This window comes from Burkholderia sp. GW821-FHT14F03, assembly GCF_058803765.1.
Genome location: NZ_JBXAPG010000003.1, coordinates 109,188 through 166,858, shown reverse-complemented (window position 1 = coordinate 166,858; position 57,671 = coordinate 109,188). Strand labels below are relative to the sequence as shown.

Sequence of the window (57,671 nt, the reverse complement as noted above, 5' to 3'; positions counted from 1 at the left end):
TTTTGCTAAATTGGGTGATAAAGTGAGCGAGTTAATGTCTGGAGGCAGAGAACCCAAGGATCATTTTGCGGTTGCTCAGGTTGCGCTTTATATCTTCGCGGTACTCCAGGCAGTTGCGGCCCTGATGACTGCGTTCGGGGCCATACCTTTAGGACTTTCCCCACAGGCATCGTCGGTGCAACGCGCAGCAGTAACCATCGGGGCAATCATCAACATTCTGTCCTTCCTGATCGGGTATGTCCTGTTGGCTCGCTGCCTGACTCGCTGCAGCACACTGGTTTGGCGAATCGCGTTGGCTGTATTCATGACCAACCTGGGCATGTCAGCCTTGACGTTGGCAGCACAGCCGGATCCGCATCCCGTACTGACAGGAAGCCTTTCCATAGCCGGTGCGATTTCCATGTGGAACGGCCGAAAGGCTATTCACAAGCCGTGTACGGAGGCATCGCGTTACTGATCCGTTGTACGGGGCGCGGATGTAAAGGAACAGACGCCGGTGAAGAAAGAGAATGTACCGCGCGTGTGACCTAAAAGGCGACCGCATATGGCCGGACGAGTCGACCCAGGCAGTGAGGTCTGGATCGCGTGTGCGAGCAAGAGGTATGAAAAGAGCAATGCCGTTAGACAAGTCATCAACGAGATCCACGAATCGCGGTGCAGATACGGTCATCTGCTCGCTTCTGTTGGCGCTTCTTGTCCTCGCTTGGGGTGCATCGGCCGACGGCCCGGCTTTCCGGTTCAACGAGGGCTACTGGCGCTCGGTCGCGCCCGTAGCGATTCCGGCTGCGATTCTCGTCGCATGGGGTTTGCAGAAGGCGTTGGTCGGTACCTGGTACAAACCGCGCTATGCAAGATATGAGCAGCAGATGCAGCCGGGTGAATCCTGGGCAGCCGGGGCGATTGCTGCGGCCATTCTCGTGGGCGTCGCATCGATGGCGTATGCCAATCTGATGAACGAAGCCACGGGAACCGAATACGTTGCCATTTACTCCGTTGCCGAGAAATACGTCACAAGCGGCAAGCGTACTTGCTATGGCCTGAGGTTGTCCAAACAGGACGATCCGAAGGATCAATTTCCGGTCTGCCTGCCACAACGGGACCAGGAGAAGACGCCACTGGGTGAGCGCTTCCAGGTGACTGGTCGGCGCTCGAAGTATGCGAACCAGATGCTCAGTTACGCCAGCATTCGACAAGTCGAGACAGCCTCGAATCCACAAACGACAAGATAGGAGCCACCGGCAGCGGCGATTTATGGCCGACACGGCAGTCAGCGTCGAAACCCCTCCCGGTACGTTCACCGAGAGGCGCGGGGATCAGCGAGGGTGTCAGGATTTCCGTGTTCAGGCAGGTTGAGAGTCACGAAGTCAGCCGAACGAATCGATCTGCGTAGAGGATAGCGAATTGGTTCATGGCTGCCTTCCAATCTTTGGCTGAGCGCCCCCAGTCAGCAGTGATATTGCGCGGAGCCAACCAGATCAGCTTCGTCGCCGCGTCGTCGGTGGGGAAGTGTCCTCGCGTCTTGATGATCTTGCGCAGTTGAGAATTGATATTCTCAATGGCATTCGTTGTGTATATAACCTTGCGGATGTCTGGTGCAAACGCAAAGAATGGAATCACGCGATCCCAGGCATTGCGCCAGGCGGTACTGACAGGCGGGAATTTCTGGCCTCAAGGGCCTTCGGCAAACGCATCAAGTTCAGCTTGAGCGGCCTCGGTACTGGGTGCCGTGTAGATCGGCTTGATTGCGGCAGCCAGTCCCTTGCGGTCCTTCCAACTCGCGTAATCAAGGCTGTTTCGGATCAGGTGGACGATGCAGGTTTGCAGCGTGGTCGCCGGGAACACGGCGGCCGGGGCCTCGGGCATGCCTTTGAGGCCGTCAGTCACCGCGATCAGGACATCGTGGACGCCGCGGGTTTTCAGATCGTTGAACACCTACGGAGCTGATGAAGTCGGGCGAGACCTCGGTGGCGTACTGCCCCAGCGAGAAACCCTGGATCTCGCGCACCGTCATGCCTCGGGCATACATAGCGATGATCTTGTCATCGAAGCCAGTGAAGCGCCGTTCGTGTTTGGGAATCAGCAGCGGTTCGAAACTGCCGTCGCGGTCTCGCGGCACCTCGATGCGAATCGGGCCGTCTTCGGTCAGAACCGTCTTGGCGCCTTTGCCATTGCGCTGGTTCGTGGCGTTGGCTGGTTTAGCCGCACCGGACGGATAGCCGAGATGGTGGTTCATCTCACCGCCTAGTGCTCGCTCGATCAGTGCATTCTGAAGCGCCAACGTTGCAGCATTGATGGCTTCAGCCGTCATCGGGCCGTTACCAAACTGCTCCAGCAACTCGGCAGGAATTGCCGGCAGGTCCGCCGGCTGGGCTTTCGGTTTGCGTGCCATAAACGCTCCTGAGTTGCGTCATGTTATGCCCGAAACACGAAATCTCTGACAGTCCCGTTGAATGGTAATGTCGGCAGCTACTTCGCGCCGGTTGGGACGCAGGCGACGAATCTTGGCATCAATCCGGCGAACCGAATCCCAGGTCTTTTTACTCCGTCTGGCGCGACCTCTGTATTGCAAAGCACCGCGGCTAGCATTACGGATACATGGACTGTCCCGGGACGGCCGTTTGTAGCGAACGGCGGCGGTACGCAACAGTTCGTTCCCAACAAATCAACGATGGTTCCTGTTCCCGGAAAATGAAACAAGACCGATTACTCACGTTCGAGCAGGGGCTGGAAAAATATCGCCATCTGCTCATGCAGCACCCCGATAGTCGGGCGCTGCTGTCTATCAGCAAGCAGATTGAGTTTCTCATCGATCTAGAAAAGGGAGTAGTGCTGGACGTGAGCAGGTTGCGGGAAATTACGATCGGCGTGTTGACAGCGAGGGAAGTGGAGCCGCTGGATAAAGGTGCTGCTGAGATCCTTTAGAAGGTCGCGAGCGAGGCCAGCCGTATGTAGCGCTGTGCAGAATGCGTTGCCACAAACAACCCAGTTGTGACGAAACCGGATACGGCATTCTTCAGGTCGCCGCGACGGGCATGATCACGCTCAAGCACGGCGCGTTCGCGAATCTCGGCATGGCGCCGATGACGATGGCCTACAAGGCGAAGGACGCGGCGATGGTCCGGCAGGCGCATGCGGGCGACAAGGTGAAGGTGCGCGTCGAGGCGGTCGGCGGCACGCTGACCATCGTCGAGATGGTGAAAGACGCGTCGTGACGCACTGACGCGGGCGACCGAAAGGCGCCGGCCGCCGAAGGCCGGCGCCGCGCGGTTCCGGGCCGGGGCCGGAACCGCGCAGCCGCTTACGCGCTCATCGGCTCGAACAAGCCGTCGCGCGCCGGCGAGAAGATCTCCAGGTCGCTCTGATAGCGCGAGTGTCCGTCGACCGCAAGCTCCACCAGCGCGCGGCCGAACAGCGGCGCGTACTTGAAGGCGCGCCCCGATTCCATGATGCACATCGACGCGCGGGCGTGATAGCCGTCGCCGCCCGGCGACGTCGGAATCCGCCCGATCACCAGCTTGCCGTCCGGGCTCATCGAATACAGGCAGCGGCCCGCCTGCTGATACGCGCCGGCGTCGATCAGGCCGGGATCGATGAGGCGGCCGAGGTGTGCGGCGAGTTCGCGCATCAGCGTCTCGTTGACGGGCGGCCGCTCCGCGTAAGGATCGTCGAACACATCGTAGGTGTAGTCCGCGCTCATCTTCATCATGTTGCGCATCGCGGGCGCGAAGTCGAGCGGCGGAAAGCCGTAGAACGTGCCGTGGTCGCTCGCGTCGACGTTGCCGAACTCGAACCAGATCGGCACCTTGGGATGGTTGGCCTTGAGTTCCCAGTACGCATAGTTCATCTGCCAGATCTTCCAGCGGCGGCTCTGCTTCAGGCCGAGGCCGTGCAGCACCGAATCGGCCCACACGCCCGGGCAGGCGATCAGATGGTGGCCGTGGATCGCGGTCGGCACGCCGTTGCTGGTCGTGTGCAGCGTGTACGCATGGCCGGTGCCGGCATGGCGGTGGTGCTCGACGTTGACCACCGTATGCTCGTTCAGCACGTGCAGGCGGCCGGTCTGGGTCGCGCCGTGCAGGAATGCCTTCGCCGCTGCCTGGACGTTGATCGATGCGCTCGCCGCCTGCACGAGCCCGACGTAGTCGGCGGGCATCGCGTCGAGATTGAAGATCGGGAAGCGGCGGTGGATTGCCGCCGGCGATTCGAGGTATTCGTACGGCATGCCCATGCTGTCCATGGTCTTGCGCACTTGCCGGACGTTGCCCTCGGTCGTCATCGGGGCGTCGCGGTGGCCGAAGAAGACCAGGTCGTCCATCGCGAGCAGCCGCGTGCCGCTCGCGTGCTGGATCTCCATCCACATTCCGAGCGACGCCTCGGCGAGCCGCGTCTCGCATTCGTTGTCCTGCATCAGCCGGAACATGCGTTCGAGGCCCTTCGAGCTGTTGACCTCGTTCCGGATGCCGTACTGATCGACGATCAGCGTGTCGAGCCCTCGGGACGTCGCGTAGTAGGCGCTCGCGAGGCCGAGAATGCCGCCGCCTATGATGACGACGTCGTAGCCCGAACCGGATTTGATGGAATGCATGATGCTCTCCTGAGAAATTGAACAAAGGTGTGTTGGGGTATGCCGCTGTAATAGAGGTGGCCGGTGCGTCGCGCGCGTGCGCGTCACGCGTGCGCCGGCGGCGGTGCCGCCTCCGGGCCGAGCCAGTAGCCCGGCTGGTACGGAACCGGCAGGAAGCGTTCGTGAAGCTCGCGGAACGTCGCGTCGGGATCGAGGTCGGCGAATCGTTGCGGATGCAACCAGGTCGCGAGACGCTGAAGCGCGATGAAGTGATACGGGTTGTCGTAGAACGCATGCCAGATCGCGTAGACGCGCCCGTTCCGGACGGCCCGCAAGGTGCGATAGCCGGGCCGGGCCATCAGCCGGTCGAGGCGGGCCCGGCCTTCCGCCGGGTCGGCGCCCGGGCCGAGATTGATCCAGTCGCCGGCGGGGGCGTACAGCGACCAGTTCGCGCCGGTGACGAGCACGACGTCCGGATCCGAGGCGATCACCTGTTCGGGATGCAGCGTGCCGAAATGACCGTGCAGGAATGCCGTGCCGAGATTGGTCCCGCCCGCCGCGCCGACCAGTTCGCCGAAGCTGCCGTTGCCGTAGCTCAGGCAGCAGTCGCCGTAGAGCCCGGCGGCGCGCTCGACCATCACGAGCGGGCGTGCATCGCGCCGCGCGAGCCGCGTCGTCACGCGGTCGATCTGCGCCTGCCGGAAGCGCAGGAACGCCTCGGCTCGCGCGCGGCAGTCCAGCAGCTCGCCGAGGATCCGCATGCTGCGCGCAGCGTTGGCGAACAGGCGGGTCCGGAAATCGACGTACAGCACGGGAATGCCGGCCTCGGCCAGATGCGCGACCAGCCCCGAGGATTCGGCGGCGGGCCGCGAGCTCAGGTTCAGCAGCACGGCGTCGGGCGCGAGCGAGATCGCCAGCTCGGCGCTGACGGCTTCCAGCGTCGAATCCGGGAAGGTGGGAATGCCGGCGATCGCGGGGAAGCGGCGCTGGTACGCGCGATAGCTGTCGAGATCGGCGGCGCGGAAGTTCGCGCCCCACGCGACGACGTTCGCGAACGGCGCATCGGGCCGCAGCAGCGGCAGCGCGTACGCGAGCGCGCCGTCGCCGAGCAGCAGCCGGCGCACGGGCCGCGCGAAATGGACGCGGCGGCCGGCGATGTCCTCGATGACAGGGGCCGACGCGCGCGCGCCCCAGGCGCGGGGCACGGACATCAGCAGAGCGGTGGCCGGCGCGCAGCGCAGCAGCGCGCGGCGGGGCGGCGAGAATTCGGTCGACATGGCGTCATCACGATGAAGGGGCGCCGGCGCGCCCCCCCGGATGCATGCGACCTGACGGTCTACATCGTGAGGCGGCGCCCGGCAGGGCGGAATCCGGCACAGTGCGCACCCGCCGCGCGGGATCCCGGCGCGAGCGGTGGCCCCATCCTCGACAGCAGGCAGGATCCGTGAGGAGCGGGCGGGTGCGCGACCGGATCGATCAATGGACGCGGGACAGCAGCGTGTTGATGTCGCAGCCCAGCAGTTGCGAACGCTTGAGCAGCTCGCCGGTCTTGGTGCCGATCAGCGCGCCCGTGTATTCGTTCGCCTGGTCCTGCGTCATCGAGCGGAAGATGTCCGGGAACGAGCGCTCGACGCTGTCGCAGATCACCGCGCCGGCATTGCTCACGTAGTCGGGCAGGTAGTTGATGCCCGCCGCGATCAGCTTCGCCTCGGCCTCGGGGCTCGCGAACGGCGAGTTGGCGCTGCTCACGACCCAGCGTGCGCGCACGCGGTCGACCGTGTCGAGGTCGAGCACGTTCGACAGCGAGGCGATGCACAGCACGTCGGACGGATAGGCCCAGAACGCATCCTCGTCCAGCATCGCGACGCCCGCCGGGATGTCCGGGCTCGGCCGCACGTCGAAGCCGACCACGTGGTAGCCGTGCGCGAGGCACTGCCGCGCGACTTCGCGCCCGACCTTGCCCATCCCGTGGATCGCGACGCGCGCGGTGTCGCTGCCGCCCGGCGACAGCGTGAGCACGGCGCGCAGCGCGCTCCAGACGCCGAAGCCCGTCGCGACGGAGGTGTTGACGAGCGGGCTTTCCATCGCATCGAGAATCCATTGCGTGGACTGGCGCAGGCGCACCATGTGGTCGCTGCTCGTGTTGATGTCGCAGCCGGTGTACATCGAGCCGTCGTAGCGGTTGAGCAGGTCGCCGATGGCGTCGAGCACGTGCGGCGCGTCGTCCGGGCTCACCTTGCTGTTGACCACGATCTTGCCGCCGCTGAACCCCGTGCGGTACAGGCCGTGCTTGAGATCCATCGCGTGCGCGAGCATGATCGCCTCGTCTTTCTGCTGTTCGAGCGATTCATACCGGTGCCAGCGGATCCCGCCGTTGCTCGGCATCGCGTGGCGCTGCGGCGAGCAGGCGATGGTGAACGAACTCTTGTCGTCGACCACGATGGTTTCGACTTCGTATTTTCCAAACCGCGGATGATTGATGATGCCCATGATCAAACCTCTTCTGCTGAACGATGTAGACGGACGAGCGCTTCGGCGCCTGCGGCGGTCAGGCATGCGCACAGGCCCGCCGGCGTGGGCGTGCGCATGAAGTCCTGCAGGCTGATTTCCACACCCAGTTCGGCCTGGGTGAGTACGACCAGCTGGACGGCGGCCAGAGAATGGCCGCCGTCCTCGCTGAATGGGTGATGCAGGTTCGACGGTGCGGTCCCGGTGGCTTTTTCCCAGAGCGCGTTGGCGGCGGCCTGCACGCTGTCGTAGCGCGGCGCGGCCGGGCGCGGGTTCGGCGCGGCGGCGGGGCGCGGCTCGGCGGCGGGCTCGGCGGATACGCCGTGGCGCTGCGGATCGAACGGGTAGCGGGGCAGCGGCACGCTGACGCCCGCTTCGTTCCACGACGGGCGCCAGTCGAGATCGACGCCCGCCATCCACAGCTGCGCGAGCGCCGTGTTCCAGGTGTCGCTGTCCGGCGCGTCGTCGCGCGGCCCGCGCAGCGTGCGGATCGCGACGTCCTTCGGCCGTTGCGACAGGGCCAGCGCGGTCAGCGTGGCGCCCGCGCCGACCTCGATGAATACGGTCCGGCCGCGCGCCGGCAGCGAGTCGAGCGCGGCGCGGAAGCGCACCGGCTCCCGCGCGTGGCGCGCCCAGTAGTGCGCGTCGAGCGATGCGCCTTCGGCCAGCGGCGCGCCGAGCAGGGTCGAATGAAACGCGAGATGCGACGGCAGCGGCGCACTGTGCGGCGCGGCGTGCGCGAGTTCGGCGAGTACCGGATCCATCATCATCGAGTGGAACGCGTGGGAGACCTGCAAGGCCCGGCACCGCACGCCGCGCGCCTTCAGTTCGGCCTCCACGCGCCGGAGCGCCGCGGGCGCGCCGGACAGCACGCAGGACTCGGCGGCATTGACCGCGGCCAGCGCGACGTCCGCGCCGAGCCACGGGGCGCAGTCCTCCTCGCCGAGCGACACGGCCAGCATCGCGCCCGCCGGCAGCGCCGCCATCAGCCGGCCGCGCCGGGCCGCGAAGCGCAGGCCTTCCGCGTCGCTGAACAGGCCGGCGATGCAGGCGCCCGCGATCTCGCCCAGGCTGTGACCGATCACGGCGTTCGGCGTCACGCCGTGCCGCATCAGGAAGCGCGCCACGGCGATCTGGACGGCGACGAGCGCCGGCTGCGCGAGCGCGGTGTCGGTGAGATCGACGTGGTCGCTTCGGCCGCCCAGGAGGAACGACGCGTCGAGATCCGCGTGATCGCGCAGCGCCTGCACCTGGTCGCGCAGGAGCGCGGCAAACAGCGCATTCGATTGCGCGAGGCCGGCGGCCATGCCTAGGAACTGGCTGCCCTGGCCCGGAAACTGGAACACGATGCGCGGCGCGCGCCGGCCCATGTCGCGGATCGTCTCGGCGACGGACAAGGCGCCGTTGGCCTCGACCCGCAGCAGGCCGCGCCAGGGCAGCGGCTTGCGGCGCGTCTGCGCGCTCCAGGCCAGCGCATGGACGGGGGTTCCCGCGAGTTCGGCGCGATAGGACTGCATCAACTGATGACAGGCGGCTTCGCTGCGCGCGGAGACCGGTATCGCGCCCGGGAAGTCCCGCGGCGTCGCGTCGCGCGCGTCGCGCGCGGGCGGACGCGCGAGCAGCACGTGCGCATTGGTGCCGCCGATGCCGAACGCGCTGACGCCGATCGCGCGGCGCGGATCGCTCGCCTGCCACGGCTCGGCGGACGTCGGGATGTAGAACGCGCTCGCGTCCAGCGCGATCGACGGGTTGACTTCGCCGAGATTGATTTGCGGCGCGATCCAGCCATGACGGATCTCGAGCACGGCCTTGATCAGGCCGGCCATGCCCGCGGCGGTTTCCAGATGGCCGACGTTGGCCTTGACCGCGCCGAGCGCGCAGTGGCCGGCCGCGACGCCTTGCGCCGCGAACAGCCCGTGCAGCGCATCGAATTCGATCGGATCGCCGGCGATCGTGCCGGTGCCGTGCGCCTCGATCGCGCGCAGGTCGGCCGGGGCGAGGCCGGCGTCGTGCAAGGCCCGCTCGACGAGCCGGCGCTGGCCGGACACGCTGGTGGTCGTGAAGCCGACCTTGCCCGCGCCGTCGTTGTTCACGGCGCAGCCCTTGATCACGGCGAGCACGCGCTGTCCGTCGGCGAGCGCCGCCGCGAGCGGCTTCAGCACCACCACGGCGACGCCGCTGCCGAACACGGTGCCGCTCGCGTCCTGCGAGAACGGCATGCAATGGCCGTGCTTCGCGTAGACCATGCCCTGGTGCGCGCGATAGGGTGCGCGCTGCGGCGTCCGCACCGTGCAGCCGCCGGCCAGGGCGAGCCCGCAGCGCCCGGCGCGCAGGGCCTCGACGGCCTCGGCGACGGCCACCAGCGAGGTCGCGCAGGCGGCCTGCACCGCGAGCACCGGGCCCTCGATGCCGAGGTGCCACGCCGCGCGGCTGACGAGGTAATCCTTGTCGTTGGTGATCTGCAGCTCGAATGCGGACGGCTGGAAGCGCTCCATGAGCGTGGATTTCTGCAGCTCGGGCAGGTACGACGAGCTGCTGCCGCCCGCGAACAGGCCGGCGTCTTCCAGGCGTCCCGGGACGATGCCGCCGTCCTCCAGCGCATGCCACGCGCATTCGAGGAACAGGCGGTGCTGCGGGTCCATCAGGGCCGCCTCGCGCTGCGCGACCCCGAAGAATGCGGCGTCGAACGCGAGCGCGTCGCAACTGAGCGGCGCGGCGAACGGGACGACATCGCCGTCGAGTTGCGCGTCGTCCAGCTCGACCAGCGATTCGACGCCGTTGATCAGGTTGTGCCAGTACTCGTCGGGATCGTTCGCGCCGGGAAACCGGCACGCCATCCCGACGATCGCGATGTCCCGGTCAGGGGCGGAGGTGCGCATCGGGGCGGCCATGGCTCAGTGGGCGGTGTAGCCGCTCAGGATCCGGTCGCGCAGCGCCGCGTGGGCGGCCGCGATCGGAATGAGCAGCACGAAGGCGCGATAGCGTTCGCGCGGCACTTCCTGATACAGCTGCCGCACCCCGAACATGCCGGTCACGTCGCCCGACACGCCGGTCGCGAACAGCGATTGCCAGCCGCGCCGCCAGATCGCCGACGAATTCCAGATGCCCGAGGTCTCGATGCGGCCGTACACCGTCTCGGCCGTCTCGTGGTAGTAGGAGATGATGTCTGTGCCGAGGGTCGCGACCTTCCAGCCCTCGCCGCGAATGGTGCCCACCTGGGTGCCCTGGTCGTCGAGCCAGCGGTCGTCGTGCGAATTCACGTCGCCGACGCTCGGTCGGTCCTCGGCCTTGGCCTTGAACTTGATCTCGGACAGTTCGAGCAGCGGCAGGATCACGACGTTCGGGTTGCCGGTCTGCTCGGCGACGAGCTGCCTGGCCTCGTCGATACTCGCGCCTGCTTCGATTTTCGTGCGGGCCAGGTTGGCCAGGCCGACGAGCGTCGACATCAGATCGTTCTCATGCGATTGCATCATTTGCACTCTCGATTGCGTTGCTTTGGGTGGAGGAAAGCTGGCGGCCGCGTTCGCGGTCGGCATCGCTGCCGGCGTCGGCGAATACGGTCACCACGGTGGAACCCTGGCCGAGCTGCTGGGCGACCCGGCGCGCGACGATCCAGTTCGCGGCGGACGAGCCGCCGATCGGAATGCCGGTCGCCGAGAAGAATTCGTGCATCGCCTTCAGCGATTCCTCGTGCGTGACCGACTCGAACGTCACCGGCGACTGGATCAGGGACACGAACGGCTGGCGGAAGCCGAAGCCGAAGCCGCCCGCGCCCGCGAAGCGGTTCAGGCCGTTGGGCGGGGCCATGGTGCCGAACGGCAGCTCCTGCGGCGTGCAGCCGACCACGCGCAGATCGGGGTTTTGCTGGACGAGCGCCGCGTAGACGCCGGCGAGCGTGCCGCCCGTGCCGACCGCGGCGACCCACGCATCCGGACGCCGGCCGACGAGCTGCTGGACGATCTCGGCGCCCGTGTGATGCTGGTGGGTGGCCGTGTTCACCTGGTTCAGGTGCTGCGACAGCAGGGTCCAGCCCGGTTCCGTGCGGGCGATTTCCTGGCTGCGCGCGATGATGCCGAGCAGGAAGTGGTGGCGGTCGACCAGGGTGACGATCGCGTTGTTCTCGTGCAGCGAGCGCAGCAGCGCTTCCGGCGCGGAATCGGGAATCACCACCTGCACGGTCAGGCCGCACAGGTGCCCGAGGTAGGCGAGCGCCCGGGCCATGTTGCCGCCCGACGAGTCGAGCAGCTTCAGCGGCCCCTGGCTGAAGTCGTGGGTGTTGATCGCATCGCAGAACAGGCCGAACGCGACCCGGTCCTTGATCGAGCCGGACGGGTTCTTGGATTCCAGCTTGGCGTACACGCGCCCACCGTTCGACGACCCGGGCACCTCCACCAGCGGGGTGTTGCCGAGCGCTTCGCTATAGCGCTTCAGTTGCGGAAACATCGCCAACGCCTTGGTGCGATCCGGGGCGGATGGCTGCGCGTTGAACAGAACAAAATCCATGAGGTGCTCCGATGACGGTGTGAAATGAAGTGTTCAGGCGGCGTGCTGCAGGATCGCGTCGAGAACGGGTTGAAGCGGATTCCGGTGATAGAAATGCCCGCCCGGAAAGGTTTCCGCGCGTGCGCTGCGCGGCAGGAAGGCGTGCCATTCGGCGAGGATCCCGGGGCCGATGAGCGGATCGTCGCGACCGCCGAAGATGCGGGTCGCGGGCAGCGCGCCGATCGGCAGGCGCGCCAGCTCGCGCAACAGGCCGAGATCGCGCCGGATGGTCGACGCCACGAGCGCGCGCGCCTCGACGCCGAGGGTGTCCAGCGCGTCGACTTCGCCGAGATCCAGCGCGCGGTCGGCGAGCCGCTCGAGATCCGTCGGGGTGCTCAGCGTGTCCAGCAGCGTGGGCGGCGTCATTTGCGAGGACAGGATCAGCTGCGCGATGTCGAAGCGCGAGCGCGCAAGCGCCGCGGCGACGTGCAGCGCGAGCAGCGCGCCCATGCTGTGGCCGAAGAAGGTGGCGCGCGCGAGTCCGAGCAGGCTGCCGAGCCCGCGCGTGCAGCGCCGGATCGCGGCGGCCGGATCCTGCCAGGCCGGGAACGCCTCCTTCGCGGTCGAGCCCGGGTACTGGATGACGATCAGGTCGACGTCGGCGGGCAGGCTGTCGCGCCACGGGCGATAGAACTCGACGCTGCCGCCCGCGTGCGGGAAGATCACCAGCTGATGGCGCACGGGCGCCGCGCCGGACGCGCTGAAGCGCACCGCGCCTTCGGCCTGGGTTCGCAGCTGTTTCATGCGGGGCTCGCCTGGCGGGCGTCCGCGTGCTGTCGCGCGTCCTCGGCGGCCTGGGCCCGCAGCAGCACGCGATCGATCTTGCCGATGCCCTTGCGCGGGATCTCGTCGAGCAGCACCAGCTTTTCCGGCAGCTTGAACGCGGCGATGCCCGCGCGCTCCAGGTATTGACGGATTTCCGCGAGCGAGACCGGCAGGTCGTCGCGCACGATCGCGAACAGGCACGGCACCTCGCCGTAGCGGCTGTCCGCCATGCCGACGCACGCGGCATCCTTCAGTTTGGCGTGGCGCTTGCACAGGTCCTCGATTTCCTCGGGGCAGAATTTCTCACCGCCTCGATTGATGGAATCGGTGACCCGTCCGTCGATGTAGACATTGCCGGCCGCGTCGACGTGGGCGAGATCGCCCGTGCGATAGTGGCCGTCCGCCGTGAATGCGCGCAGCGACGCGTTCTCGTCGTTGAAATACGCATGGATCGTGTAGGGGCCGCGCGTGATCAGCTCGCCCGATTCGCCGCACGGCACCGGCCTGCCTTGCGCGTCGACGATCAGGACTTCGTCGTATTCCGAGAGCGGGCGGCCCTGGGAGTTGAAGCGCACCGTGTCGGGATCGTCGAAGCGGGTGAAGCAGAGCAGTCCTTCGCTCATCCCGTAGCACTGCTGGATGTGAATGCCGAGCCGCGCCTCCGCGCGCGTCGCGAGATCGGTGGACAGCCGCGAGCCGCCGACCTGCACGTAGCGCAGGGTGTGGGGCGCGGCGCCGGTCGCGTGCGCGTGTTCGAGCCACTGCGCGAGCAGGGCGGGGACGAGCGTGGTGTGGGTCACGCCGTGCGCGGCGATCAGCTCCAGCGAGGTGGGCGCGCTCGTGTCGGCCGCCAGCACGACGGCGCCGCCGCTGGCCAGCGTGCCGAGGATGCCCGGACAGTTGATCACGAAGCCGTGGGACACCGGCAGCACGGCCAGGTAGACGGCCGCCTCGCTCAGTCCGAAAACCTTGCAGCCTGCCTCGATCATGTAGCTGTAGCCGCCGTTGCGCCGTGCGATGGCCTTGGGCAGGCCGGTCGTGCCGCTCGACAGCAGCATCATCGCAGGGTCGTCGGCCTGCATGCCGGCCGGCGTCAGCGCGGCGGGCGAGGGGGCGGACGGCAGTGCGCAGAATGCCTCGAGGTCGTGCCAGTCGGGATGGGCGTCGTCGCGAGGCGGGCCGAGGACCAGCTTGAGCGGCATTTCCAGCTGCTCGTCGGCGAGCAGGCCGGCCACCGCCTGAAGTGGGCTGAAACGGCGATTGCCCGCGGTCACGGCGATCGCGCGCGGCCGCGCCGTTTTCAGGATGTGCCGCAGTTCGCGCTCGCGGTAGGCCGGCAGGATCGGCACCGGCACCGCGCCCGCCATCAGCGCCGCCAGCATCAGGATCACGGCATGCGCGGTATTGGGCAGCTGGAACGCGATCCGATCCCCCTTGCCGATGCCGTGCGCGTCGAGCCGCGCCGACGCGGCGGCGACCCGCGACAGCAACTGCCGGTGCGAGATCGTCTCGGCGCCGCTGATCAGCGCGGGGGCGTCGCCGCCGGCGTGCAGGGCGGCGGCGAGCCGTTGATTCAGGGACATCGACGCTGCGCTCATCGCGCGGCTCCGGTGCTGTCGGCCGTGGCCGACGCGATCAGCCGTTCCAGTTCTTCCAGCGTGTGATCGTGCTTGTCCCACAGCGAGAAGCCCGTGCATCCCGCTTGCTCCAGACGCAATTGCAGATCCAGGGTCTCCGCCGAACTCAGGCCCAGATCCGCCCGGAGTTGCCAGTCGCATTCCGCCGACTCGAGCAGCCCGGAGGGCAGTCCGATCTCTGTCAGCAGGCCGATGATGCGCGTCGAAGCCATCCGATCATCTCCATATCCGATGTAATAGGAATGATTATTATTAAGCGTTGACCGCCGGTCGGTCAATAGAAATCCGTTAGAAAGTTTGCATGTAAGGATTCGATTGACAGAAATCTCTCGGATAACGCAATATTTTCGGCCGTCGCGGGGCTGTGCTCTCGATAGACGAGACGCTTACACGGGGAGCTGGCCGGGCCGTTTCCCGAGCCCGGGACACATGCGGCGCGTCACGGCGTGTCTTGTCTTTGAAATGAAAATGGTTATCATTACATTCGACCGATGGTCGGTCAATGGAAAGATCCGACCGATCGTTCACCTCATCCATCCACCCGACTGACCCGCGCGGCCTGCTCCGCCGGCCCGCGGTTGATGGCGTTTTCATCGGCTGCGGGGCAGGGCGGGGGCGCGTCGAGGCGCGCTCCGTCCGCGCCTCTTCGACGCGGAACAGGACAGACGGACACACATGCACCAAGGTTTTCGGACGCGGCCCCAGCGGCCGCGCGGGGGGCGGTCGCGGCTTGGGCCCACGGTCGCGCGCCGGCGTTTCGCGCTCTCGGTGATGCTGGCGGCGTGCACGCACGCCACCGGCGCGTGGGCGCAGGACGAGAGCGGCGGCGACACGCTGCCCGCGATCGCCGTGACGGACAAGCAGGGCGACGACGGCAACGGTTCGGTGCGCGGCTATGTCGCAGCCGAGGCGAGCGTCGGCAATCGGGGCCGGGCGTCGCTGATGACGACGCCGCAGTCCGTATCCGTGATCACGCGCGAACAGATCGACGAGCAGCAGGCGGCCACCACCAGCCAGGCGCTGCGCTACACCGCGGGCGTCAACAGCGAGCGCTTCGGCGGTTTCGGCTCGCAGCTGGACCTCACCCGGATCCGCGGCATCGACGCGGACTACTATCTCGACGGCCTGCGCGTGATCGGCAATCCGGGCAGCTGGCTGCCGCAGATCGACGCCTATGCGCTCGAACGGATCGAAGTGCTGCGCGGCCCCTCGTCCGCGATGTATGGGCAGGGGACGGGCGGCGGGATCGTCAATCAGGTCAGCCGGCGGCCGCGCGATACCGCGGAGCGCGAGGTGTCGGTGCAATACGGAGACGTCGATCGCGCGCATCTCGGATTCGACGCCACGGGGCCGCTGAACGCGGCGCGGACGGTGCTGTACCGGTTCACGGCGAGCGGGCTGGACAGCCATGAGCAGGTCGAGGGCATGCGCCACCGACGCCTGTATCTCGCGCCCGCCCTGACCTGGCGGATCAGCCCGAATACATCGTGGACCTGGCTGGCCGTGCATTCGCGCGAGCCGTCGATACCCGACTACAACAGCCTGCCGGCGGCGATGCTGGGGCTGAACGGCAGCCCGTATCCGCAACTGAACCGCTCGCGCAACTACACCGATCCGAACTTCCGGCAGTCGACGCGCACGCAGGATGCGCTGACGTCGATCTTCGAGCACGACTTCGGCCAGGGCTGGCGTTTCACCGGCAGCGCCCGCTACATGTATGTGTCGTCCGACCTTCAGCGCGGCGTGGTCTATGGCTACCAGCTGGTGAACGGACAGCCCTGGCTCAAGGGCTACGACGAGCTGACGCCCGCGAAGTCCAGCAGCTTCACGATGGACCATCACGTGACGGGCGAGCTGGGGCTGGGCCCGACGCGGCATGCGTTGCTGGCCGGCCTCGACTACACCACGGGCGTGCTGGACAGCGCGGTCTACAGCGTCGGGCCAGTGCCGTTCGATCCGTACGGCGCGAACTACCAGCCCGTGATCGTGCCGGATTTCAGCGCGAGCCGCGCCGCGCCGTGGAAGTCCCACCAGACCTTCACGCGCGTCGGCCTCTATGCGCAGGATCAGATCGCGTACCGGCGCTGGCTGCTGACGCTGAGCGCGCGGCACGACTGGTCGAGGAGCGACGACGCCACCCAGAGCTATTCGCCGGCGGTGCGCGAGACGCGCCAGCGCGACGGGAAATGGAGCGGGCGCGCGGGGCTCAGCTATCAGTTCGACGCCGGGCTGATGGCCTATGGGAGCTACGCGACCTCGTTCGATCCGCTCGTCGGCAGCGACTACAAGGGCGACGCGTTCGTGCCCGTCGAGGCGCGGCAGGCCGAACTCGGCGTCAAGTTCCATCCCGCCGGCTCGCACGTGCTGCTGACCGCCGCGCTCTTCGATCTCCAGCAGACCAACGTCAAGACCGCGGATGTCGACCACCTCGGCTTCAACAACCAGACCGGCGAGATCCGCACGCGCGGCTTCGATCTGTCGGCGACGATGGAACTGCTGCCGCGCCTGAACCTGATCGCGAGCTACACCTACCTGAGCAGCCGGGTCGCTGCCGATCCGCTCTACGCCGGCAAGCGGCCGGCGCAAACGCCGCGTCACAGCGCGAGCGCGTGGCTCGACTACCGGCTGCGCGGCGTGCTGGCGGGGCTGCGGCTCGGCGGCGGCGTGCGCTACCTCGGCGCGACCTGGGGGGATCCGGGCAATACCTTCCGCGTGCCGTCGGTCACCTTGTTCGATCTTGCCGCGAGCTACGACGTCGGGCAGCTCCTGGGGCCGACGCAGGACGCGACCCTGGCGCTCAACATCAGCAACCTGACCAACCGGACCTATGTCGCGAGCTGCACGTCGGCGATGTACTGCTTCATCGGCCAGGACCGGGTGGCGACGGTGACCTTTACCTATCGGTGGTGACATGAAGCGAATCACGGAAGCGCAGGCGTGGCGGCCGTATGCGGACGACGCAGGGCGCGACGCGGGGCCGGCCGCGGGCGCGTCGGCGGTGACGGAGGCGGCGCGCGCGCTGTACGGCGCATCGGTGCGGCGACGCGGCGCCTGGCTGGTCGCGCTCGCGCTGCTCGCGCTGCTCTGCGGGCTCACGGATCTGTCGGTCGGGTATGCGCCGTACCGGCCGGCCGAGGTGCTCGATGCGCTGTGGAATCCGCATGCGCCCGTCGCGCTGCGCGTGATCGTGCGCGACCTGCGTCTGCCGGTGGCGCTGACCGCGTGGCTGGTGGGCGCCTGCCTGTCGGTGGCCGGCGTGCAGATGCAGACCGTGCTGAACAATCCGCTCGCGAGCCCTTTCACGCTGGGCGTGTCGGCGGCGGCCGGCTTCGGCGCGGCGCTGGGGCTCGTGCTCGGGGTGAGCGTGCTGCCGGCCGCGCTGGTCGCGTACGCGGTGCCCGTCAACGCGTTCCTGGTCGCGATGGGATCGGTGCTGCTGATCGACCGCCTGAGCCGGCGGCGCGGCATGAGCAGCGAACTGATCGTGCTGCTGGGCACGACGCTCGTGTTCACCTTCACCGCGCTGTTGCAGGCGTTGCAGTACGTCGCGCCCGATCAGGCGCTGGCGGCCGTGGTGTTCTGGACCATGGGGAGCCTGGCCCGCGCCGACGGCCCCAGGCTCGCGATCATGGCCGGCGCGCTGCTGCTGGCCTGCATCGTGTTCGTGCGCCGGGCGTGGGCCTTGACCGCGCTGCGGCTCGGCGAGGCGCGCGCGAGCGCATTGGGGATTCCGGTCGCGCGCCTGCGCTTGCAGACCATCGTGCTGAGCGGGCTGCTGGCGTCGGTGTGCGTCGCCTTTGTCGGCACGATCGGCTTCATCGGGCTGGTCGGGCCGCATATCGCGCGCATGCTGGTGGGCGAGGACCAGCGTTTCCTGCTGCCCGCCGCCGCGCTGTGCGGCGCGGTGCTGCTGTCGGCCGCCTCGGTGGCGAGCAAGGTCGCGGTGCCGGGGCAGGCCGTGCCGATCGGCATCGTCACCGCGCTGGTCGGAGTGCCGCTGTTCTTCGTGCTGATTCTGCGGAAGGGGCGCGCGTGACCGGACTTCTGCATCTCGACGAGGTGGGCGCCGCGCTGGGCGGGCGCGACGTGCTGCGCGGCGTGTGCCTCGGGCCGTTGCGGCCCGGCAGCGTGACCGCGCTCCTGGGGGCCAACGCGGCGGGCAAATCGACGCTGCTGCGCCGGATCGCGGGCGAACTGGACGGGCCGGGGCGGGTGCTCGCGGCCGGCCGGCCGGCGCTGAGCTGGCCCGCGCAACACCCGAACCGGCCGGCTTTCGTGCCGCAGGACATCTTCGGCGGCGCGAGCCTGACGGTGCTCGAGGCCGTGCTGCTCGGCGCGAAGCAGCAGGGGGCGTGGCGCGTCGCGCGGCGGGAACTCGACGCGGTCTCGGCCTGGCTGCGCCTGTTGCAGATCGATGCGCTGGCCGGCCGCGAGCTGCGTGCGCTGAGCGGCGGGCAGCGGCAACTGGTGTCGATTGCGCAGGCGCTCGCGCGCGAGCCGCGCATCGTGCTGCTCGACGAGCCGACCAGCGCGCTCGACCTGCATCGGCAATTCGAGCTGCTGGCGCTGCTGCGCCGGCTCGCGCACGAGCACGGCTTATGCCTGCTGATGGCGATCCACGACCTCAACCATGCGCTGCGCTTCGCCGACCATGCGGCGATCCTGCACGAAGGCCGCATCGTCGCGTTCGGTGCGCCGGCGGAGGTCGTGACCCCGGAGATCCTCGCGCGCGTCTATCGCGTGCACGCCCGGGTCGAGCGGTGCAGCCGGGGCCTGACGCACGTGATCGTCGACGCGGGCGTGGCGTCGACACCCGCGGAGGCCGCGGTCCGGCCCGCCGCGTGAGGCGCGCGGCGATGCGGTCAGCGCGAACGGCGGCGCGGCTTGGCGGCCGGGGCTTCCTCGCTGACGCCGACCATGCGCAGGCACACGGCGGTGACATCGCGCGCGAACGCGGCGCTGTCGGTGTCTCGCGCGGCGATCGCGTCGTCGGTGACGCCGTGCACGCCCGTGTAGATCAGGAGCGCGGTGATGCGGGGCTGCGCCAGCTGCCACACGCCGGCCCGCGCGCCGCCGTCGAGAATGCCTTGCAGCTGGTCGAGGATCGCGTTCTTCTCCGGATTGCTGCGGTCGTGGTGATGATGGTTGGTGTAGACGATATCGTGGGTGCGATAGGTCTCGATGTAGGCCTCGATGCTGGTGCGGATCCAGGTGCATAGCCGACCTAACCAGTCGTCCGGGGCGCAGGCGTCGACGGTTTGCTCCAGGCGGCTCAGGTATTGCGCGGTATAGCGCCGGCCCATCGCCTCCAGCAGTTCGTTCTTCGAGGCGAAGTAGTGGTAGAAGGTGCCCTTGGCCACTTCGGCCAGTTCGACGATCTCGTTGATCGTCGTGGCTTCGACGCCTTTCTCCAGGAACAGCTTTTCGGCGGCCGCCATCAATTCGTCCAACCGTACTTCGGCCGGCTTGGTGCGGGGGGGCTTGGGCGTTTCCTGCCCGCGCTGGCTGGTTTTGTGTCTCATCGTGCTGTTAAGAAAGCGGGTGTGCGAAAGTCAGGAGTCTAGGCCATGACGATAGTGCCACCAATGGTTTCATATTTGACCGACCATCGGTCGAATGTGGGATGCGGCGCAAAAAGCGAATTGTTACTGTGCGTTACGGTACGGCCGGGCGGCGCCGGACGGGGTGTTCAGGCCTGCTGCGCGGGGGCCGCCATCCTGAGCAGCAGGCGGCTCGCGACGGCGGCCGCGCCCACGTTGAACAGCATGCTGTAGACAAACGCGCTTTGCAGCTGCGCGAACATGGGCAGATCCGCCAATTTTTCCAGTGTCAATTGCATGATCGTGCTGACCGCGGTGACGCCGAAGGCTGCGCCCACCTGTTGCAGGGTGGAGAGCACGCCGGCCGCCATGCCCGCGAAGCTGTCCCGCACGTTGGCGAGGACGATGTTGAGCATCGGGGTCATGACCATGCCTTGCGTGAGGCCCAGCATGAACAGCACCGGCAGCAGACGCCAGGGCGACTGCTGGATGGGAAGATACCGCACCGCCAGGATCAGGGCCGCGAAGCTCGCGGCATAGGCGGCCGCGCCGACGAACACGCAGCGCGGGCCGTGGCGATGGATCAGCTTCGGCATCAGCAGCGACGAGACCGAGAAGCCGACGCTCGTCGCCACGTAGACCATGCCCGCCTGGAACGGGCTCAGCTTCAACCCCGACTGGAGCAGGATCGAGAATGCCAGCGTGAACGAGCCGGCGGTCGCGTAGATGCACATGACCAGCAGGGAACCCTTGACGAACGACGCGTCCTGCAGGAGCGCCATGTCGATCAGCGGGGTGCGGCCGAGGCGCGCATAGCGGGATTCGTGCAGCGTGAACCCATACAGCGTGCCGAGACCGGCCAGCAGCAGCGCGTAGCTCCTGAAGTCCCAGCCCCACGCCGAAATCATCAGCAGGGGCAGCAGCGCAGCCGAGATGCCCACGCTCGACAGGATCACGCCGCCCCAGTCGATGGACTGGCCGCGCGCGGGCGAGGTGCCGCGCAGGGCGCGGGAGAAGTACAGCGCCACGATGCCGATCGGGAGGTTGATGAAGAAGATGCTGCGCCACTGCAGGTCGAGGAGGTTGAGGGAGATCAGCAGGCCGCCCAGCACTTGCCCCGCGACGGCGGCGAGCCCGAGCGTCATGCCCAGGTAGGCGAAGGCCCGGCCCGCGCCGGCCGCGTCGAAATCCGAGCGGATGCTGGCGTAGATCTGCGGGAACAGCAAGGCCGCGGACAAGCCTTGCAGGAAACGCGCGGCGATCAGGCATTCCGCGTTCGGGGAGAGTCCGCAGAAGATCGACGAGACCGTGAAGCACACCATGCCGATCCGGTAGGTGCGGCGGCGCCCCCACAGATCGCCGAGCCTGCCGCCCGTAATGAGCAGGAGACCGAACGACAGTTCGTAGGCGACGATGATCATCGTCAGCTGGATATAGCTGGCCTGCAGGGAATGCTCGATGTTGACGATCGCGATATTGACGACGAAAAGATCAAATATCGTCACAAAGCCTGCAAGCAGAAGGGCGAACAGCGCATACCGCTGCTGATGGATCATGAGTTCCTCGATTCGGTGATGCGTGCGCCGGAAGCCGGCCGGGCATGGCCGATCCGGGGCAGGTGGGCATTTGCGTTTAATTGACCGACGGTCAGTCGGATGCTAGGATGATAGCGACTCGCGACGATGCTGTCATCGTCGGCGTCCGGATCGCGCGGGATGAAACCGGGGTCCAGGGCGGAATCACGTGTGATGGATCGAGTTCGGTGAACAATCGCCATTATTAATATGGAGTGCAAATAAACAAGGCGGCGTTGATTCGCCAGTGTCGTCCTGGCGGGCAGGTTGAATGGGCCTGAATCAGGGCGTCGTGGCGCGCAAGCCGCGATGCGTCACTTTGCCGGGCGCGACGTGAGCCCGGCACGGTGTTCGGGCTTCGGTGCGGTTGCTTTCCTGACTCGGCGACGGGCATGCCCAAGGTTCGAGGTTCGAGGTTCAAGACGAGGCGCCTGCGCGTGTCGGAGCAGGGCGTCGCGCGTGCCGGGCGTGCCGCTGTCGATCCGTCGCTTCCCGGTGCGCCGAGCGTCCGGCTGCGAAGCCGGTTGCCAGTTCCAAAACTTCCGGAGGTGGTGGAATGATGAGCCCAAGAATCGGAATCGTAGGCGCGGGGCATTTGGGCGTCGCGATGGCGTCACGTTTGATCGCGGTCGGATTCGACCGCGGGCGCATCTGGCTCGGCCATCGCGGATCGCGGTCGTCGCATGCGATCAGCGTCGCGGCCGGCATGGCGGATCGTCTGGCGCATGTGAACGAAGTCATCCGGTATTGCGACGTGCTGCTGTATACCGTCCGCCCCGCGGACTACGCGATGATCTCCGCCTACGCGCTGCGCGACGGGCAGTCGCTCATTTCATTCCTGGCCGGCGTGCCGCTCGAGAAACTGCGCGATGCCGCCGGCGGTGCCGGCTCGGTCACGCGCGCGATCATCAGCGCCCCCGACACGATTGCCTCGGGGCGGTCGCTTGGCGTGGCCTATGGCGAGGCGGATGCGCCGGCGCGCGCGCTGTTGGGCGAGATGGGCGCGCAACTGCTGGACGTGTCGTCCGAGGACAAGTTCGAGCCGGTGACGGTTCTCGGCACGTGTCTGCCGTTCATCCTGATGTACTGCGATCACCTGAGGATCACGGTCGGCGACGACGACATCGTGCACTGCGCGGCGGCGTTCGGGCTCGGCGAATGGCGCGGGATCATCGATTGGGCACAGCGCGTGAAACCCGTGACGGCAAGTGCGCAGGACCTGACGTGCTACATCGGCCGCGCCGCGACACCGGGCGGCGTGGCGGAAAGGATCATGCGCTCGCTCGAACGTCACGGCGATTTCGCGAGGACCGTCACGGAAAGCGTCGAGCACGCGAAGTCGCTGGCGTTTCCGTGAGCGATGCCTTTTCCTGAATATTCAGGAATCCGCATGTCTCGGCGCGATGAGGAAGAGGGGCGGCGTGTCGGTCGAAACAGGGTGTCCGGCCGGGCTGTCGCGCGTTGACGGCGTTGCCCGGACGTCGGGCCCGGCTTGCTCCGACTGGAACGTTGGACGGCATTCTTTTATTTTTTGATTGACCGACGGTCAGTCGAAATATAGCATGAAGACTGGTCCACGTTCCTCTCGATCTGCCGCCATGCACAGATATCGACTTCCGGCCTTGATTGCCGCCGCCTATCTCGGGACGTTCCTCGCGACGCTCGACATCAGCATCGTGAACGTCGCGCTGCCGACGCTGCAGGCCGCGTTGCATGCCGACCTCGCCGGGTTGCAGTGGGTGGTCAACGCCTACGCGATCGCGCTGTCGGCGCTGATGCTGTCGGCGGGGCCGCTCGGCGATCGCTACGGTCACAAGCGGGTGTGGCTCGGCAGCGTGCTGCTGTTCGTGTTCGGCTCGGTGCTTTGCGCGGTTGCCGGCCGGCTCGACACCTTGCTCTGGGGGCGCGCGATCCAGGGCGTGGCCGGCGCGCTGCTGATCCCCGGCGCGATGCCGATCCTGACCCACGCGTTCCCCGAGCCCAAGCAGCGCGCCAAGGCGATCGGCGGCTGGTCGGCGTTCAGCGCGCTCGCGCTGATCTCCGGCCCGTTGCTCGGCGGCCTGCTGGTCGAGCATGTCGGCTGGGAAAGCGTCTTCCTCGTGAACGTGCCGTTCGGGATCGTGGCCGTGCTGCTCGGCGCTTGGGGCATTCCCGAGCGCAAGCATCCCGATCATGCGGCGTTCGATCCGCTGGGGCAGGTGCTGAGCATGGTGTGGCTCGGCATGCTCAGCTACGGCCTGATCGAGATCGGCGAGCACGGGGCCGCGCCCGACAAGGTGCTGATGCCGCTGGGTATCGCGGGCGTCGGCTTCATCGCGTTCGTGTGGGTGGAGCTGCGCGTCAGGCGTCCGCTGCTGCCGGTCGAGCTGTTCCGCAACCGCACGCTGGTGCTCGCCAATCTCGCTTCGTTCGCGCTGGGTTTCTCGGGGTACAGCAGCCTGTTCTTCATGTCGCTGTTCCTGCAACAGGCGCAGGGAAATGCGCCCGCGCTCGCGGGTTGGCATCTGATGCCGCAGTTCGTCGTGACGGCCGTCGTCTCGCTGCTGTTCGGCCGGTTCGCCGCGCGTTTTTCCCTGAAGGCGCTGATGGTCGCGGGATATGGCCTCGTCGGGGCGGCGCTGTGCGCGATGGCGTGCTTCAGCCCGTCGACGGCCTATCCGACGATCGGCGCGGTGCTGGCGGTCCTGGGCCTGGGCATGGGCCTCGCGGTGCCGGGCACCGGCATGCTGGTGATGGGGCATGCGCCCGCGCCGCGCGCGGGGATCGCGTCGGCCACGATGAACGCGTTGCGCCAGACCGGCATGAGCCTCGGGATCGCGATACTCGGGAGCGCGATGAGCCTGCATGCGGTCAGCGCGATGACGCTGTCGGCGGGCGCGGCCGGCGCGCCCGATGCCGCCGGGCTGGCGCGGCGCGCGGTCGTCAATCATGCGCTGCCGGCCGGACAGCCCTGGATCGCGGATCTCTATCGGGCCGCGATGGCCAACGGGTTCACGCTCGCGATGCTGTGCGCCGGGCTGGTGTGCCTGTCGACGGCGTGCGCGTTGTTCCTCTTCCACGCCGAGCAGACCGCGCCGCGTGGGGTTGCGGCAACCTGAGCGCGGCGCTTGGGCGCGGCCGCCTTGCCATGACGCTGTCGTGGCCGGCCCGGCGGATGGTTTGCGAGTGATTGCGCTGCGCGGAGGCATCGACGCTCGGCTTCGACCGCGGCATGTTCTCGTGATCGCCGCATCCGCCCGTGCGCGGGAACCGCGCCGCAACCGAGGTGCTGTCGTTATTTCGCGCGATGGCGCAGCGGACGCGGCCCGAGGCAGCGGCCCTGAGGGCGAGACCCTGAGGGCGAAACCCTGAGGGCGAAACCCCGAGGACGAAACCCCGAGGACGAAACCCCGAGGACGAAACCCCGAGGGCGAAACCCCGAGGACGAAACCCCGAGGGCGAAACCCCGAGGGCGAAACCCCGAGGGCGAAACCCCGCGTCAGTCCCCGAGCGCGCGGTAGCGGAATCGCTCGCCATCACGCTCGACCCGCCCGCCCGACTTGAAATGGGCGGGGAACAGCACGATGTCGGTGCCGGCGAGTTCGTGCAGGAGCGCGGTGCGGACCTGCGCCGCGAGCGCGCCGTCCCAGTCGAAATAGAAGTGGACGTCGGGGCGCACGAACTGGATCGGATGATGCAGCACGTCGCCCGAGAACAGCGCGGTCGGGCCGCCGCTGCACGCGTGCAGCATGCAGTTGCCGGGCGAGTGGCCGAACGCCGGGCGCAGCCACAGGCCGTTGCCGACCTTGCCGAGCAGCACTTCGTCGCCTTCCACGAGATCGGCCTGGCCCGCGTCGATGACCGGCAGCACGGAATCGAGCCACGGCTCGCGGTCGAAAACCGGGGCGTCGGGGCGTCCGATGTGCTCGACGTCGCGGCGGCCCATCACGTAGCGCGCATTCGGGAAGGTCGGCACCCACCGGCCATTGTCGAGCCGCGTGTTCCAGCCGACGTGATCGACGTGCAGATGCGTGCACATCACCATGTCGATGTCTTCCGGCGCGACGCCGGCGGCATTCAGCCGGTCGAGCCAGGGCGTGTTCAGCCGGTGCACGAAGTCGAGCGAGCGGTCCTTGTCGTTGCCGTTGCAACTGTCGATCAGGATCGTCTTGCCGCCGATCCGGACGAGGTAGCTGTGCACGCTCATTCCGCAATGCGCGTGCGCGGGGTCGGGCGACAGCGCGTCGTCCCAGTACCAGCGTTTCAGGTGTGCGAGATCGGCGGCCGTCACGCCAGGGAAGTAGGTTTCGACGGGAAGATTCATCTCCATCTCGATGATTTTCCGAACCGCGAGATCGCCCAGCATGATTGGCTGCATGTTGCCTGTCTCCTGTTATGTGCCGCGATGGGGCGACTTCGCCCGGCGGGCGTGGGGAACGTGCTGCTGCTACGGATGCGGATTGCGAGGCGCTGCTTCGCGCGGGGAGGCGGGCGCGGGACGGCGCAGGCGGGAACGGCGGAGGCGCGGGGTGAATCCGTGCCGGTTTCGGCAATCATCATACATGTGGCGCGGCATGGTCGGCTGCGGTACGGTGCATGGCGGCGGGCAAGGACGCCGGGGCGCCGGACGGAGCGGGCGGACCGCGTCGCGCACGGTGTCCGGGCGGTTCGTCGCCGGTGCGGCGACACGCGCGAAGCGCATCCGCATTCCCCCATTCATTTCCCGAATCCATTTCCTGCCCAAGAAGCCGGGAACGCATCTCTGCCCGGAACTCGACGCGCTGCTGCGCCATGGACTGCGGTGCGGCAACACCCTGGGCGACGGCCCCGTATATGCCGACTGGCCGGTGAGGGGCGCGGTGTTCGCGGCCTTGCGCCAGGCGCTCGACCGCGCCTCCGTCGCACGGTTTCCGCAGGGGCGGCACACGATCTGCGATGACCCTCGCTATGGCTGGCACGACGCGTGCCGCTGCCTTCTGCGCGGCGACCTGCTGGCGGCGGGGCAGACGAGGCCGCCGGTGGCGTGAGACGCGCGCGGTGCCGGCGCCGGGACGTCGGCAGCCGCCGACGCTTGCCGGCGACCATGACCGATGCCGCCCCTTTTCTCCCCGTATATCCCGATCTCGATGAGTCAAGATATGAGAAAACCTGATCAATTGAGGCAAGAAATATAAATATACGTCACGCTTGATGGCTGGCACCATGTGCGCGCTTCCGGGATAGTTCGTCATGCCAATGGTGTGACATGAATCGGTGGAAGCCGCGCGCAGCGGGGCCGGATGCCGGCGACGCGACCGCCCGCTCCGATGCGGCGGTCCGGCGCTCCGGCGGTCCCACCCGGCCCCGCGGCGCGGATCACGCAAACGGCGTGCGCGGGTCCAACGGCGCGCGCTGTCACGATGAAAGGCTGAACAATGGACGACATGAACAAGCAAGCACCTCACCCGGACGCACGCACGCCGTCGCGCACGCGCCGGCAATTCATCGGCGGGGCGGCGACGCTGGCCGGCGCCGGCTTCGCCGGCATCCTGACGGGCTGCCTCGGCGGCGGCCAGGATGCCCAGGCCGCGACCGGGTCGGGGGCGTCGTCCAGCAGCACGGCCACCGCCGCGCGCCCGGCCTACCTGATGCCGAGCGAGGATGCGCCGCATGCGGCCACCTGCATGGCGTTCGCGTCGGCCGAAGCGGGCATCTGGACGCCCGTGACGTCGAGCAGCACCAACGCCGGCATCGATCGCGTGCAATCCGACCTGATGGACGTGGCGAAGGCGGTCGGCGCCTATGAGCCGGTATCGATGCTGGTGCTGCCGTCCGATCTCGCGATCGCGCGCAGGCTGCTCGCCGCGCCGAGCGACGCGAATCCCGACCTGCACGCGAAGTACCAGGCGCGACCGGCCGGGACGGGTGGCGTCACGCTGGTGCCGCTCGCCGACGGCTTCGACGATTTCTGGACCCGCGACACCGGCTGCGTGTTCGTCAAGGCGCGCGAGAAGGGCGGCGCGGCGCACGCGGTGGATTTCAATTTCAACGGCTGGGGCAACGCGAACACGGACGGCCTGATCTCGACGGGCGGGCGGCTGCGCCGCACGTCCGACGTGCCCGGGGCGGCGCTCGCCGGCAGCAATCGTTCGAAGGCGGGGGTGTTCTACCAGCCGTTCGCCAACGATCGCAGGCTGGCTGCCTGGATGGCGGCCCGGCACGGCGCGCCGCTGATCCGCAGCACGCTGACGCTCGAGGGCGGCGCGATCGAGGCCGACGGCGAAGGGACCGCGATCCTCACGGAATCGTCGGTGCTGCACGTGAACCGCAATCCGCAGCTGTTCCGCATTCCGGGCGGCGACGTGCGCCGCGCGACGCTGCTGCCGACCGCACGCGACACGGTGCGGCTCGAACTGCAGCGCACGCTCGGCATCGACAAGATCATCTGGCTGCCGGGGACGGCGATCTACCCGCGCGGCTGCGGCGCGGGCGCGGCGCCCGGCGCGGCGACGCCGGACGTGGAAACCGACATCACGAACGGTCACGCCGATTTCTACGCGAAGTTCATCGCGCCCGGGGTCGTGGCCTATGCGTCCGATCCCGCCAACGCCACGGGCGAGCGCGCGCTGATGCGCGAGAACCTGAAGCACCTGACCGGCCAGACCGACGCCGCCGGGCGCACGCTGCGGCTCGTCGAGCTGGCGGCGCCGGCCGATTACGGCATGTCGGGCGACGTCGAGCTGAATCGCAGCCAGATGTCGAACTTCGCGGCGGGCTACATCAACTTCTATCAGTGCAACGGCGCGTTCGTCTTGCCGAAGTTCAACGACCGGGCCGCCGACGCCGCCGCGGTGCGCGCCTTGCAGCCTTACACGGGCGGGCGGGCGATCGTCCAGGTCGACATCCTCGGCATCGCCTCGGGCGGCGGCGGGCTGCACTGCGCGACCCGCGAGGTGCCGGCTTGAGGACGCCGCGCGCCGGGCGGCCGGCGCGCGGCGCGCGTCATGCGTGGTCCGCCGGCGCGGCCTCCACCGCCGGCGGCGCGCCGTTTCCCTGCGCGCACAGCCAGTCGAACGCAGCGGCTACCGCCCGCGAGCGCGGCGTCTTCGCGACCCGCGAGATCCACCATGCCGCGCCGGGCACGCGCGGATACCCGGGCAGCACCGCGAGCCGCCCCCGGTCGATTTCATCCTGAACCAGCAGGCGCGGCAGGCAGGCGAGGCCGTGGCCGCGCAGCACCGCGTCGAGCGCGAGGCGCTGGTCGTCGTAGATGGTCTTGTTGCCGAACGTGGCGAGCTGCTCGCGCAGGATGGCCGCCGTGTCCTCGCGGACGATGTCCTCTTCCAGGCAGACGAGATCCGCGTGCGCATGGTGTTCTGCGACCGGCACGCCGGTGAGCCGCGCGGCCAGCGCGGGCGCGCACACGGTCACCCGTTCGTCGTCGAGGAAGGGAATTTCGAGCAGTCCGGGCTGCATGAGCGGGCGCTGGCCGATCGTGATGTCGACGTCGATCTCGTCGACATAGCGCGCGCTTTCATTGACCGACAGCAGCGGGCACAGCTCGGGAATCGCCGCGCGCATCGCCGCGAGGCGCGGCTGCAGCCAGCCGTGCGCCAGCGGCGCGGGACAGACCAGCACGACGAGCCCCGGCGTGAGATAGGTGCCGATGCGGCCGAGCCCGCTGCGCAGCGTTTCCAGCGAGCGCTGCACGCTTCGCTGCAACACCTCGCCGCCCACCGTCAGCTCCACGCCGCGACCGACCCGGCGAAACAGCGGCTGGCCCAGTTGTGCTTCGAGCTGATGGATCTGATGGCTGATCGCGGATTGCGACAGATGCAGCTCGTCGGCCGCGCGCGAGAAGTTGCCGTGGCGGGCGGCGGCCTCGAAGCCGATCAACAGTTTCAGCGACGGGATACGTGTCATCGAGATATGAATGAAACTGATTGATTAAGCCAAGAAAGATCAATTTTCATCAGGTTTCGATGCTAGCACAAGGGCTCATCCATCATTCATGAGGAGCGGGACCGATGAGTCGTTTCGATGCGCGTGAGGCCGGCTATCGCATGCCGGCGGAGTGGGAGCCGATGGCGGCGACCTGGCTCGCGCCCGACACGCTCAGCGCGTTCCGGAAGGAAACCGGCATCCAGGTGCGCCACGACGCCTACGACAGCGACGCGACGCTGCAGGCCAAGTTGATGACGGGCGACAGCGGCTACGACCTCGTCTGGCCGTCGAACGACGTCATGGCGCGCCAGATCCAGGCCGGCGCGTTTCGCGAACTGGACCGCCGCCGGCTGCCGAACCTGCGGCACCTCGATCCCGCGCTGCTGCGGCTCGCCGCCCAGGCCGATCCGGGCAACCGGTACGGCGTGCCGTACATGTGGGGCACCGTCGGCGTGGGCTACGATCGCGCGAAGCTGAGCGCGATCCTCGGCAAGGATCTGCCGGCCGACAGCCTGGCGCTCGTCTTCGATCCGCGCTCGCCGCGCGGATCGCCGCGCATTGCCGGATCGGCTGGCCGGACGCGGCGAGCCTCGTGCTGCCGCTCGCGCTGCGCTATCTCGGCCGCGATCCCGTGCATCCGGGCCCGGCCGATTATGCGGCGGCGGCGGAGGTGATGCTGATGAAGGTCCGGCCGTCGATCGCGGTGTTCGTCAATTCGTCGGACGCGCACGAGCTGATCGACGGCGAGCTGTGCGTGACGATCGGCTACTCGGGCGCGATCACGCTGGGCGCGGAGAAGGCGCGGCGGCTCGACGCCGCGCGCGATATCGTCCACGACCTGCCCAGGGTCGGCACGCTCATGTGGTTCGACAGCATGGCGATTCCGAAGACGGCGCGGCATCCGGACAACGCGCACCGCTTCATCGACTACATCCTGCGGCCCGACGTCGTCGCGAAGATCTCCACCGCGAGACGCTACGCGAACGCGAACCGCGATGCGCTGCGGTACATGGATCCGGCGCTCGCGCGCAATCCGCTGATCTATCCGGGCGAGACGGTGCGCCGGACGCTGTTCACGCCGGAGGCCGAGGCGCCCGCGCTGAGCCGCCTGCAAGGGCGGCTGTGGACGCGCGTGAAGGCCGCGCTGCCGTGACGCGGGCGGACGCTTACAGCGGCTTGGCCGCGACGGCGGCCGACGCCCGCACGAAGTTGCCCGCGCCGAGGTGGTGGATGGTGTGCAGCGCGGCGTTCGCCTCGTCGAAGCGCCAGCGGCCCTGGCTGAACACGCGCGCGTCGGCGGCCGCCGACACGATCTCGCCGAAGCAGGTGTCGTAGGCGTCCTCGGTGTGCGCTTCCGGGATCAGCCGGCACTCGAACCACGCGGCGCAATCGGTCTCGATCACCGGCACGCCGAGCACGGGGCCGGGCGCGGCGGCGATGCCGTAGCGCGCGAACTTGTCGAACTCGCGCCCGCTCGCGCCGCCGACCGCGTAGGTCAGGTCGATCGCCGCCGCGCCGGGCAGGCACACGCCGAACCGGCCGCTCGCGGCGATCAGCTCGCGCGTGAAGGTGCGCTTGTCGATCACGATCGCGATGCGCGGCGGCGTGAACTCGACCGGCATCGACCAGGCGGCGGCCATCACGTTGCGGCGCGCGCCGTCGGCGCTGGTGACGAGCACCGTCGGGCCGTGGTTGATCAGGCGGCTGGCGTGTTCGAGGGCGACGGGCTGGAAATGGGTCATGGCGAGGCGGGGCGGCGGCGGGTTGAACGGAGCGGGTCGATTGTATGCCGAAGCGCGCGGGCGAGCCGGCCGCGGCGGGGCCGGGCGCACATTGCAGTTCGATGAAAAAAAGTTGTCGAAAGCCTAAAGCTTCCTTTCGATCGGCCGATAACACTCGACAGACCACGGGCGATCGCCCGAAAAACACACACCAATAAGCCAAGAACCGAGGGCCCGCTTCGCTGGAAGCGGAGCACGCCGACCATGCTACGCCGAGAATCTTCGGGACGCGCAGACCGCGGGGGCTGTCGCGCGCGTCTCTTGCTGTGCCTGCTTGCCGCGGGCGCGCCGTTTGCCGTCGCCGCGGCCGGCATCGTGCCGGACGGCGCGACGTCGACCCGCGTGTCGGTCGGCGCGGGCGGTCGGGAGATCGTCGATCTCGCACCGGCCGTCGGCGGCGTGTCGCACAACAGCTACACGTCGTTCAACGTCTCCGCCGCCGGCGCGTCGCTGAACAACGTCGGCATCAATGCGCGCACCATCGTCAACCAGGTCACGGGCACGGCCCGCAGCCTGATCGAAGGCAACATCGAGGTGCTCGGCGGCACGCGCGCCAACCTGATCCTCGCCAACCCGAACGGCATCACGGTCAACGGCGGCTCGTTCACGAACACCGGGCACGTGGTGCTGTCGACGGGGCGCGTCGGCTTCGTCGACGAACAGCTCGCGCCCGGTCTGATCCGGCGCGACGTGGTGCTCGACACCGACAGCGGCACGATCGTGGTCGGCCCGAACGGGCTGTCGAGCGCACTGATCTCGCTCGACCTGATCGCGAAGAACCTGCTCGTCGACGGGCCGGTGGACAATACCTTCACCTCGAACACCGCGGGCCTGCGCCTGCTCGCGGGGCGCAGCCGCGTCCGCTTGAACACCGGCGTTTCGCCGACCGACAACGCGAACGAATGGCTCACGCGCTACGCGCCCGGCCCGGTCGAGACCGCGCAGCGCTTCGCGATCGACATCACCGCGGCAGGCAGCCTCACGAGCGGCCGGATGCAGCTGATCGTCACCGACCGCGGCCCGGGCGTGCGCAGCGCGGGGCCGCTCAACGCCTCGCTCGGCGACTTCACGCTCGCGTCGAACGGCAGCGTCGAATTCAGCAACACGCGGATCGACGCCGCGCGCCACGCGCAATTGCAGGTCGACGACGCGATCACGCTGACCGGCGTGCAGTTCAAGGTCGGCGGCGGCCATGCGACCGTGAACGCGGCCGGCCCGCTCGAACTGCGCGGCAGCAGCCTGCTCGTCAACGAAGGCATCAAGCTGGCGGCCGCGAGCATGCGCTTCGGCCCCGGCGCGGCCGGAGAGCGATCGAACGTCGCGTCGTCGACGAGCGGCGTCGTGCTGACGAGCGCAGGCGACATCGTCAACCTCGGATCGATCGTGCAAGGCCAGAAGGCGATCGACGACGAGCCGGCCTCGCGCGGCGCGGTGACGCTGACGGCGAAGGGCAGCATCCGCAACCAGTCGCTGCCCGACACCGCCCTCGGCATCCTGTTCGGCGTCGCGGGCGACGTGTCGCTGACGGCGGGCGGCGACGTGATCAACCAGAACGCGCGGATCCTGTCGAACCGCAGCGTGACGATCGAGGCCGGCGGCGACGTCCGCAACGTGGTCGACCATGTGGCGGGCGTCGGCGACGGCGCGCCTGTCAGCTACGCGGACCGCGGCGGCCGTTTCCTGTTCTTCACGCATCGCAACAGCGGCTTCAGCGTCGACTACGGCGCGATCGTCGATCCCGCGAAGCTCGCCTACATCAAGGCGGACGGCGGCGACGTGACGATCCGCGCCAAGGCGGTCGCCAACCTCGGCGGCTCGATCCTGTCGGACGACGGCGCGATCGACATTACCGCGCGCGACACGCTCGTCACGCAGGCGCTCTTCACCGGCCAGGCGCGTTTCGCGCGCAGCTGCTTCATCTTCTGCCGCTCGAGCGCATCGAGCACCGTGCGCGGGTTCGGCGGCGTGATCGAGGCCGCCACCGACATCACGCTGAAGGCCGGCACGCAGATCACCAATACCGGCGGCACGGTGCTGGCGGTGCGCGCGCTCAAGCTCGATGCGCCGCGCACGCTCGCGCAGGGCGTGCTCGGCTACAGCGCGGTGAACCGCGTCCACGATCTGAAGACCTGGTTCGGCAACCGCTGGGCCGCGATCTACGCGGCCGATACGGGCGGCCTGTTCTCGGGCGGCTCGGGGCAGGTGGTGCTGACGGGCGAGGGCATCGTCGACGGCGGCGTGTTCGGCGCGCCGGGCGGCGTGCATGCCGCGGGCGGCGTCGTCACGCTGCGCACGCCCCGCCGCGAGCGGGTCACGATCGGCAACGGCAACCATCTGGGCCTCGTGTCCTGGTTCGGGCTATGACGCGCCGGCTCGTGGTGTCGCTGGCCGCGCTGGCCGGCATGCAGGCGGCCGGCGCGCAGGCGCTCGGCGGCCTGCCCGCGGGGCTGCCCGCGCCGCGCATCGAGCAGGATCCCGCGCAGCGCCTGCTGCAGGAGCAGCGCGACCGGCAGCGGCGCGACGAGATCGAGCAGGCGCCCACGCAGATCGACGCGCCCGCGCCGCCGCCGCTGCCGAACCTGCCCCTCGACGCCGACGTGGAGACGCTGCCCGACGTCGCGCCGATGTTCACGATCCGGCAGGTCGAGTTCCTCGGCGCGACGGTGCTGCCGCCCGTCACGCTGCAACGGATCGCGCGGCCGTTCGTCGGCAAGTCGCTCGGCCGCAATCGCATCAACCTGCTGCTGCGGCGCGTGACCGAGGCGTTCATCGCGCAGGGCTACATCACGACGCGCGCCTACCTGGGCGCGCAGAACCTGGCGTCGGGCACGCTGAAGATCAACGTGGTCGCGGGCCGGATCGCCGCCTTCACGCTGAACGGCCAGCCGTTGCGGCCGCGCGATCCCGAGCGGCCCTGGTGGCGGCCCGACGGCGGCGGCTGGCTGACGGACGCGGGCACCGCCTGGGCGTTCGGCGCGCGCGCGGGCGACGAACTGCGGCTGCCGGACCTCGAACAGGGCGTCGAGCAGATCAACCGGCTGCGCCGCAACCAGGCCGAGATCCAGATCATGCCGGGCGAGGCGCCCGGTGATTCGATCGTCGCGCTCGCGAACCGGCCGGGCGACCGGCTCTACTACAACGTCGGCGTCGACAACTACGGCAGCACGCAGACCGGCAAGACGCGCTATCGCGCGGGCGTCGAGGCCGACAACCTGATCGGCCTGCAGGAGTCGCTGTCGGCCAGTTTCGTCGGCACGCGCGAGAGCAACGCGATCGTGCTGTCCGCGGCGGTGCCGTATGGCTATCAGACCTTCAGCTACACGACCTCGCTGTCCGAATACCAGCAGATGATCGGCGACGTCGCGCTGCTGACCGGGCGCTCGTTCAGCCAGATCCTCGGCTGGAACAGCGTGCTGAGCCGCTCGCGCAGCGGCCGCACGAGCCTCGACGTCACGTTCGCGAAGACCCGCACCGAGCGCAGCGTCAACGGCATCGACCTCGATCCGCAGAACCTGAGCGTGCTGCGGGTCGCGCTGAACGGCTTGCGGCGCTTCGTCGCGCAGGACCAGGGCGCGGCGGCGACCTGGGAGGCGGGCGTGTCGCAGGGGCTGCCGTGGCTCGCCGCGAGCCACGACGCGCCCGACAGCGGCGTGACGGACGCGCACAGCCAGTTCACCAAGCTCGACGCGACGGCGACGCTGCAGGTCGCGCTCGGCGCGCTCGGCGGCATGCGCTGGGGTTATCGCGGCACGGTGCGCGGCCAGTACAGCCGCGTCGCGCTGTTCGGCAACCAGCAGATTTTCCTCGGCGGCATGGATTCGGTGCGCGGCTTCACCGAAGGCGGCCTCAGCGGCGACAGCGGGATCTACATGCGCAACGAGGCCGCGTGGCAGAACGTGCCCGCGTGGCACGACGCGCGCATCGAGCCGTATGTGTTCGTCGACGCGGGCAAGGCCCACCTCGTCGCGCAAGGCGGCTGGCCGACGCTCGCGGGCGCGGGCATCGGCGCGCGCGCCGCGTGGAGTTTCAGGAAGCAGGTCGTGACGGGCGAGGTGCTGCTCGGGCAGGCGCTGCTGCAGCCGGCCGCGCTCGGCCGGCGCGCGACGGTGCTGCTCGCGACGCTCAACTGGTCGGAATGAGGAGGAAGGACATGGAACACGAGGCACTCCGGATGAAGGACGGACGCGCGCTGCGCGGCTGGCGAGGGATGGCCGGCGCGCTGTGCCTGGCGCTGGGGCTGGCGGCGACGCAGCCCGCGCTGGCGATCCGCAAGCCGGCCGCCGCGCCGGCGGCGGCGACGGCCGGTACGCCGCCGGGCATCGCGGCGCGCGTCAACGACGTGGCGATCACGCAGGCGCAGCTCGACGCCGCGCTGGCGGCCGTGAACCTGCCGGATACGCCGGCGTCGCGGCAGGCCGTGAAGAACCAGCTGATCGCGCGCGAACTGTTTCGCCAGGCGGCGGAGCGGCAGCGCTACGACGCGCGGCCGCAGGTGGCGGCGGCCGTCGAGCAGGCGAAGTCCGCCGCGATGATCGCGGCGTGGCTGCACGATCAGGTCAAGCCCGCGCCCGTCGGCGATGCGGACGTGAAGGCGCGGTACGACGCGGTGGTCGGCGCGCTCGGCGACACCGAATACAAGGCGAGCGCGATCGTGCTCGCGGATCAGGCCGCGGCCGACGCGGCGCTGAAGCAGCTGCGCAACGGCGGCGATTTCGCGCAGCTCGCGAAGCAGTCCAGCCTGGGGCCGGCTGCGGCGCAAGGCGGCGCGCTCGATTGGGTGTCGTTCAAGACGCCGATCGCGCCGGGGCGCACGCAGAACTGGCCGCAGCCGCTCGCCGAGGCGCTCGTCGCACTGCCGCAAGGCGCGCTGACCGCCGCGCCGGTGGTGGTCGACGGGCGTTACTGGATCCTGCGGGTCGATGCGAAGCGGCCGACGCAGGTGCCGGCGTTCGATGCCGTGAAAGACGTGTTGCGCCGGCAGCTGGAACAGGCTGCGCTGGAGAAGGCGACCGCGCAGGTCGTGGTGGATCTGCTGAAGAACGCGCGCATCCAGCAGTGAGGCGAGGTGGAGCCGTGCGGTAGGGCATGAGGGGGCGCGGCGGCAGGACAAGCAGGACAAGCAGAACACAAAAAACAAGCAAGGCCGGCCCGGGGAAAGGGCACCGCGCGCGCCACCGGCAGGCCGGCCGGTTGTCGTGCGCCGCCGGCTCAAGCGGAAAGCAGAGAGCGAGATCAACATGAACGCGTCGACTAGAAACGCATTGCGTCACCTCGAACAGCAGCACGCCGCGCAGCCGCGCGACGGTGCGGCCTTGCCTCGCTGGATCCGCGCGATGGCGCCCGCGCGGACGCGACCGCTTTGGCAGCGCGCGGTCGCGGCCGTGGTCGCGCTGACGATGTTCATGGGGCCGCTCAGCGCGACGGTCGAGCAAAGCCGTCGGGCCGCCGGCCTGCTGGCGGCGCACCGCGCGCCGCTCTCCGACGACGCCTGGCGGGCGCTCACGGATCTCGCCGGCCTGCGGATCCGCTTCGCGATGCAGGCCGCGCAGGCCGCGCCGATCGTCGATCCCGCCGCGCCGATCGCGTTCCGGCCGATGCTCACGCAAAGCACGGGGCTCGGCGGCGGCGTGCCGGTCATCAACATCAGCGCGCCGAACGCGGCCGGCATCTCGCTCAACCAGTATCAATCGTTCAACATCGATCCCGTCGGGCTGATCCTCAACAACAGCCAGATGGCGGGCACCTCGCTGACGGGCGGCGACGTGCGCGCGAACCCGAACCTCGGCGGCCGCACGGCGAGCGTGATCGTCAACCAGGTGACCGCGACGGGCAACGGCTACGCGAGCCTGCTCAACGGTCCGCTCGAAGTGTTCGGCTCGCCCGCGGCCGTCGTGATCGCGAACCCGAACGGCATCACCACGCGCGGCGCGGGCTTCACGAACACGATCGGCGTCACGCTGTCGACGGGCGCGCCGCAGTTCCTGAGCGACCTGAACGGCGCGCGCAGCGATTTCGCGCAGGCGCGCGCGATCGGCTACGACGTCGTGGGCGGCCGGGTGCAGATCGAAGGCAATGCGGGGGTGAACGGCCCCGGCGCGGGCATCGAAGGCACCGTCGGCACGATCGACCTGATCGGCGAGACGATCGGCGTGAACGCGCCGCTGTATGCCGGCAACCGGATCAATGCGGTTGCCGGGCGGCAGTTCGTCCTGCCGTCCGCGTCGGACGCGACGGGCACCACCTACACGACGAACGCGAACGGCGCGCGCAACGCCGCCGATGCGATCGCCGCGGCGAACGGCCGCGCGATCGACGCGACCGCGTTCGGCGCGATGACGGCCGGCCAGATCCAGGTGATCAGCACGGCGGCCGGGATGGGCGTGCGCGCCGATGCGCAGCTGGCCGCGAACGCGGGCGATCTGGTGTTGTCGTCGAACGGCGACGTGTCGATCGCGGGGTCCGCCGCGCAGCAGCAGGCGACGATCCGCGCGAACGGTCAGGTCGAGATGCGCGGCGCGCAACTCGGCGTCGCGGGCTTCACGGTGCAGGCGAACGGCGACGTGACCTCGACGGGCACGCTGCAGTCGGGCGGCAGGCTCGACGTGAAGGCGGGCGGCCGGGTCGCGCTCGCGAACGCGCAGGCCGAGGATGACGTGACGATCGCGGGCGGTCCGGGCGTGACGCTCGGCGACGTGCAGACCAACAAGCGCCTGGACGTGAGCGCGCGCACCGGCGACGGGCGCGGCGACATCCGCCTCGACGGCACCGTGCTGAGCCGCGACGATACGACGCTGCGCGCGGCCCGCGACCTCGCGGTGGCCGGGCAGCTCGGCGCGCGCGCGCTGCGGGCCGAGGCCGGGCGCAGCCTGGACGTGAGCGGGCGCATGCAGACGACGGGCGATCTCGCGCTGCACGCGGCCGGCGACATCGTCACGCGGGGGCCGGTCGCGAGCGGCGGGCAACTGACGCTCGACGCCGGCCGCGACGTGGCGGCGGGTGGCTTGCTGCAGGCCGCGGGCGACCTGCGGGTGCGCGCCGGCAACAATGCGAGCGTGGCCGACACCCGTTCGGGCGGTGTACTGGACCTGTCGGCGCGGGGCGGGGCGGACGGCGGCGACCTGACGTTCAACGGCGTCACGCAGGCGACGGGCGCGACGCGCCTGCAGTCGGCGCGGGATCTGGTCGTGAACGGCACGCTGGCGGGTGGCGCGGCGCTGACCGTCGAGGCGGGGCGCGACGTGACGGTGGGCGCGCAGGGGACGGTGCAGGCGAGCGGCGATCTCGCGCTGACGGCGCAGACGGGCAGCGTGACCTCGCGAGGCGCGTTGACCGGCGCGCGCGACCTGACGGTGAGCGGCGGCCGGGACGTGGCGCTGCTCGGCGCGACGGGCGCGATCGGCGCCGCGCGCGTGAGCGCGGGCCGCGACCTGACGGTGGGCGGCACGTTCGCGGGGCGCGACGGCGCGCGGCTGACAGCCGGGCGCGATGCGGCGCTGGGCGGGACGAGCGCGGTGTCGAAGGACCTCGCGGTCGAGGCGGCGCGCGATCTCGCGGTGACCGGCGCGGCGCAGGGCGCGAACGTCACGCTGACGGGCGGCCGGGCGATCACGCTCAACGACGTGCAGTCGAGCGGCGCGTTGCAGGCCACTGCCCGCACGGGCGGGCTCGCGATCGACGGAACGGTCACGTCGCAGGCGAGCGCGACGCTCGCCTCGGGCGGCGACCTCGCGGTGCGCGGCGCGTTGCAGAGCGCGGATCGGCTGTCGCTGACGAGCGGCGGCGGTCTGTCGATCGACGGCAAGGCGCATTCGCTCGCGACGGGCAAGGTGTCGGCGGCGGGCGCGCTCGACGTGCGCGGCGTGCTTCAGACCACGGGCGCGCTCGATCTCGACAGCGGCGGCGCCGCGACGATCGGCGGGACTGTCAATGCGTTGTCGTCCGCCACGTTGAAGTCGACGGGCGACGCGACGGTCAACGGTCTGCTGCAAAGCGCGGGGCCGTTGTCGGTGACGGGCGGCGCGGCGACCTCGGTCGGCGGCACGGTATTGTCGACCGGCGATCTCACGCTGACGAACACGGCAGGCTCGCTGACGAGCACGGGCACGATCGCGGCCGGCAACGACTTGCGGATCGACGCCGCGCACACGGTCGATCTCGGCAGGCAGGCCACGGCCGCGCAGCGCGATCTGTCGATCAAGGCGGGCGGCGACCTGCGCGCGGACGGCACGGTGACCGCGCAGCGCGACGGCACGCTCGACGCGGGCGGCCGGCTCGGCGGCGGCGGCGCGCTCGGCATCGGCCGGGCGGCGGAACTGCATTCGGGCGGCGACACGCAACTGACGGGCACGCTGCGCGGCGATACGGTCCATGCGCGCGCCGACGGCTCGGCGTCGCTGCATGACGTGCAGGCCGCGTCGGCGCTGACGCTCGATGCCGCGCATGACCTGCGGACGACGGGCGGCGTGGTCGGCAATGCCGAGGTGACGTTGCAGGCGGGCAAGGATCTCGATACGAACGGTTCCATCCAGGCGACCCGCGACCTGACGCTGACGGCGGGGCAGAACCTGAGCGCGACGGGCGCATTGCGCACGCATCAGGATCTGCACGTGCAGGCTGGAAACCACGCGGGCGTGGCGGATGCGCTGGTCGACGGCAAGCTCGACGCGCGCGCTCTGGGCGGCGACCTGAGTTTCAACGGCGTGACGCAGATCGCGGGCGCGACGGATCTCAAGGCCGCGCGCGACGTCAACGTGAACGGCGCGTTGACGAGCGGCGCCGCGCTGAGCGCGGACGCGGGCCGCGACGTGACGGTGGGCAAGCAGGCGACGCTGCAGGCGGGCGGCGATCTCGCGTTGAATGCGCGCGCGGGCAACGTGAGCGCGCACGGCGTGCTGATCGGCGCGCGCGACGTGACGGTGACCGCCGCGCAGGACGTGACGCTGGACGGCGCGACGCGCGTGTTCGGCGAGGGCCGCGTGAACGCGGGCCGCGACCTGACGGTGGGCGGCAGCCTGGCCGGGCAGGGTGGGGCGCGGCTGACGGCGGGGCGCGACGCGGTGCTCGGCGGGACGACCGGCGTGCTGCGCGACCTGACGGTCGACGCGGGGCGTGATCTGGCGGTGACGGGCGCGGCGGTCGGCGCGGGCGTCACGCTGACGGGCGGCGGCGCGGTCGCGCTCAACGACGTGCAATCGAATGCGGCGCTGCAGGTCAAGGCGCGCGAGCGCGGGCTGACGATCAACGGAACGGTCACCTCGCTGTCGAGCGCGGATCTCGCCTCGGGCGGCGACCTCGCGGTGCACGGCGCGCTGCGCAGCGCGGGCGGCGCGAATCTGACGAGCGGCGGCGCGCTGGCGATCGACGGCGTGTTGAGCACGCTGTCGTCGGCGACGCTGAAGGCGACGGGCGACACCACGTTGAACGGCGTGCTGCAGAGCGCGGGGCCGTTGTCGGCGACGGGCGGCGCGGCGACCCGGATCGGCGGGATCGTTCACTCGGGCGGCGATCTCGCGCTGACGAACGCGGCGGGCTCGCTGACGAGCACGGGCACGATCGAGGCCGGCAACGACTTGCGGATCGACGCCGCACAGGCGGTCGATCTCGGCAGGCAGGCCACGACCGCGCAGCGCGACATGGCGATCCACGCAGGCGGCGACCTGCGCGCCGACGGCACGGTGATCGCGCAGCGCGACGGCACGCTCGACACGGGCGGCCAACTCGGCGGCGCCGGTACGCTGGCCTTCGGCCGGGCGGCGGCGCTGCATTCGGACGGTGATACGCGACTGACGGGCACGCTGCGCGGCGACACGGTCCAGGTGCGCGCGGACGGCGCGGCGGCGGTGCATGACGTGCTGGCCGTATCGAGCGCGGCGCTCGAAGCGCAGCGCGATCTCGATCTCACGGGCGCGCTGCGCAGCGGCGGAGGCGCGGCCTTGCAGGCAGGTGCGAACCTCGGCGTGACGGGCGCGCTCCAGACGGCGGGCGATGCGAGCCTCACCGCGACGCAGGGCCGGATTGCGACGAGCGGACCGCTCGCGAGCAACGGCGCGCTCGACCTGCGCGCGGGTACGGACATCACGCTGGCCGGCGCGACGGGCGCGGCGCGCGGCATGACGATCGAGGCGGGGCGCGAGGTCGCCGCGACGGGCGGGCTGACGGTCCTGTCGGGCGATCTGCGGATCGGCGCGGGCAATGGCGCGAGCGTGGCCGACGTCCAGGCGGGCGGCGGATTCCATCTCGACGCGCGTGGCGGCGATGCGCAGTTCAACGGCACCACGGCGGCGGTCGGCCTGACCGAGGTCAAGGCGGCGCGCGACGTGCTCGTCACGGGTGCGCTCGCGGGCGGCGGCGACGGCGCGTCGGCGAGCCATGCGGCGACCACCGTGCGGGCCGGGCGCGACGTGCGCGTGGCCGGCATGCTGGCGGGCGGCGCGCAACTGGGCGTGGACGCGGCGCGTGATGTGAGCGTCGATGCCGCCGGCCATCTGCAGGCGGCGGGCGACCTGACGCTCGCGGCGCGTGCGGGCGGCGTGACGGCAACCGGCACGCTCGCGGGCGAGCGCGACGTCGCGATCGATGCGGCGCGCGATCTCGCGCTTACCGGCAAGACCAGCATCGGCGGCGACGCAACGCTGCACGCGGGCCGCGACCTCGCGCTCGGCGGCACCGTGGCGGGCAAGGGCGGCGCGAAGCTCGACGCCGGCCAGGACCTGACGCTGGGCGGTGCGGTCGGTATCGCGCGCGATGTCGATGCGCAGGCCGGCCGCGATCTCGCGGTCACGGGCGCGTTGCAGGGCAACGCGGTGACGCTGACGGCCGCGCGCGCGATTGCGCTGAAGGACGTGCAGTCGGCCTCGGCATTGAAGGTCGACGCGCGCGGCGGCGCACTGCGGCTCGACGGCATCGTAAACACGCTCGGCGCCGGCTCGCTGAAGAGCGCCGGCGACCTGAACCTCAACGGACAATTGCAGTCGGCGGGCAACCTCGCTACGACGAGCGGCGGCAAGACCACGCTGGCCGGCGCGCTCAATGCGGGGGCCAAGGCCTCGCTCGATGCGGCGGGCGACCTGGAGATCGGCGGCGCGCTGCGCGCGACGGGGCCGCTGCTGGCGAAGAGCGGTGGTGCGCTGAAGGTCGGCGGCAAGGTCGAGAGCGCGTCGAGCGGCGTCCTGTCGGCCGCGCGCGACCTGACGATCGACGGCACGCTCGCCACGACGGACGCGCTCGATCTGACGAGCGGCGGCCGCACCACGTTGGCGGGCTCGGTCAGCTCGCTCGCGGGCGGCGCGTTGCACGCAGCGGGCGACGTCACGGTAAACGGCCGGCTCGATACGCGTGCGCCGCTGTCGATCACGAGCGGCGGCGACACGACGGTCGGCGGCGCGTTGATCTCGGGAGGCGATCTCACGCTGCGCAATGCGGCCGGCGCGTTCACGAGCAGCGGCACGCTGCAGGCGGACGGCGCGTTGTCGATCGATGCGGCGCGCGTGGTCGACCTCGGCGCGGGACGCACCACGGCGCTCGGTGATCTCGACGTAAGCACCCGCGGCAACCTCACGGCCAACGGCACCGTGCTCGCGCAGGGCGCGGGCGCGCTGACGGCGGGCGGCGCGCTGGGCGGGGCGGCGAACCTCGGGTTCGGCAAGGACGCGACGCTGCGCGCAGGCGGCGACCTGAACCTCACGGGCGCGCTGAGCGGCCGTGCAGTGGATGTACGCGCGGAGGGCGCGGCGACGCTGCACGACGTCAGTGCGGCCGGGGCGATGACGTTGGCCGCGGCGGGCACGCTGACGACGACCGGCATGCTCGACGGCAAGACCACGGTCGCGTTGACGGCCGGCCGGGATCTCGCGCAGCGCGGCGCGCTGCAGGCGCAGGGCGATGCGTCGCTGACGGCGCGGCAGGGCCGCGTCGAATCGACCGGACCGGTGACGAGCGGCGGCGCATTGGCGCTGAAGGCAGGTACCGACATCGCACTGGCCGGCACGGCGACCGCCGGCGCGGATACCACGCTCGACGCCGGCCAGGCGCTGACGGTGACGGGCGCGCTGACGAGCCACGGCGGGCTCGATGCGAAGGCGGGCACGGATCTCGGCATCGCGGGCACGGTGGTGGTCGACCATGACGCGACGCTGAGCGCGGCGCGCGACCTCGGCGTCTCGGGCGGGCTGAGCGGCCACGGCAAGGGTCGGGTCGGCGCGGGGCGCGACCTGAACGGCGCGGGCACGATCGCGTTCGCGCAGACGGCAGCGCTGGAGGCGGGCCGCGACGTGGATCAGCGCGGGCTGATCCAGGGGCGGCGCGTACAGGTGACGGCGGCGGGCGGCGCGGCGGTGAAGGACGTTCAGGCCGACGAAACGCTCGCGCTGAGCGCGACCGGCGCGCAGCCGGGCGAGCATGCGGGCGATCTGCGGATCGACGGCACGGCGACGGCGGGCGGTGCGGTCCGCGCCGACGCGCAGCGCGACCTGCAGGTGGCGGGCAAGCTGAAAGGCGGCGCGACGGTCGAGGCGAGCGCGCAACGCAATCTGAAGGTGGAGGGCGCGGTGCAGTCGTCGGCGGACATGACGCTGAGCGCGCGCGGCGGCGACCTGACGGCGACGGGCGGGATCAACAGCGGCGGCGCGCTGGGCGCGACCGCCGGCCAGGACCTGCGGCTCGGCGCGACGACGAGCGCCGTCGGCGACGCGACGCTCGCCGCGGGGCGCGACCTCGATCTCGGCGCGGGGCTGCTGATCGGCGACGCGAACGGCAGCTTGCGCGCCGACCGCGACCTGCGCGGGACGGGGACGCAATCCTTCACGCAAGGCGCGTTCGATGCGGCGGCCGGACAGGATCTCGCGCTCGGCGGGCGCGTGCAGGCGCAGTCGGTGCGTGCGCAGGGCGGACGCGATGCGACGCTGCACGATGTCGCGTCCGCGACGACGCTCGATCTGATCGCGCAGGGCAAGAACGGCGGCGGCGATGCGACGATCACCGGCGAGGCATCGGCGAAGGGCGCGGTGACGCTCGACGCTGCGCGGGATGCACGTGTGAGCGGCGCGCTGGAGAATGGCGCGGCGCAGACCTTGAACGCGCAGCGCGACGTGATCGTGAGCGGCACGACGCAGGCCAAGGGCGACCTGAAGGCGCATGCGGTGACGGGCGATGTCGTGCTGGCGGGGGCGACCACGGCGGGCGGCGCGCTTGCGCTGACCTCGGGCCAGGATACGCGGCTCGCCGGTCCGGTGAATGCGACCGGGGCGACGACGATCGAGGCCGGCCGCGATCTGTTGGTCGACGGCACGCTCGCGGGACAGGCGGCCGGACAACTCAAGGCGGCGCGCGACATCACGGGAGCCGGGGCGATCGGATTCGCGCGCGACGCGACCCTCGACGCCGCGCACGACGTGGCGCTGAGCGGCACGCTGCAAGGCGCGTCGGTTGCGGTGACGGCGGGCAATCAGGCGGGGCTGGGTTCGGTGCAGGCATTGAGCGGCGATCTCGCGGTGCGCGCGCGCGGCGGCGATGCGACGCTGGCGGGCCCGGCCACCGCGATCGGCGCAGTGTCGATCCAGGCGGCGCGCGACGTGCGCGTCGACGGCGCGCTCAATGCGGGAGGCGCGGCGACGCTGAGCGCCGCGCGCAGCGTGACGACGGCCGATGTGAACGCAGCGGGCGACTTGACGCTCACCGCGACGAGCGGCGCATTGCAGGCCGGCAACCTGACGACCCAACACAGCCTCGCCGCGACGGCGGGCGGGGCGCTGACCGTGGCGGGCAAGACCGTCGCGGGCGGCGATGCGCGCCTGGGCGCGGGCGGCGACCTGACGTTGAAGGGCGACATCGGCGCGCAGCAAAGCGGGACGCTGAAAAGCGGCGGGACGTTGACGGCGGCGGCCGTCGCGTTCGGCAAGGAGGCCATGCTCGACGCGGCGGGCAGTCTGAATGCAAGCGGCGCGGTGACGACCAATGGCAAGCTCACGGCGAACGCGGGCGGCGATCTCGCGCTGGGTTCGGTGAACGCAGGCGGCGCGACAGAGCTGCATGCGCGCGGCGCGAACGGCGCGGGTGACGTGCATGTGAACGGGTCGTTCGTATCGGGTGGTACGACACAGGTCACGGCGGCGCGCGACGCGCTGTTCGCGGGGACGGCGGCGAGCGACGGCGCGCTGAGCGTGACCGCGGCGCGCGACCTCACGCTGCGCGACAAGGTCGGATCCGGCGGCGACCTGACGTTGAGCGCGACGCAAGGCGCGTTGCGCGTCGATGGCACGCTGGCCGCGGTCGGCGCGCTGAAGGGCAGCGCGGGCACGACGCTCACGCTCGGTGCGGGTACGCTCGTCAATGGCGATACGAACCTGGCGGCGGGCGGAGACATGCGCATCGGCGGCCCGATGTTCGGGCTGGGCGGCGCAGATCTGAAGGCCGGCGGCGCGATGACGGGCGGTGCGCTGACCTTCGCGAAGGCGATCGACGTCGCTGCGGGCGGCGCATTGACATTCGGTGCGATCGACGGCGCAGGGACGCTCAACGCGACGTCCGGCGGCGACATGAAGCTCGCGTCGGCGAGCGCGGTCGGGCAGGCGACGCTGACCTCGCGTGCGGGCGGCGTGAGCGTGGACGGTCTGTTGCGCTCCGGCGGCGACGCACGCGTACAGGCGGCGCGCGACGTGGCGTTGGCGGGCGGCGTATCGGCGATGGGTGCGGTGGATGTCGACGCGAAGGGCGGCGATGCGACGGTCGCGGGCGTGTCGTCGAATGGCGATGCGCGCATTCATGCGAGCGGCAAGGCGACGCTGAGCGGCACGAGCCTCACGGTCGGCGACCTGACGGTGACGGGCGGCGACGTGGTGATGAAGGGTTCGGCCGGCAGCTCGCGCAATCTGAACATCGAGGCGCAGCGCACGCTCGACGCGGGGGGCGCGTCGCTCGCGGCGTCGAAGCACGTGCAGGCGACCGGCCGCGACGTGACGCTGGGCAGCGTGATCGCGGGTGCGCTCGATGCGCACGCGGACAACCAGCTGACGCTCGTGGGCGAGACCGTCGGCGTGGTGGGCGCGGCAAACCTGACCTCGGGCAACGGCCTGCACAACGCGAGCAAGGTGCTCGCGGGCGGCGGGCTCACGGTGTCCGCGCAGAATCTCGTCAATGCGGAAAAGGCGTCGCTCGCGTCGACCGGCGCGACGACGATCAACGCGACGCAGTTCACGAACGCGGGGCTCGTGAATGGCGCGAGCACCCAGGCGAACGTGGCGGGCGCGCTGAACAATGCAGGCGGCGCGCTGATGGGCGTCGATGCGCTGAAGGTGGAGACGGGCGCGCTCGACAATCGCAACGGCGTGCTGTTCGCGGGTAATGCGAACGATCCGAACGGGGCGATGAAGGGCGACCTGTCGCTGACGATCCGCGGCGGGGACGGCGCGCTGAACAATGCGAGCGGCAAGCTGCTCGCACAGCGCGACATCGGCGTCAACGCGGTGAACCTGACCTTCGATCCGAGCCAGGGGCTGATCAATCAGCGCGGCCAGCTGTCGGTGACGGCGGGCTTCGTGAATATCGGCGGGAACTGGAACTACGGCGGCCAGGGCGTGACGCTCACCGGGCAGCGCGGCATCAACAACGGCGGCACGATGACGGGGACCGCCGGGCTGACGCTGAACACGGGCGGCGGCGCGTTCAACAACTACGGGCAGGTGTCGGGTTGGGACGTGACGCTGAACGGCGCGCTGAACAACGGCGGCGGCGCGGTGATGCATGCGGACAACATGCTTGCGCTGAATGGGAACGTGACAAACCGCGGGACGGTGGAAGCGGGCAACGTGCTGAACGTGTCGGGTTGGGATTACGACAACCAGGGCGCGACGACGCAGTCGAAGGGGGATGTCAATTTCAAGCTGGGCGGGACGCTGCAGAACACCGGCGGGTCGGTGTTCGCGGGGCGGAACGTGAGTATCTCGGCGGGGGCGGTGGTCAATGATCAGACCGCGCCGGGAGCGGCGGTGACGACGACGCGGGACATCGTGGATCCGAATCTGCTGTGGTCGGGGCGGGTCGGGACGATCACGCGATGGGTCGTCGACAGGTCGGGTGGCGGGGATCATGGCTACACCTACTCGGCGCAGCGCACGCTGGATGCGTCCATGGGCGACTTGCTGTCGCCGACCGGATCGACCAGCACGCGATACCTGAATGCATGGGGGTGCACGGAAGCGACTTGCTATATCAAGGGGACCGCACCGGTCGCGGGCTCGGGGACGGTGACGTTCGGCAAGTACGGGGGCGTCTACATGGGAACCAGCAACGGCAACGACGTCGGCCAGGCCAAATGGGCGATCGGCGTCGCGCCGGGCGCGAGCGACTCCCGGACCTTCGTGCTGCCGACCGTCCATGAAACGACGACGAGCCAGCAGCCGGGTATCTCGGGCGTCATTTCCGCCGGGAATGCGATTTCGTTGACGGCCGGCTCGCTGTCGAACCGGGGCGGCCAGATCGCGGCCCAGGGCGACATCTCGTTGAATGTCCAGTCGTTGAGCAACGGCGCCGTGGCGCCGACGACGCTGAATCAGACGGTGCGGTACGTCGACCAGGGGCAATACACCGAGTTCCTGAAGCAGCTGGTTGCGCTGAATCCCAAGGACAACTCGATTCTTGGTCAGATCACCGCGCAGAAAGCGGCGCCCATTTTTGTCCGGGGTACCGGTTCGAGCATGAGCTACCTGCCGGCGTCGGCTTTCCAGATCGACGTCAATAGCGCGGCGCCGAGTTCGACGGGTACGGTCAGTTCCTCCACCCCGACCGGCCTGATCGCGGCCGGGCATGACCTGACGGTGGGCGGCGGCAGTCTCGTCAATGCCGGGATGCTGTATGCGGGACGCGACGTGTATGTGTCGGCGCAGAACCTGTCGAATCAGGGCGGCAACCAGCAGAACCATTCGGGGCAGGTCGGTTGTGCTGCGGGCGTGCCGAGCAGCGCATGCGGCAATGCAGGACAGCCGCGGGGCAACAACCCTGTCACGACGGGCTTCAGCTACAGCCAGAGCGACGCCACGATCTACGCGGGCCGCGACCTCGTGATCGCGGCGGGCAAGGTCGACAACACCTACGGCAACCTGCTGGCCGGGCGCGATGTGGTGATCGGCGGCGTCGGCACGACCGCGAATTCGACCACGCCCGCGCAGACGCTGAACAACACGTCGGGCAACATCATCGCCGGCAACGACATCAAGCTGAACGTGTCGGGCGCGATCACCAACAAGCTGCCGCCGCCCGTGCCGGTGCACGAGAACTACGGCAAGCAGGAGCGCTACAGCGGCTGCATGACCGCGGGCGGCTATAAGGAAAGCTACTGCGAGGGCTACGTCGATCGGCAGTCGGGCAGCACGTCGGTGATCAGCGCGGGCAACACGCTCGACATCAGCGCAGGGTCGCTGACCAACATCGGCAGCCTGATCGCGGCGGGCAACAGCGCGTCGATCGTCGTGGCCGGGCCGGTGATCAACGAGGCGCAGACGCTTAACGCGTACTGGCACTCGCACTGGGTGCAGGAAACCGGAATGTTCAGCAGCGACAAGCGCCATGACATCTGGGCCTGCGGGAGCCCCGAACAGTGCAAGGCGCTGTACGGCAGCGCATACGCGCGCGCGGGCGGCGCGATCGATCCGCCGACGCCGGTCGGCAACATCGCGGCGACGATCCAGGCGCCGAATTTGTCGATCCAGTCGAACGGGCAGATCCAGAACGTCGGCAACGTGATCGGCACGACGGTGGTGCTGAGCGGGCAGAAACTGATCAACGGCATCACCACGCCGAACACGTATACGCCGCATGTGAACGCGCCTCAGCAGGTGATCACGCTGAGCCCGCTGACCTTGCCGGGGTTGAACCTGTCGATTCCGCGCGCGGTGGGCAGCGGTACGCTGCCGACGCCGGTGGCGGGACGGGCCGCGTATGTGAACGAAGGGCTGGGCGGTTCCGCGATCGGCGCGTGGAGCCCGCAGGCGCTGCTCGACAACTTGCCGCCGAGCCTGCAGCCGGGCTCGACGCTGTTCTACTACAACCCGCAGGAAGAGAACCTGCTGTTGCAGCAGGCGGCGTTGCAGCAGACGGGCAAGGCGAGCTTCGTCGACGGGCTGGCGTATGACAGCAAGCACGGCGCGTCGGTGACGGAGCAGGAGAAGGGCTACCTGTATCAGAACGCGGTCGATTATGCGAAGCGCAACACGCTGCAGCTGGGCGCGGCGCTGACGCAGGCGCAGGTGAACCAGCTCGACCGGCCGATGCTGTGGTACGTCGAGCAGACCTTCCCCGATCCGACCTGCACGGCGACCGGGACGGGCGTGTGCCCGACGATCACGGCGCTGATGCCGCAGGTGTATCTGCCGAAGGACATCACGGCGATGTCGGCGGGCGGGAATATCTCCGGGCACGACGTCACGTTGAAGTTCAACCAGGATGGGCAAGGCAGCATCCTGAACACCGGCAGCATCACGGCGGGTGGGACGTTGAGCGTCGATACCCGGACGCTCACGAATCGCGTGAACGAGGTCAATGTCGGGGAGATCTGGCAGAAGGTCGACGGCGGGTATCTGAACACGACGGGGACGGTCGTGCAGCCGGGCGGGTTCATGAGCGCGGCGAACATGGATCTGAATGTGCAGGCGTTGAATCAGATCGGCGGGGCGCTGACGAAGCTCGGTGCGGAGGGTTCGGTCGATGAAGCCGGCACGAAGCAGATGCTGGCGGATCTGCAACGGCAGCTGGGCGGGAATTTTGCCCAGACGGCAGTCGACGATCACCTGCATCAGGATTTCGTGAAGGAAGGCGGCGCGTTCGGGATGACGCAGATCTTCTCGATGGCCGTGGCGATCGCTGCTGCGATTGCGATGCAGCCTTACCTCACGGCCGCGATCGGCTCGATGAGCGGCGCGACTGCGGCGGCGACGGAAGCGGCGTTCGCGGCGGCGCAGCAGGGCTTGACCGGGGCGGCGATCACGGCAGCGGCGAGCGCTGCGGGTGGTTCGCTGGCGATGGGCGGGCTCGCCAATACGATGATCGCGGTGGGGTTGAGCAGTTTTGCTTCGAGCGCGATCGGGCAGTTCGTCGGGACGGGGAAGATCGATCTCGGGTCGAGTTTCCGCAATGGCTTGATCAGTGCGGCGACGGCGGGGCTGACCAATGGCATCACGTTTAATGCCCAGACCGGGATGCCGGGCTTCAGCTTCAACGCGCCTGTAGACGGGATGTCGAGTCTTGCGAGCCTGTCGGGCGTGCAGAACATCGGCAGTTCGTTGGTGCCGAAGGCGGGCGCGGCGGTCGGACAGTTGCCGGCGCAACTTGCGGCATTGGGGGCGAATGCGGCGATTCAGGCGGGGATGGGGTCGCTGATTGGCGGGGAGAGTTTCCTCAACGGTCTGAAGAACAATCTGATTCGCGATGCGGCGGCCGCGGCGGCGTTTTCCATCGGTGACGCAACGGACCCGGGGACGCTGAAGAATATCGCGGCGCATGGCGCGCTGGGATGTGCTGCGGGCGCGGCAGGTGGAGGCGGGTGTGAAAGTGGTGCGCTGGGTGGTGTGGTCAGCGCGGCGTTCACTCCGGACTTCATCAAGGCGATCGATTCGAAGGGGATGCCACTCGATCCGGGGCAGCGGGCTGCTGTGGCTGCGTTTGCGACGTTGGCGGGTGGAGGACTTGCCGGGCTGACGGGCGTGGACATGCAAGGGGCGATCACGGCGGCGCAAAACGAAGCGATGAATAACGCGAGCGCCGATTCACATCTCGCCAAGGTGCTTGAGCACGGAGGGGTGACGGGCAAGCTGTTGCTGGCTGCGTATACCGCTTTGCCATGGCTGCCGGGTAATCCGTTGACGCAGGCTATGAGTTCCACGGTCAAGGATTTGGCAGGTCGGATACCCGCGTCCGGTCATCGTAAACCGACGGCGGATGAGGATATGCTGACGGGGGATGCGGGCAAGAGCGGTAACCCGTTGACGTCGAAGTCCAATAAGGACTTGCTGCTGGAGGGAACCAGGAACGGCTTGAGCGTTGTTGGACCTGTGGGCGGCGGTGGGCCGCTGGCTCCTGGGCCGGGCGCGGTGGCGATGGCCGGTGCGGGGGCGATGTCTCCGGGCGCGGCAGCCGGTGCGGCGAATGTGGCAGGGTATGGGGCGGGGAATACGACGCTCAGTAACGGGAGCGATACAAGTGCTACAAAGGCTGGTGACACCGCGGAGGGAGGTGGCAAGTCCAGAAATAAACCACCGGCTCCGCTGCCAGAGGCGGATGGCTTGCCGCATACAATCGTGGAGCGCCCAGGGGCCGATGGCCAGTACACCACGCATAACGGTGATGGGACCTGGATGCAATATCGCGGCTCTGGACAAGATCACGGAGGCATTCCACGTCCAAATGTTAAGGAGACGAGTGTCAACGTAACACCGGATGGGAGGGTATTTGTGGGGAAAGGCGAGGTCCGGCCAGCTAGGCCAGATGAAATTCCTGCGGGCAAAACGAAATGACTATCGAAAACTGGAAATACAAGGATTTCGTTGCGGCAAACAATGGTCGGTTCACAGCTTTGGATTTTATTCATGCTGTGTCATCGAAAATTGATTTGCCTTATGATTTTGTGATGTGTATTGGGGGTTTGATTTCGCCTGATATGGTTTTGTTTGATGGTGTTGTTGTCGCGTCTAATTGGTTTGATGAAGAAAAATATCGCGAACGTCGACGCACGGGAATGGCGCCAGGTCAGGCGCAGGCTTGGTCAAATTTGGTGGAGATAACAGATATTTTTAATGGCATCTCATTTGAAAGTGCTAAAGAGCTGGCTGGATTTTTGGCAAGGACGTGGGATGGGGTGATTGAATATAAATTTCCTGGTGAAGTGGTTAGATCAAGCATTATTGTCGAAGAGGATTCCTGTGAGGTTTTTGTTACGATTGGGAAATTTTCTGATGAAGGAAATGTTTAGCGGAAATTTGAGAGCGCGGCGTTGCTCTGGTGGCAAGGAAAATGGTTTATATTCATTTGCGATTTTGTGCAGGCTGAACGTGATTCAGGTTTAGTTCCGCATGAAGTTTTTGATGATGAATTTCTAAAGGAAGTCGTTGTCAATTGCGAAGGGAGAGATCAATAGTGCGGAGCACGGCTGTGCGGCTGGTGAGGAATGCAATTTGCCTGGGCTTGGACCCAGAAGCATGATGCTGAAGTCAAATTGCATACCGATTGATGGCATCGGGCCGAGATGCCGGGCCTGTCAGTAATTTCGTGTTCAAGGCATATGATTCTTCCCAGGAGAAGATATGCCTCGCAAACCGAAGACCCCGCGGGTAGAGCTGCCGGCCATTCCCGCTGAACTGCTGGAGCAATTCGGCAGTGGCCCGATGACGGCCGAAGCCATCAATGCCGCGACGCTCGCGCTCAAGAAGGCACTGATCGAGCGGGCGCTGGGAGGTGAGATGAATCACCATCTCGGCTACGCGCCAGGCAGCGCCAAACCGTCCAGCGTGACGAACCAGCGCAATGGCCGTGGTGCCAAGACCGTTCTGACCGAAGACGGCCCGATCCGTATCGAGGTGCCGCGCGACCGCGACGGCAGCTTCGAACCGCTGTTGATCCCCAAACACGAACGACGCTTCACGGGCTTCGACGACAAGATTGTCGCAATGTACGCCCGGGGCATGACCGTGCGAGAGATTCAAGGCTTCATGCTGGAACAGTACGGCACCGAGGTCTCGCCTGACTTCATCAGTTCCGTGACCAACGAGGTGATGGCCGAAGTCACGGCCTGGCAAGCCCGGCCGCTCGAACCGATGTATCCAGTCGTGTTCTTCGACGCGCTGCGCGTGAAGATTCGCGAAGACGCTGTCGTGCGTAACAAGGCCGTCTATCTGGCGCTGGGTATTCTGCCCGACGGCACGCGCGACATTCTGGGCCTGTGGATCGAGAGCACCGGGGGCGCCAAGTTCTGGATGAAGGTGTTCAACGATCTGAAGATACGAGGCGTGGCCGACATCCTGATTGCCGTAACCGACGGGCTGAAGGGCATGCCCGAAGCGCTGGCAGCGGTGTTCCCAGCCACGACGCTGCAAACCTGCATCGTCCACCTGATCCGAAACAGCCTCGATTACGCGAGCTGGAAAGATCACCGTTCGCCTCGGCGTGCCCGAGGACATCGCGATCGGCCATCTCCCGCACGCGCTGCGCCGCTTCGCCACGCTGTTCCCGGACGTCGCCCTTGAAATCGTCGTCGACGCGAGCGGGTTGCTGTCCCAGTCTCTCGTCAACGGCGCGCTCGACATCGTGATCGGCGACCCGGGCCTGATCACCGCGTCGCCCGTCGCGACCTGGCGGCACCCGCTGCACTGGGCGGCGGCCCCCACCTTCGAGCACGCCCCCGGCAGGGACCGGTTCCGCTGGTGGTCTTCGGCGGCATCTGCCGGCCCGAGGAACGCTGGCTTGCCGCGTTGCGCCGCGCGCGCATCGAGTGGCGGGTCGTTTGCAAAAGCACGAGCCTGTCCGCGATGCAGTCGGCGGTCGAGGCGGGCCTCGGCGTGGCGATCCTGCTCGAGCGCAACATCAGGCGCGACACGATGCGTATCCTCGATCCTGCCGCGAACGGCCTGCCGCCGCCGAGCGCGGACTTCGGACTGTTCTGCCTGGCCGACCCCGCCGACGCTCCGCCCGCCGTGCGCGCGCTGCAGGAATACCTGTTTCACGAACTGCGTCCGACGGTTCCGGCCGCGCCGGGCGACGCTGTTGTGCCGATATGACGCTTATCCCGTCGCGCGGCGCCCGGACAACGAGTAAAGTGTCGCAACCGGCGGCGCGGGGCGCGCATCGCATCGCGTCGAAGCGCCCGGCATCACAGCCTTGACGGAGGTGGGAGACATGGAAGTCGGGTTTATCGGCCTGGGTGTCATGGGGTGCCCGATGGCGCTCAATCTGGCGTATTCGGGCACGCCGCTCGTGGTCTGGAATCGGTCCGCCGACAAGAGCGCCCTGCTGCGCGATGCCGGCGCGCAGGTCGCGGCGAATCCCGCCGAGGTCTTCGAGCGCACGCATCTCGTGATCCTGATGCTGGTCAACGACGCGGCGCTCGACGCCGTGCTCGAGCGCGGCACGCCCGCGTTCGCGAAACATGTCGCCGGCCATGTGATCGTCCAGATGGGGACGACCTCCGCGGAGTACTCGCGCGCCCTCGGCGCGGACATCCGCGCCGCGGGCGGCAGCTATGTCGAGGCGCCGGTGTCCGGTTCGCACAAGCATGCCGAGTCGGGGCAACTGGTCGCGATGCTCGCGGGCGAGCACGAGGTGGTCGAGGCCTTGCGGCCGCTCCTGAAGCCGATGTGCCACGAGACGATCGTGTGCGGGCCGGTGCCGTCCGCGTTGCTGATGAAGCTTGCGGTCAACCTGTTCCTGATCACGATGGTGACGGGGCTCGTCGAGGCCACGCATTTCGCGGAACGCCACGGTCTCGACATGGAGCAGTTCCGTGCGGCGCTCGATGCGGGGCCGATGGCGAGCGCGGTCTCGCGCGACAAGACGGAAAAGCTGGTCGCGCACGACTACAGCGTGCAGGTGTCGATCGACCACGCGCTCAAGAACAACCAGCTCGTCACGGCCGCCGCGCGTGCGTCGGGCGTGGCGTCGCCGCTGCTCGACGTGTGCCAGGCGCTGTATGGCGAAGCCATGGCGCTGGGGCACGGCGATGCTGACGTGATCGCGGTGGCGCATGCGATCGAGGCGCGCAGCGATGCCGCGCGCACCGGCGCCGGAGCGGCGAAATGAGCGCGGCGCCGGGCGAGGCCCGCGCGGAAAAGCCGCAATGGCGCGAGCGTTTCGCGTTCTACGATGCGTACGGCGCGCCGTCGTCGCCCGCCTATCGCGCGGCTTTCAAGGCGCTGCCGTTCGGCAAGCGCCTGGGCCTCGGGTTGAACGTCTTCGCGCTGTTGCTCGGCCCGGTCTATTACTTCGCGCTCGGGATGTGGCGCAAGGGCATCTCGCTGCTGTTGCTGGTGCTGGCGATCGGCGCGCTCGAAACCGTGTTCGAGATGGTCACCGGCATCGAGGTTCCGACCGGCGTCGACGTCGGCATCAACGTCGGCTGCACGCTGCTGTTCGGCATCTGCGCGAATTACGCGTATTACCTGAAGGTGCGCGGGCGCGACGGTTGGAATCCGTTCGAGGGCATGCGCCTGATCTAGCGCCGGCGGGGCGTCCCGGGGTCGAATGTAACCAATGGTTAGCGCGCGGCACCGGTTGCGATGTGACGCATCAGTTCTTACAAAGTGGAAATATGCGTTGGGGCGGCTTGCCGTTATAGTCGAATCACCAACGCATCCACCAGAAAGGGGAGTCCATGAAGACCTTGCGTGTTGCCTCGCTCGCGACCGGTATTGCTGCCTTGCTCGTTTCCGGCGCCGCCATGGCTGGCGTCAGTGTCGGGATCAACCTCGGCGTGCCGGCGCCCGTTTATGTCGCGCCCGCGCCGGTTTATGCACCGCCGCCGCCGCCCGTCATCTATCAACCTGCGCCCGTCTATGCGCCTGCGCCTGTCATCGTGATCGGCTGGCATGGCGACCGCTACTGGGACGGCCGCCGCTACTGGGCGCGCGACGACTGGTATCGCCATCATCCGCCGGGTCGCGGCCGCGGTCCGGGCTGGGATCATGGGAATCATGGGAATCACAACGGCTGGCGTCACTGAGCGCGCACGCGCGCCGGCGTGAGGCCGGCGCGGCGTGCTCGTGCAGGGCAGGGAGGCTGCATCGTCTTGGCGAGGCCGCGTCCGCGTAGCGGGCGCTTGTCGCGAGGCGATCAGGAACCGGGTTTCGCAGCATGCGGGCCCGGTTTTTTTATGCTCGTGCGGTCCGCCCCATGGTCTCGGCGCGGCATGTGTCGATCGTCCTGCGTCGCGCATCGCCCCCGCACGATGAAAAACACCCCGGCGGCGGGCTTGGGCGCCCGCGGCCGGGGTGTTGTCGTCCCGTGTAACGCGTCAGGCGGGCTTGCCCCAGCTGTCGCGCAGGCCGACGATCCGGTTGAACACCGGCTGGCCCGGCTTCGAATCGATGCGATCGGCGACGAAGTAGCCGTGGCGCTCGAACTGGTAGTGCGCTTCCGCTTCGGCGTCGCGCGCGCCCGGTTCGAGATAGGCGCGCACGATCTTCTTCGAATTCGGATTCAGCGCTTCCAGGAAGTCGCGGCCGCCCGCGTCGGGATGCGCTTCCTTGAACAGGCGGTCATAGATGCGCACTTCGGCTTCATACGCATGCGGGGCGCTCACCCAGTGGATGTTGCCCTTGACCTTGTAGGTGTTCGCGCCGTCGGTGCCGGACTTGCTGTCCGGGAAGTACTGGCAGTGCACCGCCGTGACGTTGCCGTCGGCATCCTTGTCGAAGCCCGTGCATTCGACCACGTAGCCGTAGCGCAGCCGCACCTTGTTGCCGGGGAACAGGCGGAAATAGCCCTTCGGCGGCGTTTCGACGAAATCCTCGCGCTCGATCCACAGCTCGCGCGACAGCGGGAACGTCCGCAGGCCGCGCTCCGGATGGTGCGGATGCACGGGCGCCGTGCAGTCTTCCGACTGGCCTTCCGGATAGTTGTCGATGATCAGCTTGAGCGGGTCGAGCACGGCGACCGAGCGCGGTGCCTTCGCGTCGAGATCGTCGCGCAGCGCGCCCTCGAACACGCTCATGTCGATCCACGAATCGACCTTGGTCACGCCGATCCGCTCGCAGAACAGCTGGATGCTCTCGGGCGTGAAGCCGCGGCGGCGCACGCCGACGATGGTCGGCATGCGCGGGTCGTCCCAGCCGTCGACGTGATTCTCGGTGACGAGCTGCAGCAGCTTGCGCTTGCTGGTGATCGCGTAGGTCAGGTTGAGCCGCGAGAATTCGATCTGTTGCGGCAGCGGGCGGCTGAAGATGCCGGCGTCGGCCAGTTCGTTCAGCACCCAGTCGTACAGCGGGCGATGATCCTCGAACTCGAGCGTGCACAGCGAATGCGTGATGCCTTCCAGCGCGTCCGAGATGCAGTGCGTGTAGTCGTACATCGGATACACGCACCACGCATCGCCGGTGCGGTAGTGATGCGCGAAGCGGATCCGGTAGATCACCGGGTCGCGCATGTTCATGTTCGGCGACGCCATGTCGATCTTCGCGCGCAGCACGTGCTCGCCTTCCTGGAACTCGCCGGCCTTCATGCGGCGGAACAGGTCGAGGTTCTCCGTGGGCGTGCGGTCGCGGAACGGCGAGGGCTTGCCCGGCTCGGTCAGGTTGCCGCGGTTCGCGCGCATCTCGTCGGCGCTCTGGCTGTCGACGTAGGCCTTGCCGCGCTCGATCAGCAGCTCGGCGAACGCGTACAGCTTGTCGTAGTAGTCGCTCGCGAAGTACTGGTGGTCGGCCTCGCCGTGCTGCCAGTCGAAGCCGAGCCAGCGGACCGCGTCGACGATCGAGTTCACGTACTCGAAGCTTTCCTTTTCCGGATTCGTGTCGTCGAAGCGCAGGTGGCAGACGCCGCCGTAGCTGCGCGCGACGCCGAAGTTCAGGCAGATGCTCTTCGCGTGGCCGATGTGCAGGTAGCCGTTCGGCTCCGGCGGGAAGCGGGTCTCGACCCGGCCGCCCCATTTGCCGGTGCGGTTGTCGTCGTCGATGATGTTGCGGATGAAATTGGATGCCGCGGGGACGTCGTTGCGTTCGGTGCTCATGCGGAATGAAAGGAAAGAGGGGAGCGATGCGCGTGCCGCATCGCCGCAATTCGTCAATTCTACCTGACGGACGAGACTTCTGAGGAGCCCGTGCGCCTTGTCCGGCGGGGCGCGACGCGCGGGCGGCCCGGGGGGGGGGGGGGGGGGGGGGGGGGGGAAGAGGGGT

The 57,671-nt window shown here is 68.7% G+C and carries 37 protein-coding genes and 4 pseudogenes; 25 read left to right on the top strand and 16 right to left on the bottom strand.

All coding sequences use genetic code 11. From position 1 onward, the window contains the following. The first annotated feature begins 34 nt into the window (after window positions 1-34). Together AC1RQF_RS03390 and AC1RQF_RS03385 are read left to right on the top strand one after the other, a co-directional pair. A complete protein-coding gene (locus tag AC1RQF_RS03390) occupies window positions 35-457 on the top strand; it encodes a hypothetical protein (protein ID WP_492871323.1) in 423 nt (140 codons plus the stop codon). Window positions 458-614: 157 nt separating this feature from the next. After that, the gene (locus AC1RQF_RS03385) at window positions 615-1,229 is read left to right on the top strand and encodes a hypothetical protein (RefSeq protein ID WP_274003790.1); all 615 of its coding nucleotides are present in this window, start codon (window positions 615-617) and stop codon (window positions 1,227-1,229) included. A gap of 127 nt (window positions 1,230-1,356) precedes the next feature. On the opposite strand, the pseudogene AC1RQF_RS03380 reads toward AC1RQF_RS03385, so the two are convergent. Next, window positions 1,357-2,389: pseudogene (locus tag AC1RQF_RS03380) on the bottom strand (IS256 family transposase). A 57-nt stretch (window positions 2,390-2,446) separates the two neighbouring features. Between AC1RQF_RS03380 and AC1RQF_RS03375 the strand changes: the two are divergent. The 3 genes and pseudogenes from AC1RQF_RS03375 to AC1RQF_RS03365 all read left to right on the top strand — a co-directional run. After that, window positions 2,447-2,692: a polymorphic toxin type 46 domain-containing protein gene (locus AC1RQF_RS03375; RefSeq protein WP_443111582.1), complete on the top strand. Its 246-nt coding sequence runs from the start codon at window positions 2,447-2,449 to the stop codon at window positions 2,690-2,692. Continuing rightward, window positions 2,689-2,922, top strand: coding sequence for an immunity protein Tsi6 family protein (locus tag AC1RQF_RS03370; protein ID WP_274003789.1), 234 nt, complete (start codon window positions 2,689-2,691; stop codon window positions 2,920-2,922). Before AC1RQF_RS03375 ends, AC1RQF_RS03370 begins: the two co-directional genes overlap by 4 nt. 98 nt (window positions 2,923-3,020) lie before the next feature. Then, window positions 3,021-3,212 (top strand): annotated as a pseudogene (locus AC1RQF_RS03365) (copper-binding protein); the annotation flags it as partial. Between the two features lie 86 nt (window positions 3,213-3,298). Here AC1RQF_RS03365 and AC1RQF_RS03360 read toward each other — a convergent pair. The 9 genes from AC1RQF_RS03360 to AC1RQF_RS03320 all read right to left on the bottom strand — a co-directional run bounded on the left by AC1RQF_RS03360 (window position 3,299) and on the right by AC1RQF_RS03320 (window position 14,228). After that, window positions 3,299-4,585 carry an FAD-dependent oxidoreductase gene (locus tag AC1RQF_RS03360; protein WP_492871322.1) on the bottom strand — a complete coding sequence of 429 codons (1,287 nt, stop codon included), beginning with the start codon at window positions 4,583-4,585 and terminating at the stop codon, window positions 3,299-3,301. A gap of 83 nt (window positions 4,586-4,668) precedes the next feature. Continuing rightward, the gene (locus AC1RQF_RS03355; protein ID WP_492871321.1) at window positions 4,669-5,841 is read right to left on the bottom strand and encodes an ABC transporter substrate-binding protein; all 1,173 of its coding nucleotides are present in this window, start codon (window positions 5,839-5,841) and stop codon (window positions 4,669-4,671) included. 199 nt (window positions 5,842-6,040) lie between these two features. Continuing rightward, complete coding sequence (locus AC1RQF_RS03350; RefSeq protein ID WP_274003783.1) at window positions 6,041-7,054, bottom strand: Glu/Leu/Phe/Val dehydrogenase; 1,014 nt, start codon at window positions 7,052-7,054, stop codon at window positions 6,041-6,043. Window positions 7,055-7,056: 2 nt separating this feature from the next. Then, entirely contained in the window at window positions 7,057-9,951 is a 2,895-nt protein-coding gene (locus AC1RQF_RS03345; protein ID WP_274003780.1) for a type I polyketide synthase, read from the bottom strand. A gap of 15 nt (window positions 9,952-9,966) precedes the next feature. Next, on the bottom strand, window positions 9,967-10,545 hold the full coding sequence (locus AC1RQF_RS03340; protein ID WP_274003778.1) for an allene oxide cyclase barrel-like domain-containing protein: 579 nt from the start codon (window positions 10,543-10,545) through the stop codon (window positions 9,967-9,969). Further along, entirely contained in the window at window positions 10,529-11,575 is a 1,047-nt protein-coding gene (locus AC1RQF_RS03335) for a PLP-dependent cysteine synthase family protein (RefSeq protein ID WP_274003775.1), read from the bottom strand. The genes AC1RQF_RS03340 and AC1RQF_RS03335 overlap by 17 nt, the downstream gene beginning before the upstream one ends. 33 nt (window positions 11,576-11,608) lie before the next feature. Further along, a complete protein-coding gene (locus AC1RQF_RS03330; protein ID WP_274003774.1) occupies window positions 11,609-12,358 on the bottom strand; it encodes a thioesterase II family protein in 750 nt (249 codons plus the stop codon). After that, window positions 12,355-13,962, bottom strand: coding sequence for an AMP-binding protein (locus AC1RQF_RS03325; protein WP_274003772.1), 1,608 nt, complete (start codon window positions 13,960-13,962; stop codon window positions 12,355-12,357). Before AC1RQF_RS03325 ends, AC1RQF_RS03330 begins: the two co-directional genes overlap by 4 nt. Before the next feature lie 11 nt (window positions 13,963-13,973). After that, window positions 13,974-14,228, bottom strand: coding sequence for a hypothetical protein (locus tag AC1RQF_RS03320; protein WP_274003771.1), 255 nt, complete (start codon window positions 14,226-14,228; stop codon window positions 13,974-13,976). Window positions 14,229-14,787: 559 nt separating this feature from the next. On the opposite strand from AC1RQF_RS03320, the gene AC1RQF_RS03315 reads away from it, so the two are divergent. Genes AC1RQF_RS03315 through AC1RQF_RS03305 form a run of 3 tightly spaced genes read left to right on the top strand, consistent with a single transcriptional unit; the run spans window position 14,788 to window position 18,861 of the window. Then, window positions 14,788-16,926 carry a TonB-dependent siderophore receptor gene (locus AC1RQF_RS03315; protein ID WP_274003769.1) on the top strand — a complete coding sequence of 713 codons (2,139 nt, stop codon included), beginning with the start codon at window positions 14,788-14,790 and terminating at the stop codon, window positions 16,924-16,926. Between the two features lies 1 nt (window position 16,927). Then, window positions 16,928-18,052, top strand: a complete 1,125-nt coding sequence (locus AC1RQF_RS03310; protein WP_274003766.1) for a FecCD family ABC transporter permease — start codon at window positions 16,928-16,930, stop codon at window positions 18,050-18,052. Next, entirely contained in the window at window positions 18,049-18,861 is an 813-nt protein-coding gene (locus tag AC1RQF_RS03305) for an ABC transporter ATP-binding protein (protein ID WP_492871320.1), read from the top strand. Before AC1RQF_RS03310 ends, AC1RQF_RS03305 begins: the two co-directional genes overlap by 4 nt. A 17-nt stretch (window positions 18,862-18,878) precedes the next feature. On the opposite strand, the gene AC1RQF_RS03300 is transcribed toward AC1RQF_RS03305, so the two are convergent. Both AC1RQF_RS03300 and AC1RQF_RS03295 read right to left on the bottom strand, forming a co-directional pair. After that, entirely contained in the window at window positions 18,879-19,538 is a 660-nt protein-coding gene (locus tag AC1RQF_RS03300; RefSeq protein ID WP_492871319.1) for a TetR/AcrR family transcriptional regulator, read from the bottom strand. A gap of 167 nt (window positions 19,539-19,705) precedes the next feature. Then, window positions 19,706-21,112 (bottom strand): MFS transporter, encoded by a 1,407-nt coding sequence (locus AC1RQF_RS03295; RefSeq protein ID WP_274003759.1) that lies wholly within the window; start codon window positions 21,110-21,112, stop codon window positions 19,706-19,708. 574 nt (window positions 21,113-21,686) lie between these two features. On the opposite strand from AC1RQF_RS03295, the gene AC1RQF_RS03290 reads away from it, so the two are divergent. Together AC1RQF_RS03290 and AC1RQF_RS03285 are read left to right on the top strand one after the other, a co-directional pair. Beyond that, window positions 21,687-22,487, top strand: coding sequence for a pyrroline-5-carboxylate reductase family protein (locus AC1RQF_RS03290; protein WP_492871318.1), 801 nt, complete (start codon window positions 21,687-21,689; stop codon window positions 22,485-22,487). Window positions 22,488-22,728: 241 nt separating this feature from the next. Beyond that, window positions 22,729-24,228 (top strand): DHA2 family efflux MFS transporter permease subunit, encoded by a 1,500-nt coding sequence (locus tag AC1RQF_RS03285; RefSeq protein ID WP_274003756.1) that lies wholly within the window; start codon window positions 22,729-22,731, stop codon window positions 24,226-24,228. Between the two features lie 380 nt (window positions 24,229-24,608). Here AC1RQF_RS03285 and AC1RQF_RS03280 read toward each other — a convergent pair whose 3' ends face one another. Further along, complete coding sequence (locus AC1RQF_RS03280) at window positions 24,609-25,487, bottom strand: MBL fold metallo-hydrolase (protein WP_274003755.1); 879 nt, start codon at window positions 25,485-25,487, stop codon at window positions 24,609-24,611. Between the two features lie 184 nt (window positions 25,488-25,671). Here AC1RQF_RS03280 and AC1RQF_RS03275 point away from each other — a divergent pair, with 184 nt between their 5' ends. Together AC1RQF_RS03275 and AC1RQF_RS03270 are read left to right on the top strand one after the other, a co-directional pair. Continuing rightward, entirely contained in the window at window positions 25,672-26,136 is a 465-nt protein-coding gene (locus AC1RQF_RS03275) for a hypothetical protein (protein ID WP_492871317.1), read from the top strand. Between the two features lie 396 nt (window positions 26,137-26,532). Continuing rightward, window positions 26,533-28,053, top strand: a complete 1,521-nt coding sequence (locus tag AC1RQF_RS03270) for an agmatine deiminase family protein (protein ID WP_492871316.1) — start codon at window positions 26,533-26,535, stop codon at window positions 28,051-28,053. Window positions 28,054-28,090: 37 nt separating this feature from the next. Here the strand turns inward: AC1RQF_RS03270 and AC1RQF_RS03265 are convergent, their stop codons facing one another. Then, entirely contained in the window at window positions 28,091-29,011 is a 921-nt protein-coding gene (locus AC1RQF_RS03265) for a LysR family transcriptional regulator (protein ID WP_492871315.1), read from the bottom strand. A 104-nt stretch (window positions 29,012-29,115) separates the two neighbouring features. On the opposite strand from AC1RQF_RS03265, the gene AC1RQF_RS03260 reads away from it, so the two are divergent. Then, window positions 29,116-29,706, top strand: coding sequence for an extracellular solute-binding protein (locus AC1RQF_RS03260; RefSeq protein WP_492871314.1), 591 nt, complete (start codon window positions 29,116-29,118; stop codon window positions 29,704-29,706). Further along, the gene (locus tag AC1RQF_RS03255; protein ID WP_492871313.1) at window positions 29,706-30,185 is read left to right on the top strand and encodes an extracellular solute-binding protein; all 480 of its coding nucleotides are present in this window, start codon (window positions 29,706-29,708) and stop codon (window positions 30,183-30,185) included. Before AC1RQF_RS03260 ends, AC1RQF_RS03255 begins: the two co-directional genes overlap by 1 nt. A 13-nt stretch (window positions 30,186-30,198) precedes the next feature. Here AC1RQF_RS03255 and AC1RQF_RS03250 read toward each other — a convergent pair whose 3' ends face one another. Continuing rightward, window positions 30,199-30,774 carry a flavin reductase family protein gene (locus tag AC1RQF_RS03250; protein ID WP_492871312.1) on the bottom strand — a complete coding sequence of 192 codons (576 nt, stop codon included), beginning with the start codon at window positions 30,772-30,774 and terminating at the stop codon, window positions 30,199-30,201. A gap of 243 nt (window positions 30,775-31,017) precedes the next feature. Between AC1RQF_RS03250 and AC1RQF_RS03245 the strand changes: the two genes are divergently transcribed. The 11 genes and pseudogenes from AC1RQF_RS03245 to AC1RQF_RS03195 all read left to right on the top strand — a co-directional run bounded on the left by AC1RQF_RS03245 (window position 31,018) and on the right by AC1RQF_RS03195 (window position 55,504). Further along, window positions 31,018-33,177, top strand: a complete 2,160-nt coding sequence (locus tag AC1RQF_RS03245) for a two-partner secretion domain-containing protein (RefSeq protein ID WP_492871311.1) — start codon at window positions 31,018-31,020, stop codon at window positions 33,175-33,177. Further along, complete coding sequence (locus AC1RQF_RS03240) at window positions 33,174-34,952, top strand: ShlB/FhaC/HecB family hemolysin secretion/activation protein (RefSeq protein ID WP_492871310.1); 1,779 nt, start codon at window positions 33,174-33,176, stop codon at window positions 34,950-34,952. The genes AC1RQF_RS03245 and AC1RQF_RS03240 overlap by 4 nt, the downstream gene beginning before the upstream one ends. Window positions 34,953-34,963: 11 nt before the next feature. After that, window positions 34,964-35,872, top strand: a complete 909-nt coding sequence (locus AC1RQF_RS03235) for a peptidylprolyl isomerase (protein ID WP_492871308.1) — start codon at window positions 34,964-34,966, stop codon at window positions 35,870-35,872. 178 nt (window positions 35,873-36,050) lie between these two features. Next, window positions 36,051-51,311, top strand: a complete 15,261-nt coding sequence (locus AC1RQF_RS03230) for a two-partner secretion domain-containing protein (protein ID WP_492871307.1) — start codon at window positions 36,051-36,053, stop codon at window positions 51,309-51,311. Continuing rightward, on the top strand, window positions 51,308-51,766 hold the full coding sequence (locus AC1RQF_RS03225) for a hypothetical protein (protein WP_492871306.1): 459 nt from the start codon (window positions 51,308-51,310) through the stop codon (window positions 51,764-51,766). The genes AC1RQF_RS03230 and AC1RQF_RS03225 overlap by 4 nt, the downstream gene beginning before the upstream one ends. Before the next feature lie 331 nt (window positions 51,767-52,097). Continuing rightward, window positions 52,098-52,946 (top strand): annotated as a pseudogene (locus AC1RQF_RS03220) (IS256 family transposase); the annotation flags it as partial. Between the two features lie 10 nt (window positions 52,947-52,956). Continuing rightward, window positions 52,957-53,058 (top strand): annotated as a pseudogene (locus AC1RQF_RS03215) (LysR family transcriptional regulator); the annotation flags it as partial. An 83-nt stretch (window positions 53,059-53,141) separates the two neighbouring features. Further along, the gene (locus AC1RQF_RS03210) at window positions 53,142-53,567 is read left to right on the top strand and encodes a LysR family transcriptional regulator substrate-binding protein (RefSeq protein WP_492871346.1); all 426 of its coding nucleotides are present in this window, start codon (window positions 53,142-53,144) and stop codon (window positions 53,565-53,567) included. Window positions 53,568-53,685: 118 nt separating this feature from the next. Then, a complete protein-coding gene (locus AC1RQF_RS03205; RefSeq protein WP_492871305.1) occupies window positions 53,686-54,585 on the top strand; it encodes an NAD(P)-dependent oxidoreductase in 900 nt (299 codons plus the stop codon). After that, window positions 54,582-55,001, top strand: a complete 420-nt coding sequence (locus AC1RQF_RS03200; RefSeq protein ID WP_274003731.1) for a DUF2628 domain-containing protein — start codon at window positions 54,582-54,584, stop codon at window positions 54,999-55,001. The genes AC1RQF_RS03205 and AC1RQF_RS03200 overlap by 4 nt, the downstream gene beginning before the upstream one ends. Window positions 55,002-55,156: 155 nt before the next feature. Then, window positions 55,157-55,504 carry a hypothetical protein gene (locus AC1RQF_RS03195; protein ID WP_274003729.1) on the top strand — a complete coding sequence of 116 codons (348 nt, stop codon included), beginning with the start codon at window positions 55,157-55,159 and terminating at the stop codon, window positions 55,502-55,504. Between the two features lie 291 nt (window positions 55,505-55,795). On the opposite strand, the gene AC1RQF_RS03190 is transcribed toward AC1RQF_RS03195, so the two are convergent. Then, window positions 55,796-57,505 (bottom strand): glutamine--tRNA ligase/YqeY domain fusion protein, encoded by a 1,710-nt coding sequence (locus AC1RQF_RS03190; RefSeq protein WP_274003728.1) that lies wholly within the window; start codon window positions 57,503-57,505, stop codon window positions 55,796-55,798. Window positions 57,506-57,671: the final 166 nt, after the last annotated feature.

Excerpts from the sequence above, each read along its gene's own strand:
- AC1RQF_RS03390 (WP_492871323.1), top strand. The coding sequence starts at position 35 with ATGTCTGGAGGCAGAGAACCCAAGGATCATTTTGCGGTTGCTCAGGTT.
- AC1RQF_RS03385 (WP_274003790.1), top strand. The coding sequence starts at position 615 with ATGCCGTTAGACAAGTCATCAACGAGATCCACGAATCGCGGTGCAGAT.
- AC1RQF_RS03370 (WP_274003789.1), top strand. The coding sequence starts at position 2,689 with ATGAAACAAGACCGATTACTCACGTTCGAGCAGGGGCTGGAAAAATAT.
- AC1RQF_RS03360 (WP_492871322.1), bottom strand. The coding sequence starts at position 4,585 with ATGCATTCCATCAAATCCGGTTCGGGCTACGACGTCGTCATCATAGGC.
- AC1RQF_RS03355 (WP_492871321.1), bottom strand. The coding sequence starts at position 5,841 with ATGTCGACCGAATTCTCGCCGCCCCGCCGCGCGCTGCTGCGCTGCGCG.
- AC1RQF_RS03350 (WP_274003783.1), bottom strand. The coding sequence starts at position 7,054 with ATGGGCATCATCAATCATCCGCGGTTTGGAAAATACGAAGTCGAAACC.
- AC1RQF_RS03345 (WP_274003780.1), bottom strand. The coding sequence starts at position 9,951 with ATGCGCACCTCCGCCCCTGACCGGGACATCGCGATCGTCGGGATGGCG.
- AC1RQF_RS03340 (WP_274003778.1), bottom strand. The coding sequence starts at position 10,545 with ATGATGCAATCGCATGAGAACGATCTGATGTCGACGCTCGTCGGCCTG.
- AC1RQF_RS03335 (WP_274003775.1), bottom strand. The coding sequence starts at position 11,575 with ATGGATTTTGTTCTGTTCAACGCGCAGCCATCCGCCCCGGATCGCACC.
- AC1RQF_RS03330 (WP_274003774.1), bottom strand. The coding sequence starts at position 12,358 with ATGAAACAGCTGCGAACCCAGGCCGAAGGCGCGGTGCGCTTCAGCGCG.
- AC1RQF_RS03325 (WP_274003772.1), bottom strand. The coding sequence starts at position 13,962 with ATGTCCCTGAATCAACGGCTCGCCGCCGCCCTGCACGCCGGCGGCGAC.
- AC1RQF_RS03320 (WP_274003771.1), bottom strand. The coding sequence starts at position 14,228 with ATGGCTTCGACGCGCATCATCGGCCTGCTGACAGAGATCGGACTGCCC.
- AC1RQF_RS03315 (WP_274003769.1), top strand. The coding sequence starts at position 14,788 with ATGCTGGCGGCGTGCACGCACGCCACCGGCGCGTGGGCGCAGGACGAG.
- AC1RQF_RS03310 (WP_274003766.1), top strand. The coding sequence starts at position 16,928 with ATGAAGCGAATCACGGAAGCGCAGGCGTGGCGGCCGTATGCGGACGAC.
- AC1RQF_RS03300 (WP_492871319.1), bottom strand. The coding sequence starts at position 19,538 with ATGAGACACAAAACCAGCCAGCGCGGGCAGGAAACGCCCAAGCCCCCC.
- AC1RQF_RS03295 (WP_274003759.1), bottom strand. The coding sequence starts at position 21,112 with ATGATCCATCAGCAGCGGTATGCGCTGTTCGCCCTTCTGCTTGCAGGC.
- AC1RQF_RS03290 (WP_492871318.1), top strand. The coding sequence starts at position 21,687 with ATGATGAGCCCAAGAATCGGAATCGTAGGCGCGGGGCATTTGGGCGTC.
- AC1RQF_RS03285 (WP_274003756.1), top strand. The coding sequence starts at position 22,729 with ATGCACAGATATCGACTTCCGGCCTTGATTGCCGCCGCCTATCTCGGG.
- AC1RQF_RS03280 (WP_274003755.1), bottom strand. The coding sequence starts at position 25,487 with ATGCAGCCAATCATGCTGGGCGATCTCGCGGTTCGGAAAATCATCGAG.
- AC1RQF_RS03275 (WP_492871317.1), top strand. The coding sequence starts at position 25,672 with ATGTGGCGCGGCATGGTCGGCTGCGGTACGGTGCATGGCGGCGGGCAA.
- AC1RQF_RS03270 (WP_492871316.1), top strand. The coding sequence starts at position 26,533 with ATGAACAAGCAAGCACCTCACCCGGACGCACGCACGCCGTCGCGCACG.
- AC1RQF_RS03265 (WP_492871315.1), bottom strand. The coding sequence starts at position 29,011 with ATGACACGTATCCCGTCGCTGAAACTGTTGATCGGCTTCGAGGCCGCC.
- AC1RQF_RS03260 (WP_492871314.1), top strand. The coding sequence starts at position 29,116 with ATGAGTCGTTTCGATGCGCGTGAGGCCGGCTATCGCATGCCGGCGGAG.
- AC1RQF_RS03255 (WP_492871313.1), top strand. The coding sequence starts at position 29,706 with ATGCTGATGAAGGTCCGGCCGTCGATCGCGGTGTTCGTCAATTCGTCG.
- AC1RQF_RS03250 (WP_492871312.1), bottom strand. The coding sequence starts at position 30,774 with ATGACCCATTTCCAGCCCGTCGCCCTCGAACACGCCAGCCGCCTGATC.
- AC1RQF_RS03245 (WP_492871311.1), top strand. The coding sequence starts at position 31,018 with ATGCTACGCCGAGAATCTTCGGGACGCGCAGACCGCGGGGGCTGTCGC.
- AC1RQF_RS03240 (WP_492871310.1), top strand. The coding sequence starts at position 33,174 with ATGACGCGCCGGCTCGTGGTGTCGCTGGCCGCGCTGGCCGGCATGCAG.
- AC1RQF_RS03235 (WP_492871308.1), top strand. The coding sequence starts at position 34,964 with ATGGAACACGAGGCACTCCGGATGAAGGACGGACGCGCGCTGCGCGGC.
- AC1RQF_RS03230 (WP_492871307.1), top strand. The coding sequence starts at position 36,051 with ATGAACGCGTCGACTAGAAACGCATTGCGTCACCTCGAACAGCAGCAC.
- AC1RQF_RS03225 (WP_492871306.1), top strand. The coding sequence starts at position 51,308 with ATGACTATCGAAAACTGGAAATACAAGGATTTCGTTGCGGCAAACAAT.
- AC1RQF_RS03205 (WP_492871305.1), top strand. The coding sequence starts at position 53,686 with ATGGAAGTCGGGTTTATCGGCCTGGGTGTCATGGGGTGCCCGATGGCG.
- AC1RQF_RS03200 (WP_274003731.1), top strand. The coding sequence starts at position 54,582 with ATGAGCGCGGCGCCGGGCGAGGCCCGCGCGGAAAAGCCGCAATGGCGC.
- AC1RQF_RS03195 (WP_274003729.1), top strand. The coding sequence starts at position 55,157 with ATGAAGACCTTGCGTGTTGCCTCGCTCGCGACCGGTATTGCTGCCTTG.
- AC1RQF_RS03190 (WP_274003728.1), bottom strand. The coding sequence starts at position 57,505 with ATGAGCACCGAACGCAACGACGTCCCCGCGGCATCCAATTTCATCCGC.